The following is a 57,671-nucleotide window of genomic DNA, read 5'->3' on the forward strand; positions in this document are numbered from 1 at the left end:
CATTTCATTTGGAAGGTCTCCTTTCAATTGGATTTGGAAGTTTTCTTGACTACTGTAAGGTTCCCCAGAAACACCTTGTACCAACAGCCTCGCATAAGAGAATTCTAGTCACTGGCTCAGCTGCCGCATGTACCCTACTAGGTACAGAAGTGAGTGTCGTGGAAACAGCTAGTGTGTTGGAAGTAGGGACAAGGCTTGGGTAACAGACTTTAAAATGAAGTCTAAGCAACAAGGAGAGAAAGAAACAACCATGAGTCCATTCCATGACTCTATTGTTCTGGAAAACCTTGCAATAGTCAAGCTATAAAATTGTTAACACTTGGGATTGAAAATCCCCATAAACTTATTTTACGAGGAGTGATGAGATGTTATCAGAATTATTGACTCAAAACTACATACAAATCAGTCATGAAAAACTGACATGGGAGGAAGCGATTCGTTTATCAGCCCAGCCGTTGCTGACTGAAGGAAAAATCACCGATTCTTATATTGAGGCGATGATAAATAAAGTTAAAGAATTCGGGCCTTTTATCCATATAGGTGAAGGAATCGCTTTGCCTCATGCCAGACCGGAAGAGGGGGTGAAAGAACTGGGTCTGGCCTTGCTTCTATTAGAACAACCGGTTTATTTACTTGATGATCCTAATCGAGAAATCCGCTTATTTGTCTGTTTAGCGGCTAATGATAATACAGCACATCTACAGGCTCTGTCAAGTTTGACAAAAATTCTGTCTGATAAGAAAAAACTGACAGCTATTATGACAGCTGATACTGTGGAAGATATAACCAATATAGTTGGAGAAAATTGATAACAGGCCGAAGATTTGAGCAAAGTAAACAGGGGATTAGTTAGTGTCTAACTTACTCTAACAGTATGGATGGCTATGACTAGCCATCTGGGAGTGGGACAGAACGTTTTTTCGATAGCGTTCGCCGTCCCGCATCGTCCAGTAGATATTTTAAAGTTTAAAAAGCAGATAAAAGGCCATTAGGCTACTGCGTTTTGGTCTTGCATCACTTATTAAAATGGCTTAGAAGGTAACACTTTGCACATCTTTCTAGTCTTCTTGGTAGAGATGTGCAGACAAAATCAGAGATTTCTGGCTTACCGTCATTTTTACTTTACTCTTTTTGCGGTCTTTGTATCTTAGTAGAACTGAACACGTCCTAAAATCCTAGTAAAAACACGGATTTAAATGGCCTTTGTATCTTATGAGGAGGAATATTATGAAATTTGTAGCAGTATGTCAAAGTGGTTTAGGGACCAGTTTTATGGTTGAAATGAATATTCAAAATGCACTTCAGGAACTTGGAGTTAGTTTAGCGGATTTCTCTGTGGATCACACAGATTCTGGTTCCGTTAGCGAGGCAATGGCAGATTATTTTTTTGCAGAAAAAACACTGGTTCCAGCCTTGATGAGTTTATCAGAAGATAAAATTGTTGCTTTAGATTCTATTATTGACGCTGATGAAATTAAAGAAAAACTAATTGAAGTGTTGGACAAAAACGGGATTTCTCACGATTAAAAGAAATAGAAGCAGAGGTAAGATATGATGGGAAGTATTTTGAACTTATTCGTTTCAGTGGTTAGTCAACCAGCGATACTTATTTCTTTAATTGCGCTAATTGGTCTGATTTCACAAAAAAAGAAAACCTCAGAAATTATAGCAGGAACGGTTAAAACCTTAGTCGGCTTTTTGGTCTTGACTGGAGGTGCAGGAATTATTAGTAACTCTTTGACTCCTTTTGCTGATATGTTTCAGAATGCTTTAGGAACACAAGGGGTAGTGCCGAGCAATGAAGCTGTTGTTGCTCTTGCTCTAGAAGAATATGGGACATTAACTGCCTTGATTATGTTGGTTGGAATGCTTGTCAACATCCTTTTGGCACGCTTTACCCGCTTTAAATATATATTTTTAACCGGACAAGCTATGCTTTATGTCTCTTGTATCACAGCTGTTGTTCTTCTTAGTTCTGGGTTTAAAACAGACTTAATAACAGTTCTTTTGGGAGGTCTTTTTGAAGGAACACTTCTGACTGTAACACCAGCTTTATGCCAGCCTTTTATGAGAGAAATTACTGGCAACGATAAGGTAGCTATGGGCCATACTGGTAATATTGGCTACGCATTTTCAGGTTGGATTGGAAGAATGCTTGGAGATAAATCAAAATCAACAGAAGATATTACTATTCCTAAAGCTTTTGGCTTTTTACGTGATTCAACAATTTCAATTATGCTGCTGATGAGTCTTGTTTATATTGCTCTGGCTTTGGCTTGTGGCCCTGCTTACGTTGAAAATCATTTGAGTGATGGGACCAATGCTATTGTATTTGCATTGATTCAAGCTGGTACATTCACAGCTGGTTTTGTGGTTGTTTTGCAAGGGGTACGGATGGTTTTAGCGGAGATTGTCCCGGCTTTTCAGGGAATTGCACAAAAGTGGGTACCAAACTCTAAACCGGCACTTGATGTTCCTATTATTTTTTCATACGCTCCTAATGCAGTTTTGATTGGCTTCTTTGTTAGTTTCTTTGTCGGAACACTCTCAATGTTTATCATGATTGCTCTTAGGACAACAGTCATTATTCCTGGTGTTGTCGGTCACTTCTTTTGCGGTGCTGCAGCAGGAATTTACGGTAATGCTGCAGGAGGACGCAGAGGTGCTGTTTTAGGTGCAGCATTTAACAGTCTGTTGCTGAGCTGGCTTCCTTTGGCAATCCTTCCTTTATTAGGAAGTCTGCAGATGGCTGCTTCAACATTTGCGGATACTGATTATTTAATTCCAGGCTGGTTTTTAGGACAGTTAGGGAATGCGGGGGCTCCAGCTCTTATTCTGGGGATCTTAGTCTTTGTTCTGTTAGTGATAGCTGCAAGCTGGGTGCTCACCAAGGGAAACAAAAAAACGTAGATTAATTTGCAGTTTGGATTTGAACCAGAGGCGGGTCTGACTTTTCGGGATGTCTCCAGCAAAGAAAGCAAACTCATAAATTGATTTTAGTGATGCTTACCAAACTTTCAACAATGTTTTCAGCAATTTTTGCTGTATGCTTTGTTGAAAGTTTTTTATATAGAGATTTTAGGGGGAATTTGATACAAAAGAAAAAGAACTGTATTGCAATTGTAACTAAAAAACTGTACTATGATAATAATACAAAAGTTAAATGGGTTGTTTTTGTGATAAAGGGGAGAGGTTATGGATAAGGATTGTCTCAAATTGTATCATGCCATTGAGCTGGCATATGCTAAAGAAGAGGTTCGTTCGGATCCGGTTTTGGCGAAGGCATTGCTGTCCGCTTCAAATGAACTGATTAAATTTCAAAATGTTTTTTCATCAGCCTACCATTTGAAAAAAGAATTACTCCACTATACGTTGGATAAACAGGCTGCATTGCCTAGGCCTATTATTAATCTGCAGCAGATTTTGGAGACAATATAACAGGTGTAAGGAGATAAAAATGATTGAGTTTAAACAGGTTTCTAAATTATACGGAGAAAATGAGGCGCTCTGCAGCCTTAATTTACAGATAAGAGACGGTGAGATTTTCGGGCTTATCGGTCATAAGGGTGCTGGCAAGACGACTGCTTTCAGTATTTTGACTTCTATTGTTGAAGCGACCTCGGGTGAACTTTATGTTGATGACCTCTTACTTAGCAGCAATCGTGATAATATCAAAAAAAAGATCGGCTACGTTCCTGATTCGCCGGATGTTTTTCTTAATCTGACAGCTAACGAGTATTGGCATTTTTTAGCCCATCTCTATGAAGTACCTAAAAATAATTTAGAAGCACGGCTTGAAAAACTCAGCCAGCTGTTTGATTTAAGTGAGCAAAAAAATGAAACGCTTAGCAGTTTTTCACAGGAGATGCGGCAGAAAGCCATTATTATCGGTGCCCTTATTTCCGATCCGGATATCTGGGTTCTAGATGAACCTCTGACCGGTCTCGATCCTCAGACCTCTTTTGATTTAAAGGAAATGATGCGGGAACATGCTAAAAATGGCAAAACGGTACTTTTTTCAACCCATGTCCTGTCGGTTGCTGAACAGCTCTGCCACCGCATCGGTATTTTAAAAAAAGGAAAGCTGATTTTTGTCGGCAGTCTGGAGGAATTAAAGCAGCAGTATCCCGGTCAGGATCTGGAGGCTATTTATCTTAAACTAGCCGGACATCAAGCAGAAACAGAGGTGAGCAGATGAGGTGGTCAACTGTATGGGAACTGTTTAAGGTCAATCTTCTTTATTCTGATCCTCAAAGTGTTATCAAATTAAGAAATAAACAAAAGCAAAAAACCAAGGAATCTTTTTCGGTCTACAAGGGACTTCTCTGGCAGCAGGGGCTATTGACTGTTTTTTTTACGTTTTTCAACTTTATCTACATTACTAGACTGAACTTCACTGACTTAGACTTTATCAGCCTGCCCAGTCTTTTCTCCTTTCATTTAGCCCTATACGGTTTGATGGCCTTTGCATTTTCCTTTTCAACTATGTATGCTGTCTTTTATCAAAGCAATGATGTCAAGCTCTATGCCCATCTGCCCGTAAAAGCCGGTGAGCTCTTCCTGGCAAAAATTCTGGCTTCGTTGGGTCTCAGTTTAATGCCTTTGATGACCATCCTGCTGATATTTGTGTTGGCTTACTGGCAGCTTCTGACCCCGCCCTTAGCACTTTTAGTTGCTGCTGTCAATTTCGCAGTGATTTTTATAAGCTGCATGGTCTTATCGCTTGTTATTAACAGTTTTGTCGGTCGGAGAATTGCCAGAAGCCGGCTGAAAAAATTAAATTTCACTATTTTGATGTCTCTGACAGCATTTGTTTCTTTAGGACTTGTGTTTTATCTTTTTATTGTCAACCAGCAGCCTCTGGTTGACAGCAGCGGAAATTTGACTAGGGTTTCTGACCCTTATTTTATTTATCCTTATTTCAGAGGATTTTATGATGTTGTGCAGGATCCTTTTAGTTCAGCCAGTTTGCTTCATTACTGGCTGCCTTTGCTTGCAGTGTTCTTTCTGCTTATCTATTTGGTAGGGAAAGCCATTCCCCGCTATTTTGAGGACAGCCTTTACCAAAATCAAGAACAAATCTCTAAAAAGAATAAACCTTTCAAGGATTTGTCCAGCCGGCAGCTTTTAATCCGGCACCATCTGATGACCATAATACAAAATGCCGCCTTACTGATTAATTCCTTTCTGCTGCCGCTGACCTTTTTTGCCATTTTTTCAATCCCCTATCTCCTAGGCAGAATCGTTTCCGCAGATTTCCTGACAGCTGATTATAGCGGGCTTGCTATACTGGCCGGAGTAGTGGCCGGAATCAGCTGTGTTATGCCGACCTCGCTTTTAGCTGTCGGAATGTCTTTGGAGAAGGAAAATTTTCCCTTTTTTAAAGCTTTGCCGCTGAAATTTAAGGACTTTATTTGGCAGAAATTTTTGGTACTGTGGGCAGTTCAGGTTAGCGTGCCGCTTCTCTTTTTCTTGCTGTTTTTGCTCTTTTTACCGAAAATCAGTTTTTTCATCGCTTTCTTTTTTGTGCTGGGTTTTCTCTTAGCAACCTTTATTCAGGGGCAGTTCATGTACCGGCGAGACTATAACAATCTCCTTTTAAATTGGCAGGATATCAGTCAGCTTTTTCAGAGAAGCAGCAGCCGGTTTTTGGTAGTTGTCCTGACTTTGCTTGACTTCTTTCTGGGGCTTATAACCATTGCTATAGCTCTTGTTCTAAGCTTAGCGTTTAATTCCTCAGCTGTCAGCCTGTCTATTATTATTTTAATTTTGCTCTTGGCCGGTCTCCTGCAGTATCATCTTATTCGAACATTTTGGCGGAAGCTTTCAAATTAGACCCTCAAAAAACAATCCGGCTTATGATGAGAAAAGCGGATTGTTTTTTCTTGTCAAGATATCAAGAAGGGCGGGCAGAACTAAAAAAATATGCTATAATTTTTATTATGAAAAGAAATTTTGGTCATGTAAAGCGTCTTGTTATCAAAATCGGAACTAGCTCGCTGGTGCTCCCGACTGGGAAAATTAATCTTGAAAAAATTGATCAGCTGGCTTTTGTGATAGCCAGTCTGACCAATAAAGGTATGGAAGTGATTCTGGTTTCCTCAGGGGCGATGGGCTTTGGGCTGAATGTTCTTGACCTTCCTAAGCGCCCTGCAAATCTTGCTAAACAGCAGGCGGTCTCCAGTGTCGGTCAGGTCGCAATGATGAGTTTGTATTCTCAAATATTTTCTCATTACCAGACAGCTGTTTCTCAAATTCTATTAACACGGGATGTCATAGAGTTTCCAGAAAGTCTGGGCAATGTAACAAATGCCTTTGAGAGTCTGATTGCCATGGGGATTGTCCCTATCGTCAACGAGAATGATGCCATCAGCGTGGATGAGATGGATCATGCCACCAAGTTCGGGGACAATGATCGTTTATCAGCCATTGTTGCAGGTATCACTAAGGCCGACCTGCTTATCATGCTGTCAGACATTGACGGACTTTTTGATAAGAACCCGACGATTTATGAGGATGCAGCTCTTCGGTCGCATGTCACTGCCATTACAGAGGAGATTATCAAATCAGCCGGCGGTGTTGGCAGCCGATTTGGGACAGGCGGTATGATTAGTAAAATCCAAAGTGCCCAGATTGTTTTTGAAAATCATAGTCAGATGATTTTGATGAATGGCAAAAATCCTCGGGATATCTTGCGTGTTTTGGATGGAGCAGAATTAGGCACTTGGTTTGCCCAGACCAGATAAGAAAGCGCTGATGCATGTACGATTTGCTGTAAAGCTATGCTTATTTTAATAGTTGAAGGAGTGGTATTATGACTTATATTGAGCAACTAGGCAGAGGGGCCAGACAGGCCGGTCATAGTCTTATGCAGCTGGGGATGGCGCAGAAAAATGCTGTTCTAAGGGATGTTGCACAGGCTTTGTTAGATCAAGCTGCTTATATTTTAGCTGAAAACAAACGTGATCTAGCTAAGGCTAAGGAGAATGGCATTTCAGATATTATGATCGATCGGCTTCGTTTAGACGATGAACGTATTGCTGATATAGCCCAAGGCGTCCGTCAGGTGGCTGATTTAGCAGATCCTATAGGACAGGTCGTGCGGGGCTATACCAATTTGGATGGTCTGAAGATTGTTCAGAAGCGTGTTCCGCTGGGTGTCATTGCCATGATTTTTGAAAGCCGGCCCAATGTTTCTGTTGATGCTTTCAGCTTGGCTTTTAAGACTAGCAATGCCATTATTTTGCGGGGAGGACGGGATGCTATATGCTCAAATACCGCTTTGGTGCAGGTCATCCGTCAGACCCTATCGCAGTCAGGTATCGATGAGAATGCGGTCCAGCTGGTTGAAGACACCAGCCATGCGGTAGCTGAGGAATTAATGGAGGCTGTCGATTATATTGATGTTCTGATTCCCAGAGGCAGTGCCAGACTGATTCAGACTGTAAAAAGCAAGGCAAAGGTGCCTTTTATTGAAACCGGTGTCGGGAATGTCCATATCTTTGTCGATGAATTTGCGGATTTAGATACGGCCGTGAACATTGTAATCAATGCCAAAACTCAGCGTCCCAGTGTCTGCAATGCGGCTGAAAGTTTAGTTGTGCACAGTTCTGTCGCTGAAAGCTTTTTACCTAAACTGGCAGCTGCCATGGATGCAGTTCAGCCGGTTGAATGGCGGGCTGATACGCGTGCGCGGGCCTATTTGCCGCAATCGGTTCCTGCAAGTGAGGACGATTACGCGACAGAATTCTTGGACTATATCATGTCTGTTAAGACGGTTGACAGTCTCCAAGAAGCAATCGACTGGATTAATACCTACAGTTCCCACCATTCTGAGGCGATTATTACCAAAGATCTGGCTCATGCTGAACGTTTCCAAGATCAGGTAGATTCAGCTGCTGTCTATGTCAATGCTTCAACGCGTTTTACTGACGGTTTTGTTTTTGGTCTGGGAGCCGAAATCGGTATCTCAACGCAAAAGATGCATGCCAGAGGACCGATGGGTCTGGAAGCTCTGACCAGTACTAAATTTTATATCAACGGAGAAGGACAGGTCCGTCAGTAATCTTTTAGAGACGGCTCTCCTAGCCGGCAATTCAAAAAAACGGCCTTCATACGGAAAGGAAGGGCCGTTTTTATCATCCTGATTTTCATTTTCTAAACCATATAAAGTATGCTATAATAAAAGTTATGACAAATGATTTTTATCATAAGACTGTACTTCTGCATGAGGCTGTTGACATGCTTGCAGTTAAGCCTGATGGCGTCTACGTTGATGCGACTTTAGGAGGCTCAGGGCACAGCAGCTATTTACTGTCACAGCTCAGCAGTCAAGGGCGGCTCTATGCTTTCGATCAGGATCAGAAAGCGATAGATCAGGCAAAAATCCGCCTGCATTCTTATATTGAAACAGGACAGGTCCGCCTGATTAAGGATAATTTTAAAAACCTTAGCTTCTGCCTCAGGCAGTACGGGCAAACAGCTGTCGATGGGGTCCTTTATGACTTAGGAGTGTCCAGTCCGCAGCTGGACGAAAGCAAGAGGGGCTTTTCCTATAAGCAGGATGCTCCCCTTGATATGCGTATGAATCAAGAGCAGGAGCTGTCCGCTTATGACGTTGTCAACCATTATGCCTATAACGATTTAGTCCGCCTCTTCTTTCGCTATGGTGAAGATAAGTTTGCCAAACAAGTGGCCCGAAAGATTGAGTCGGCCCGACAAATAAAGCCGATTGCGACAACTGGTGAGCTGGTTGAACTGATTAAAGCTGCTAAGCCTGCCAAGGAGCTCAAGAAAAAAGGCCATCCGGCTAAGCAAATTTTTCAGGCCATCCGTATTGAAGTAAATGATGAGCTTAGGGCTGCAGAAACTTCTCTGAAACAAGCGCTGGATTTACTGAAGCCAGATGGCCGGATTGCTGTGATAACTTTCCATTCTTTAGAGGATCGTATCGTCAAACAGCTATTTAGGGAGGCAGCTGCTGTCAATGTACCTAAAGGACTGCCTGTTATTCCTGAAAGTCTGCAGCCTAAATTTGAATTGGTTAACCGCAAACCGGTATTACCCAGCGATCAGGAACTTGAAATGAATCACCGTGCCCATTCGGCTAAACTCCGAGTTATCAGAAAAATAAGTGAAAAAAACTATGACTAATGAAAAACGAACCGAGGCAGTGACAAATGTCCTGCAAAAACGTATTCGCACTTTTTCAAGAATTGAAAAGGTCTTTTATGGTGCCATTATTCTGACGGCCATTACAATGGCTGTCAGTATTGTTTACCTGCAGAGCCGTAATCTTCAGGTTCAGCAGGAAATCACTCAATTAAACAGTCAGATTAATGATAAGGAAACAGAATTAAACAACGCTAAGCAGGAAGTTGCCGAACTGAGCGGCCGCGACCGCATTGTCCAAATTGCGACAGAATCAGGCTTAAATTCTGAAAATGCTAACATTTCTGAGGTAAAGTAATCAATGCGAAAATTTTTTAAGAAGTGGCAGAATCGCTTTTTAGGTTACGTTATCAGTGACCGCAAAAGGCCGCGGCAGAACCGTGAACGGGTAGGGCAAAACCTGATGATTCTGGCGATTTTCATTTTTTTTGTTTTTATTATTAATTTTGTCATTATAATCGGAACAGATAAAAAATTTGGGGAAAATCTCTCTGAAAAAGCAAGGGACGTTTATCAGACAACTGTTACCGTGCAGGCTAAACGCGGAACAATTTATGATCGCAACGGCAATCCCATTGCCGAAGATTCAACCACCTACAGCGTTTATGCCATCATAGATAAGTCCTACATTTCCTCTACCGGAGAAAAACTGTATGTACAGTCTTCACAATACGACCAGGTTGCTGAGATTTTTAATCAGCAGCTGGGTATGGATAAAGAAGAGGTACTAAGTCAGCTGCGGCAGAAAAAAGTCTTTCAGGTCAGCTTCGGAACCAAAGGTTCAGGGATTTCTTACAGTACAATGTCGGCTATTACAGCTGCTATGCAGGAAGCTGGTATAGAAGGTATTGCTTTTACAACAAGCCCCGGACGGATGTATAAAAACGGGATTTTTGCTTCTCAGTTTATCGGAGTCGCTCAGCTCCATGAAAACAAGGACGGGACCAAAAGCCTTATCGGAACATCCGGTCTTGAAGCCAGTTTGAATGATATTTTATCCGGAGAAGACGGGACTGTAACCTACGAAAAAGATAAAAACGGCAATACACTGCTTGGAACCGGAACGACTGTCAAAGAGGCAGTTAACGGAAAAGATGTTTACACAACACTATCTGAACCGATTCAGACTTATCTTGAGACTCAGATGGATGTTTTTCAGGCGGAAGCTAAGGGTGTTTATGCCAGTGCAACTCTCATTAATGCTAAGACAGGAGAAATTCTGGCAACTTCACAAAGGCCGACTTACAATCCCAGCACACTGGAAGGTTATGATGAGGGGAACCTTAAAACCTGGAATACTTTGCTATATCAAAGCAACTATGAGCCCGGTTCGACCATGAAGGTGATGACCTTGGCTTCTGCTATTGATTCAGGCGTTTTCAATCCTTCTGAAAGTTACAGCAACAGTGAAGGTCTGACTATTGCAGATGCAACCATTCAGGACTGGGCCATTAATGAAGGATCTTCTACCGGACAGTACATGACTATGGCTCAGGGCTTTGCTTACTCCAGTAATGTCGGCATGACCATGCTGGAGCAGAAGATGGGCAACGATAAATGGCTCAATTACCTTTCTAAATTCCGTTTTGGCTATCCGACCCGTTTTGGCATGGGGAATGAAGCAACGGGACTTTTGCCATCGGATAATATTGTGACGATTGCCATGAGTGCTTTCGGCCAAGGGATAGCAACAACCCAAACCCAAATGCTGCGGGCTTTTACCTCTGTCTCCAACGATGGTGTCATGGTTGAACCGCAGTTTATCAGTAAGCTTTACGATCCCAATACTGATACCAGCCGCAGTGCCTCAGCTGAGGTGGTCGGCAATCCGGTTTCTGCTGAAGCAGCCAGACAGACCAGAGATTATATGGTAACTGTCGGCACCGACCCTTACTACGGAACGCTCTATTCAAACGGTCCGATTATCCAAGTAGGCAATGAATCAGTTGCTGTGAAATCAGGGACAGCCCAAATTGCTGCAGAGGACGGGAGCGGCTATATGACAGGATCTAATGATTACATTTATTCTGTCGTAGCCATGCTGCCTTCAGAAGATCCGGAGTTTGTCATGTATGTGACCTTGCAGCAGCCGGAAGAGCGTTTTTCAGCTCTGTATTGGCAAGACGTTGTCAATCCTGTCTTGGAAGAAGCTGTTTTAATGCGCGATACTCTGCTAGCACCGGCAGCCAATGAGACTGCTCAGCAAACAGAATACCATCTGGATGATATTATAGGTAAGAACCCAGGAGAAACAGCAGAAGAACTGAGACGAAATTTGGTCCATCCTGTTGTCTTGGGAACCGGCAGCAAAATCAGCAAAGTATCCAAAAAAATCGGCTCTAATTTAGCAGAAAATGAACAAATTCTGCTTTTGACAAATCATCTTGAGAAAGTACCGGATATGTACGGCTGGACTAAGGCCAATGTAGAGACTTTTGCTAAGTGGACCGGTATAAAGATTAAATACAGAGGATCCGACTCGGGGACCGTCATCAAACAAAATGTTGATATTGATGCCAATATTGATGATATTAAAAAAATCACCATCACTTTAGGAGAATAATATGTTTTTAAGTATAGTGGCAGGTGCAGCAGCATTTATACTGACAGTGCTTATTATGCCTTATTTTATCCGTTTTTATCAGCTCAAAAAAATTAATGGCCAGCAGATGCATGAGGATGTTAAGCAGCACCTTGAAAAAGCGGGAACTCCGACTATGGGAGGAACGGTATTCCTGCTGGTTGCTGTCTGTGTCAGTTTAATAGCCAGCTTCTTTCTGGTTGCTAAAAACGGCGGCGGCATGGGAGCGACTTTTGGTATTTTATCTGTCGTCTTTATCTATGGCTTAATCGGCTTTTTAGATGACTTTTTAAAAATCTTCAAGCAGATTAATGAGGGGCTGACCCCCTGGCAAAAAATGCTTCTGCAAATTATTGGCGGCTTAATCTTTTATTTTCTCCATGTGCGTCCCAGCGGAACAGATGCGCTCAATGTTTTTGGATTTAACCTGCATTTAGGTCTTATCTACGTATTTTTTGTTCTATTCTGGCTTGTCGGCTTTTCCAATGCGGTCAATCTGACAGATGGGATTGACGGATTGGCCTCCATCTCGGTTGTCATCAGTCTGGCGACCTATGCTGTTATTGCTCATGTGCAAAGACAGGTTGATGTTCTTTTGATTATTCTGGTGATGATTGGTGCCCTTCTTGGGTTTTTCGTCTTCAACCATAAGCCGGCCAAAGTGTTTATGGGTGATGTCGGCAGCTTAGCTTTAGGAGCTATGCTGGCCACTATTTCAATTGCTCTGCGTCAGGAATGGACCCTGCTTATCATCGGCATTGTCTATGTCATTGAAACCAGCTCTGTTATCCTGCAAGTTTCCTACTTCAAATACACCAAAAAGAAATTTGGCGAAGGCAGACGCATTTTTCTTATGACCCCCTTTCACCATCACTTGGAATTAGGCGGTCTGACCGGCAAAGCGTCAAAATGGAGCGAATGGCAGGTTGATGCCTTTTTGTGGGGCCTAGGTGCTGCAGCCAGCCTCCTGACTTTAGCTATTTTATATCTGTAGAAGTCGTCAAGACCACCCGTGAAAACGGGTGGTCTTGACCTTATAGCAGTACAGTCATTTTTGGAACCGTTTCGGTCAGTGTCAGAAGAAAATTGATTTTCTTTTTCTGTTTAATTAAGTAAGGAAATTTAGAGCCAGCGCCGTGTCTGCCGACTGTAATCGCGGTAAAGCTGGCCGAATTTTTTATATAAAATGCGCATTCCTGCCAAGACGACTAGAAGGGTGCGGCTCAAATCGATTCTGGTTTCTTTAATAAGGCACAAGCTTTCTCAAACAGTTCTTGCTAGTCTTTTAAAATTATATCAAAAAGGGAGAACTTTTCCATTTTCGGCTTTTTAGGTTTTGCTCAAAGCCAATGTTTAATGCTATAATAAAAAGTGAAGAAATTGAGGTAAATGATGTTATTTAAGGAATTTAATTTCAGCGCTTTTATTCAGGAAGCCCTAGATGAACTGGATTTTCAGGAGCCGACAGCTGTTCAGGAAAAACTGATACCTGTCATTCGATCCGGAGTCGATCTGGTTGGAGAGTCTCAGACGGGGTCGGGTAAGACACATACCTTTCTCTTACCGATTTTTGAAAAACTAAACCCTGACACTGCAGCTGTTCAGGCTGTTATCACGGTGCCCAGCCGGGAATTAGCCTATCAAATTTTGCAGGCAGCAAAACAGATTGCTGCTCATTCACAGTCTGATATTCGGATCGCTCATTATGTTGGCGGAACCGATAAGCTCCGGCAGCTTGAAAAGCTTAAATCAAGTCAGCCTCATATCGTGATTGGAACACCGGGGCGTATCTATGATCTCCTGCAGTCGGGAGCCCTGGTGATTCACAAGACCCAGACCTTTGTTGTGGACGAAGCTGATATGACCTTGGATATGGGCTTTTTAGATACAGTTGATAAAATTGCTGCTGCATTGCCTAAAGAAGTGCAGATTCTTGTGTTTTCGGCAACTATTCCGCAAAAGCTCCAGCCTTTTTTAAAAAAATACCTGGCTAACCCGGTTATAGAAAAGATTGCCTCTGAATCGGTCATTGCAGATAGTATCGACAATTGGCTGCTGTCAACTAAGGGGCGGGAAAAAAACACTCAGATATTAAAAATTACAAAGGCTCTTTCCCCCTATCTGGCTATTATCTTTGTCAATACTAAAGAACGTGCAGAAGACCTGCACGCTTATCTGACAAATAATGGCGTAAAGGCTGCTAAACTCCACGGCGGTGTCGCTCCCCGCGAGCGCAGGCGGATTATGAATCAGGTTAAAAAACTTGATTTTGATTATATTGTTGCAACAGACCTTGCTGCCCGCGGAATTGATATTGGAGGTGTCAGTCATGTGATTAATGACGCGATTCCTCAGGATCTGTCCTTTTTTATACACCGTGTCGGCCGTACCGGACGCAACGGCTTGCCGGGAATCGCCATTACATTGTATCAGCCGGATGATGACTCTGATATCAGGGAGCTAGAAAAAATGGGTATCCGCTTTGTGCCCAAAGTTTTAAAAGACGGCTATTTCCAAAATACCTATGACCGCGACCGGCGTCTGCACCGCAAACCGTCTTACCAGCCTTTGGATACTGAAATGATCGGTCTGATCAAAAAGAAAAAGAAGAAAATCAAACCAGGTTATAAAAAGAAAATTCAGCGGCAGGCCAATGAAAAAAGGCGCAAAGAGCGCCGGGCAGCAGCCCAGTCTCAAGGACGTTCCAAGCGGAAAGCTAAGAGACAGAGTTTTTAATTCCTGATAAAAACCATAGGCAGCAGTATTGTCAGCAGCTGCCTTCTTGTTTTAAATTTTTAATTCTTAAACGTTTTTTAATGTATTAAAAAGATAAGGGAGCATTTAATTAGTGGAAACCCTTTGCTTTTTTAGAATGACATTGCGATAAAGCTTAAATTTTGCTAAAATTGAGAAGAAATAATATTTAAGAGGTACAGACATGTCAAAAATTCTCGTTTTCGGCCATCAGAATCCGGATTCTGATGCTATCGGCTCAGCTGTAGCCTTTGCCTATTTGGCTAAAGAAGCTTACGGTTTAGAAGCAGAAGCGGCGGCTTTAGGCACTCCTAATGAGGAAACCGCTTTTGTTTTGGATTACTTTGGCGTTCCGGCGCCGCAGGTGATTGCTTCTGCTAAAGAAGCGGGTGCCCAGCAGGTAATTTTAACAGATCATAATGAATTCCAGCAATCGGTTGCGGATATTAAAGATGTTGATGTTATCGGAGTGGTGGATCATCATCGTGTCGCTAATTTTGAAACAGCCAATCCCCTGTTTATGCGGCTGGAGCCGGTTGGTTCAGCCTCTTCAATCGTCTATCGGATGTTTAAGGAAAATCAAGTAGCTGTTCCTAAAGCTATAGCCGGTCTGCTGCTGTCCGGCCTAATTTCTGATACCTTGCTGTTAAAATCACCGACAACACATACAACTGATAAGGCAGCCGCAGAGGAGCTGGCTGAACTGGCCGGAGTGGATTTGGAAGAATACGGTCTGGCTATGCTGAAAGCGGGGACTGATCTTTCCAGTAAGTCCGCTGCAGAATTGATTGCAATTGATGCTAAAAGCTTTACACTGAACGGCAATCAAGTCAGAGTTGCTCAAGTCAATACAGTGGATATTGCTGAAGTGCTTGATCGGCAGAAAGAGATTGAACAGGCTATCCAAGAAACTAATGCAGCCAACGGCTATTCGGATTTTGTTTTGATGATTACCGATATCATCAATTCCAATTCAGAAATTTTAGCGCTCGGCTCACATATGGATAAGGTAGAAGCTGCTTTTGATTTTAAACTGGAAAACCATCATGCCTTTTTGGCTGGGGCAGTGTCCCGTAAGAAACAGGTGATTCCGCAGCTGACCGCAAGCTTTGGCGGCTAAAAGTTAAACTGACAGTCTGAGGCAGTATGATGCAGGCAGTTAAAACTGATTTATCATACCGCAGCAGAAACTGTCTTTTTTGCTGGAACTGGAATACGATTATGATTAAAATTGTTAATCCTGATAAACTAACCCGTCAGCCTTTTTTTCAGGACTTGGTTAACTGGCTCTATCCCAATAAAACGGTCACACTGCGGCAGATTAAACAGACTTTTCCGACCATTAGGTCCATTGATCGCTTTATTGAAGATTACGTGCAGGCCGGTTATCTGCTTCGCAAAGACCGGCGTTACAGCCTAACGCTCCCTTTAGCAACAGACAGTCAGACTGTTGATTTAGACAAAATGCTCTTTGTTGATACGGAAAGTCCGCTTTACCAGGAATTACTGACAAAGACTTTTACAACCGCTTTAACCAATCAGACCAATCAGGCTGTTCTGCTGGAAGAGACGGATCTTTTTCGCACTGAAGCAACATTGGCTAATTATTTTTATGCCTTGCGCCGTTCCCTGCCTTTGCCCGATAGTTTACAGCCTCTTTATGCCGTGCTTGGAGATGTGAATCAGGAGTATGCACTGAAATATATAACAGCTTTTCTCTTAAAATTCAGCCGGCGGTCAGCCGTTCCCCAGAAAAGGCCGGACATTTTTGTGCAGGCATTGGAGGAGCTGGGCTATATTGCTAAAAATGCAGATGGTAAGTATGAGCTGCGGCTGAATTTTGCTAAAGAGAGCTTAACATTCAGAACCAAAGCAGCCTCAAAAGACTGACAGTGCTGATCTTCTCTGAAAGACAAGCAATGTTTTATAGATGAATGATAGTAAAAAACAGGCTTTCTTACAGGCCTGTTTTTGAAATGAAAAAAGAAGATTTCTTCAACAGTTATTCTCTGCCAGTCTGTTGAAAATATGGTAAACTCATAGGAAAGGATAGAAATGAACAAAATAAGTCTGAAAATCCGGCAGCCTCTTCCTTGTCTTTGATAACCTCCTGACAGCTGCCGTCTGCAGGCTTTGTATCTTGTGAATTGAACACGCCCTAAGCTCTTTGCAAAAAAGATAAAACTTCCTAGAAACTGAAGTTTCTTCGTCAGTTTTCCTATTTTTGCTGTGAGCTTTAAACGGGCTTTGTATCTTGTTGTAAGGAGTTGCGGGATGACAGTCGGACGCTTATTATTTTCTTGTGCCGGTATCGAAGAGGGCGGAGAATTTCCAATTATCTATACCGGCAGAGGAGAGAATATATCACCAGAATTTCATCTAAAAAATTTAGATCCGCAGGCTGAGACACTCGCCTTAACTTTAGAGGATTTGAATCATCCGCTCAAAAAAGAGTTTACACATTGGCTGATTTGGGACATTCCGGCGAGAGCAGCTATCCCTTCAGGGATTCCTAAGGGAAAAACAGTAGCAGAACTAGGTCATGCTAAACAAGGGCTGGCCTACGGCTGGCATTGTTATGCCGGCCCCAAACCGCCCTTTGGCCAGACACATCGCTACCGTTTTACGCTTTACAGCCTAAACAGGAGTCTGGATCTGTCTCCTTACACCAGAAAATCTGTTTTTTTAAAGGCAGCCTCTCCCTATATCCTGCAAAAAGGGGAGCTGACCGCCAGCTTTGGCAGCAAAAAGGAATCAGAAAAGCAATGGGTTCCCAGCTTTTCCGGCTGAATACAGATAAGCAGAAAATAAGTGCAGCTATCTGCGGCCAAAATGCATGGCTATATAAAATATATGACAGTAAAAAAACAGGCCTTCTTACCTATTTGGTAAAGAGGAGCCTGTTTTTTTTACTGTGAGAGATAGTGATAAAAGCCTCGATAAATATTTACAGCTGCAGCAAAAGCATATTTGTTGTTAAGCCGGCAGCTGTCCCCATTAACAGTACCTTATCACCTTTTTGGATGCGTTTCTTTCTTAAGGCTTGGCAAAAGGCAAAAGGAACGGAAGCAGAAACCATATTGCCGTATTCGGAGATTAAATCGATAAACTGCTGGGGTTTAATTCCTAATTTTTCCATAACCAAAGGCATGGCCCTGCTGGCCTGATGGGGAATAACAAAGTCTAAGTCTGCAGCTGTCATACCGTTTTTAGTTAGAAAATGGTGAAACAGCTGAGGAAGTTTTTTGACACTGAGGCTTAAGATCTGTTTTCCTTTCATATCAAACATAAACTCTTCTTTAGTGGCTTCGGAGTATATTTCAGGATGAACAGCAGACAGTCCTGCGCGAATTTCTGTGGCATGGGCTCCCTCTGACCATGTCTTTTGTATGCTGTCAATAATACCGCTTTGGCTGCCCTGTCTTTGACCGAAAATCATTGCTGCTGCTCCGTCGCTGAAGAGTTCAAAACTTTCTTTTTGCTTCGGATTTAGGGCAAGAGAACCGACTTCACTGGAGACAATCAGTATATTATGATAACGCCCTGCTACAAGCGGGTAAGATATGAGATCCAAAGCTGTAATAAAACTGGTGCAGGTCGTATTGATGTCAAGTGCCGGTATATCTGTCCCCTTGGCAAGCTGCTCGTGAATTAAGGCAGCCGTACAAGGGATCGGCTGAATGCCAACTGCACTGGCGGACACAATACAGTCAATATCTTCAACTGTCATTTTGGCATTAGTTAGGGCGTTTCTGGCTGCCTGAACCGCAAGGTCCAATTGGTTTTCGTCTGGACTGATTCGATACCGGGTCTGCTTGCCAAAATGAACAGTCTGCTTTGGCAAAGCCGTCCCATATCCTTGCAAAAATACTTTTCTCATAAAATCTCCTTATAATAAACAAGATACAAAGCCCGTAAAAAACGCAAAAGGAAAATAGGGGATGGCAAGTGATGCCTAAGCATCACGCTGACAGCCATCTTTTTCCCGCAGCGCTTAGGGCGTGTTCAATTCACAAGATACAAAGCCCGTAAAAAACGCAAAAGGAAAATGACGGTAAGTCCGAAATCTCTGATTTCGCAGACGCACCCCTGCCAGAACGGCTAGAAGGGTGCGTCAGGCTGTAAAGACTGCAAAGCCTTCAGACGTTTACGGCTGCCTAACGGTGAAATCAGTTCTATATTTGACCATGCTTTTCCTGCAGCGTTTAGGGCGTGTTCAATTCACAAGATACAAAGCCCGTTTAAAGCTCACAGCAAAAATAGGAGTCTAATCGCTGCCATCAGATTCTGCGGTCAGGTCATACTCATAGAAACAGGCATAGTCGTCATTCACTTATGTTTTCTATGATGGTTTTTTTCTGCCCTTTAGGTCAATCTGAAATGAGTGTAAAAGGTTTAGAAATCAGACAGCATACCCGCCTTAATTTCTGCTCCTTAGGAGGCTCATAAACAATGAAGCGCAGCTGAACGTCATGGATATCTGCACTGGCAAACAGGCAGTTGAACTCTTTCTGGAGCTCTTGCTTAATGGCTGGCGTTAAATTTTTAACGGCGACAGCGATTTCCTGCTCAGAAAGCTGAAAGACCTGGTATTCTCTGATGTGATCTGAAAAGAGAAAGCAACGCCTGATAAAGTCCGGATAGATGATAACATCCTTTCCTTTACTGTTTTTAAAGTAAAAAATATCATCAGACCGACCCTCAATTTTTTCGATAACCTGTAAAGGGGAGCCGCAGGGACAGCTTTCACTGCTGTCGACTAAAATATCATTCAAATGATAGGCGATAAAGGGCTGTGACTGCCGCTTGAAATCAGTAATGATAGGATAAAAACGCTTATCATCAATATACTGTTTTTCAAACTTAATACCATCTTCGTTGAGATGCAGGCGGCCGCAGTCACAACTGTATCCCAAAAAACCTTCTGTTGCCTGATAAATTTGATGGATGAACGGTTTGCTAAAAGCAGCTGCTATATAATCATGATCCTGTTTTTCCAAAATTTCAGCTACAGAGATAACTTTCTCCGGCTTAATATTTAAGCTTCCCTCTATCTGAAAAGCAGCCAGCCGGCTTAAAATCGACGGCGGGGCGATTAAAATAGTCGGCTGAAGATGGTTCAGCTCCTTAAGCTGATTATCAAGAGAAAGGGTCATATCAAAGTAATGCAGCTTGATAAAGGGAGAACGTACAGTCTCATACAGATTATTGTTTGCCCTTAAGAAAAAGGCTGCTCTATGTCCCAGAAGGTACCCTTTAGGCAGAAGTTTAGCCAGAATCGTTCCGGCCCAGACCGCCTGTTCCTTAGGACTGGTTAAAAAAATTCCGCGGTGTCCGGAGGTTCCGGAGGAAAGTCCGACTGAAATACCCTGATAGTCTGGCGAAAAATCTCTCAAACGCTCGCTTTGAATCGCTATTTTAAAAGCATCATCTTTTTTAATCCCGACCGTATTCAGCTCATCAAAGTGCGCCATCATAAACTCCTTGTCCATGTGAAAATCAGTTAAATCAGGATGCTTTTGAAAATAAGGTGACTTAGACCGGAAATAAGCAATTTGTTTGTTCACGGCCTTTTTCTGATAGGTCTCCAGAGCACTGCAGGAAGGCCAGTGCTGCAGCCAGCGTGTGCTGATAAAGCTTTGAAGAAAGTAGTACAGTTTCATCTCAGCAGACTCCTTATACGTTTCTCTTGATCATGGCTGACCGCAACCTTGATTCCGGCTGCCATTATTTCTTCCAGCAATGCAGCATTTTTTTGGTAACTGCCAAAGTCATTTTGAATAAGCCGAGGAAGCAGACGCATCTGCTTGGTTAAGGGCAGTAAGGGAATCCCCCAAGTGACATCTGCTGCGATAAAAAACTCTTTCTCTGGCAGGAAAAGACAGCACTGACCGTCGGCATGCCCCGATAAGGCAGTCAAAAGCAGGCTGCTGTCACCGAATAGATCGTAGACCGGCAGAAAGGGAAAATCAGGGGTTGATAGATGGGGCTGAATCACCAGCAGACGCTCTGTGAAATCGTCGGGCAAAAATTCCCGGAAAATTAAAGAACGCATCCGTCCGCGCTGGTACTCTGCGAAACAGTCTTGTGTGATAATGAATTGTGCTTGCGGGAACTGGCGGACATCGCCAATATGATCGGGGTGCAAATGAGAAAGAATGATATAGCTGATTGCTTCCGAGGCAATGCCTTTATCTGCTAATTGTCTTGAGACAGTCTGTTCAGGTTTTAAAACAATCGGGTTTGGAGCCCGGTAGAGCATATACTTAAGCTTATTGGACATAATCGGATATCCGTAGCCGGTATCGTATAAAATGTAACCTTTTATGCGGTGTTTTATCAGAAAAACTCCGGCAGGGAAAATAAATTTTTTCTTAGGAACAGCTTTAAATAAGAGCTGTGCCAGATTGCTGCAGGAGCCGCAGGCAAAATAGTCAAGAGATTGGATGGTGTCTGACATAATTTTGAACTCCTTCAAGCAGACTTAATTTGGGCCGGTATCCGAGTTCGCGCTCAATCTTATCAATAGACAAGGTCTGACTGTAGGCCAGTAAATAATAAGTATAGCGGGTAAGAGGCGGTTCTTTGGGACTGCGGCAGAAACGGTAGCTAAATTCCAGAAGCCTAACCAAAACACCTAATAATTTAGCATTGAAAGGGCGAAACTGTACTGTTTTTCCAGCTTCCCTAAAAAAGAGCTCAAGTAAACTTTTAAAGGGGAGAGGCTCACCGTTAGTCACATTGTAAATTTGCCCCAGAGCCGCCTTTTTTTCGAGACACAGTCTGGCAGCATAGGCAGCATTTTCAACACAAGTCATATCAACCAGCTGCTTTCCTTGGTGCAAAAGAGGGATGCCTAGACTGTCGTTAATGCGTAAGAGCCGCGGAATAATACTGCTGTCTCCAACACCAAACAGTCCTCTGGGACGCAAAATAACGCTTGGGACATCTTTTGCTTTTAAGACCAGCTGTTCAGCCAAAAGTTTGCTCTTTATGTAATGATTTAGGTTATTCTGCTGAGGAGCCTGGTCTTCGGTCAGGTTCAGCTGATTCTGTGCTCTGGCATAGATACTGGGCGAAGAGATGTGTACCAAACGCTGGCAATGGTATTTTTGACAAAGCTCCAAAATATGCTGTGTCCCTAAAACGTTGGTGTCGTAAAAATCCTGCCAACGTCCCCAAAGATCAGATAAAGCGCCCGCGTGAATAACCGCTGAACAGCCTTGAATAGCTTTTTCAAGGTCAGAGAGCTGTCTTAAGTCCCCCTGAACAAAAGTCAGTGCGCTGTGCTCTCTTTCCAGCTGTTTGCCGATCTCTTTCCTGCGTCCAAAAGCAACAATTTGATAAGCATGTGCTGCTAATTCACGGACAATATACTGTCCCAAAAAGCCGGTTGCTCCTGTAACTAAAATTTTCATATTTCTCCTAATAAACGATTGATTTCTTTTTCCACAGCAGCAGAAGGGGAGTAGGCCTGAGCTGCCTGTGAGAGTGCTTTTAAAGCCGGCCAGTCACGTGTTTCTATTAAGGCCGTGAATTCCTTGTCGATTGTCTCAAGCGGGTCAGATCTTTTGAGGCGGCGGCCGGCGCCAAACCAAGCCAAACGTGCGGCATAATCCGGCTGATCATAATCATAGGGAATGGCCAGAGCAGGCTTGCAGTGTCTGATACAGGCATAGGCAATACCTGCTCCGGCATGATGGATAACCGCATCAACCTGAGGCAGAACCGTTTCATAATCAAGATAGGTTCTGACAAAGATATTATCGGCTAAAGGTTCTTTAGCTAAGTCAGAGACTTTCTGACCGAGTGAGACAATGAACTGGATCTGGGGGTGTCGGGCAGCCAGATCGGCTGTGATCTTCAGCATATCTCTTTTTCCCCATAAAAGATGGGTGCCGTTGGTCACTAAAATCCGTTTGGTGAATTGCTGTTTCCACATTTTTTCTGTCAAAGAGGGCGGCTCTTTCAAATAAGCAGGGCCTGCCCACTTAAGCTGCGGCGGGAAATCGTCACGAAATTCAAATTCTTTCATGCCAAGAGCCAAGATAGATTCCGGAGAGTAAAGGTTTTCCAGACCTTGTTCATTGTAGAGTTTGAATTGATAGGCTGACAGCCAGCGGTGATAGTAAAGAGCGGCGCTGAGTTTAAAAAAATGAACCAGTTTCCTGCCGACAAGATCTCTTGCTTCCCCCCATAAGCTGTTTTTTGGACTTAGTCCGCCCAGATAGCTGGGAATACTGCGGGTACTTTCAATAACAAACGGACTGGGTATCGTTGTTATCCATTTAAACTGCAGTTTTTGATGGAGTAAGGCAATTGGAGCTGCGACAAAGTCTGCTATCACGATATCCGGCTGATAGTCTGAAAAAGCGCATTCCAGCTCAGCAGTCAGCTGTTCAAGAATGGTTAAATACTGCGAGAGCTGTTTTAACATTCCCAGAGCAGAAATCTTTCGTTCCGTGTTGGCAATCCGTTCAAAGGCATAAGGGTCCTCTGCATGAATCACCTGACAGGAAAAACCGCTGGCTGCAGTAATCTCCTTTTTAGCTAAACCGGTGTAGACACGGATCTTGTAAGCAGAATTTTTTAAGAGCGGTCTCAGCATTCCCAGCAGCGGATAAAGGTGGCCGCTGAAAGGCGGAGCAACCGCGGCTATTTTAATTCTTTTTGATCTGCTCATAAATAATCCTCCTAATATCAGGATTGCTGGGATAGTCAAAATGACTGCCGGCAGTCCAAGTCTCTACCTGATGCCGGTCTAAAATGCGCGAATAATAATCTTTATGGCTCTTGATGACATGCAAATCCAGCAGAGGGAGGGCAGGAAGGCTGAAAGCGACAGGACCAAGAGCGAATACTTTTAAAGGGTAAATCAATTCTTCCTGCTGCAGCAAGAGAGACAGAAGATTTAAGCCCTGGCTTTGGGTGATGATGACACAGTCCCGATACTGCAGGACAGGTTTTAGAAAGCGGCAGACTGTATTTTGAAACTCTTTGTCAAAAACAGTATGCCTAAAATAATGGATATTAGACCAGCTGGCTTTAAGTAGGGAGATGCTTTTGTTTTTGTCATGTTTAAACTGCTGATGGTAGGGAAAATTACTAAAGACAGGATTGTAACCTGCCAGACTTAATTCCTGCAGCAGGTCTTTTTGGACAGTGCTTAAGGCAGCCGTTTCCAGCTGGCTGCTGCCGCTTAGAAGAAGCAGCAGTTTATCCTGGTTTAAGAGACTTCCCTGCCTTTCATCAAGCTGCTTTTTATAATGGCTGAAATTAAACATAACGAATCTTCCCATCGATAACTTGAATTTTTCTTTGCCGCCAGACAATCACAGGTCCCGTTACCAGAGTATAAAGATAGATAAAAGGAAGGAATAAATCGTTTAAGCATTCGAAACCAATCGTTAGAAGTGTTTCCTTTTTTTTCAGAATATGCCGGCGGAACAGGTACTGTACAGAAGCTTTTAGCAGGAGCAAAACAAGTCCCCATATCCACTCTTGATAACCGAAAAAAAGACTGCTGACCAGCAAGCAAAATGGCAAAACAGCGGGGAAAAAAGCGATAAGTAAAAAAAGGAAAGAAACAGCCTGCTTCATAAAAACATTAGCAAAGAGAAGCCATCTTTTTAGCAGAAGCAGATAATGGCGTCCTGAATGGACAGTGGTTCGGACTTGGCAGAACAGTCCGGACTGAATGATTCTGATATGTTCTGACTGGCAGACTGTAGCCAGGGCTAAATCATCGCACAGCCAGTCCTGAATCCGCTCAAAAAGATGATAGTTTTTGAAGGTAGCGGTTTTAGCAAAATAAAACATGCCATTAATCGATTGACTTTTCTTGAGAGCAGCCATTGAAAAGTAAGTAAAAAGAGATTGGCTGCTGACAAAGGCTGCCAGAAGAGCTGACCAAAAGGTTTCATTATCATCATTATAAGGGATACCGGTTACCAGCCAGTCATCAGCTTGATTGCTGTACTGTTTGATTTGGGGTAAAACAGCCTTATCAATAATACTGTCATCATCCAGAACGACTGTATAAGCAGTGTCGACAAAATTCAATCCTTTTTGCAGTTTAAAGACTTTTGGATTAAGGCTGTCAGGCACCTCTTCACACAGTATCAGACGAATCCGATCGGAGTTGGCCTGCCTGTCTATAATACTGCGGCAAATATCTTGAGCCAATTTATCATCTTGGTCGACCAGCCAAATGAAGCGCATATTCTGAGTATGATCAAGATTAGCCTGCAGACAGTCTGACAGCCGGTCATCTCCGGACAAAATAGGCTGCAGCACCGTATAATCACTGTCCTTTAAAACAAGGCCAGAGCTGGAGGGGAGCTGTTTAAAGTAGTGCTGTGCTAAAACCATGCGCAGCCCAAATAACAGCGCAAAAGCTAAGAGGCTGATGAGATAAAACATTTTAACTCCTAAGTCTGTTTAAAAAGCCAGCTGTCAAAAATAAGCTGATACGAGTCGGTAAAATTTTAAAAAGGCCGTCAAGAGTTCGGCTTCCTAAGCCAAAAACAGCCAAAGGCCGCCTGCTGCCGCAGATAGACAGAATTTTTCTGGCTGCTGCCTGCGGTGACAGCTGGCCTCTTTTTTCAGCCTGTTCAGCTGCTAAAAAAGTTGTGGCAACAGGCCCCAAACAGACAGCTTGAATGATAATGCCGCTCTTTTTTAACTCTTGGTTCAGGCTCAAAGAATAAGAGAGCATGGCTGATTTGCTGGCACTGTACATAGCCATATAAGGATGAGGAAAGCGTGCGGCCAGCGAACAAACAGTGATAACCCGGCCCTTTTTTCCCGCAGCCAGCCATTTCAGACAAAAAGCTTTTGTGAGAGTGACCGGACTTAAAAAATTAAGCTGCAGCATCTGCTCGTCATCATAGGCAGAGACGCTCAGCGCTTCTGCAATCTCCCCTTTGCCGGCACAATTAATCAGCAAATCAATATCTAAATCGGTTAAAGCAGATAAATCTGAAGATTGGGACAAATCAGCTGCTATGATTTGACAATCGATTTGGTAAGACTGAATCAAATCTTTTTGCAGCTGCAAAAGAACAGACTGTCTTCTGGCAGTTAAAATGAGATCCACCTTGTTTTCAGAAAGCAGATAGGCGACTTCACGCCCTATCCCTGAACTGGCTCCGGTTAGAAGTGCCCGCATAATGTCATCTCCTATTTTTCCCCATTATAACATACTATAATCAGAAAATTTATCAAAAAACAATCGGACAGAACAGCCTAAGTGTCAAACAGCCTGTCTTTATTAGTTTGAAATACCCAGTATTAGTATTTATAAGGAATCTCTGTCCCATCTCTGCCCAGTTTATTAGTGAGGTCGCTGTTCCTTGCTTGACAAGGGATAAGAAGTCCCAATCAGCCGCTGCGTCAAACGCATCTGTCTAAAAAAGTGAAAGGAGGCCGGACTTTTGTCCCAGCCTCCTTTCATATACTTCTGTGGCAGACAGCAGCGCAGGCACTTATTTCCCTCTAAGCATTGTCTTTTCTATTCTCTGCCATCTTTCTCAGCAGCAGAAAAAACAATTTCTGATTGTTGCTTTCTCTTATTCAAGCAAATCTCCGATTAACTGCAGAGCAGCAGGCAAAAACCGAGCTTCTCTGAAGTGAGAGCCTGTTATAGTATGCTTTATTTTTTAAAGGTCATGTCCAGCCAGTCTAAGACAATATGATTCATGAGTCTCAGATTATTGACCTGACAATGGGCATCCGCACCGCTGGGACTGTCAAATTCTTTAAGCGTAACTGGAATTCCTCTTGCAGACAGGTTTTGGCTTAATACTCTGGCTTGCCTCAGGAGTTCAGGACTCTCCCCTTTTCCTGCAAGAAATAAAGACGGGACAGTGATTTGGTTTCTATTTACTGTCTGTGCCTGTTTTAAAACCTCTTTGACCGCCAGAGCAAAGTTCTCTGTTCCGAACTGCCAGGCATATTTTCCCAGACTGACATCAGTCACAGCATTGAAATGAGACAGAAGCTTCCCCGCAAACCGCAAAATCGGGTGAGGCAGTGAAAGGACTTGCCCAAAAGAACGCCGGAAAACCGCTTTGATATCGTAAATCGGTGTGGAAGCAATCCAGGCCTTGATTCTTTTATCTTTTTCAACGGCCTGTGCTGTGAAATAGCCGCCTCCGCTCAATCCCATCAGCGCAATCTGTTCTGACGGCGCTTCATACCAGTCCAGAACAGCTGAAACGGCTTGAGCGGCATCAAGAGTAAAAGTGAGATTTCTTGCCGGGTTGATGCCTTGCCCCGGTAAATCAACCATCAGTACATTATAGTCCGCCAGATAAGCCTGCCGGCCAAGAAAATAAAACAAATCAACTCTGCCGGTATCGCCGCCTCCGATTATCAGCAGAGTGGCTTGTTTATCCTTCTTGCTTTTTAATTGATAGCCCGGTAAATAGGTTTTTTGGTAAGGGATTGTGATTTCCTGCAGGGGAAAGCCGGCTGAGCGAGCTCCTTTGAAGAAGTTATTTTCCATTTCCCGATAGGCTGTCTGATAATCAGCTGTTTCTGGTTTGGAAAACTGCAGAGCCGCTTTTAAAGCATAGCAAGCTCCAAAATACTGCTGCGAGGCCGTGCGGTAAAAGCCGTTTTTTGCAGAGAGCTGTGCCTGCTCTGACAGGTAATAAGCATGTCTGGAGAAGGCCTGTACCCAATCCATAGGATTTCCGTCTCTTATCTCTTCTGAAATAGCAAGGATTTCCTCAGGACTCATACCGATTAACTGACTGATTCCTAAATTCCAGTTCAAGGTAAAATCCATGTCTTCATTGCGAAAGATTCTTGTCCTCCCCTGTCTTTTTAGGAGTACTTTGCTTTTCTTCATAGCTACCTCCTTTAAATGTCTTGATAATAGTCATAACAGCTTGATCTAGCTGTTTATATAAGTCAGCTGTATTTAAAAATTCCTGAGCATATTCGCTATCGTCTTGATGCCAAAGAGCTGCCTGCTCAAATAAAAGCCGCATTTCATTTAGAATCTGCATGCGGTGAGACAGGTAGAAGACAATGCCATAGAGGTGAGGGCTGATTTGCCGTTCGCGGCTGTTTTCAAGCCGTTGATAGCCAATCAGCTGTTTATCTGCCAAGGAACGGAGAGCTGTGCTGGTGCTGGCCTTTGAAAGACCAAGTTCTTTTAAAATGCGGTTGAAGGTCACCGAGTTCTTTTCTTCCATAATCAGGAAAGCCAAAATCAGCGCTTGATTTTTTGGGAAATCCAATCCTGTAAAAATTCTGCTGATATCTTCTATTTTTTTAAACTTTTCTGTGCCCATATTCCCTCTTTTTAAATTATAATTAGTTTAGTTCATTATGAACTAAACTAATTATAGCCTGATTCCCTTAAAAGTTCAAGCAAAAATCCCTTCTCACATTTTGATAAGAAGGGATTTACTTTTTAGACCGATTTTGCTGAACCTATATTCTACCATATAGCTGCTAAGATGGGGTTTTCACCATTAGATAAAGAAAATAAGGAGCGCCGACGACAGAGACGACAATTCCTGTCGGAATACCGGTACCGACCAGCAGCACGCGCCCAATTGTGTCAGCGGTGAGTAGAATAAAGATACCCACAAACATTGAAGCCGGAAGAACAAGACGGTGGTCGCCTCCAAAGATTCGGCGCGTAATATGCCCTGCCACCAGACCGACAAAAGTAATGTTTCCTACTAAAATCACACTGAATGCTGCCAAAGCAGTGGAGAGGATAAGCGTATAGAGACGTTCCCTTTGCAGCTGCAGACCAAGCGCAAGGGCGGTCTGTTCATTGAGGTTCATAATATTAAGCGCATAGCTGCGGCTGTAAGTCACCCCCCAAAGCAGAATCAGAATCGGTGCAAAAAGAGTCAGCATTGTCCAGTTCCCGCCGGTTACCTTACCGCTCAGCCACTCAACAATATAGGACATCTTATAGTCATCAAGTTTAGAAATAATAGTAACCATAGCACCTGAAAGCATGCTGGAAACACCTACTCCGGTCACAATTAAGCGAACCGGACTGACTCCGTGATTTTTTTTTCGTGAAATGAAGTAAACTGCCATAATGGTTGTTCCGCCGCCAAGCATAGCAAAAATCGGTGTCATACTGACAGCGGCGGTATTGCTGAAATCAGTCAGGCCGACAGCAAAAGCAACAGCCAGACCGGCTCCGGTGTTTATCCCCAGAATCCCAGAATCAGCTAAGGGATTTTTGGTTAGTGTCTGCAGGAGAACACCGGCAAGTGCCAAGGAAGCACCGCCCAGAATGCAGGCGATAATCCGCGGCAGTCTGATTTGACTGATAATCAGCAGCATGAGCCTGCTTTTACTGCCGCCAAAAACAGCAAAAACATCTTTAAATGAAGAATTAGCATAGCCGACTGAGAGTGATACAGCAACTGTCAGGACTAAAAGAAGCAGCAAGAGGGCAAAGCGCAGTCTGATTTGTTTATAAGACATCATAGATTTTTACCCTTTCTGACCAGCCAGAGAAAATAAGGCAGGCCAATGATAGAAATAATAGCACTGATTGGTGTCTCAGCAGGCGGATTCAGGGTACGGCAGACAATATCAACCCACAGCATGAATGTGGCACCAGAAAAGGCAGTCATAGGCAGCAGAATACGGTAATTTTTAGGAAGGAACATTTGCATAAAATGCGGAATGATCAATCCAATAAAGGCGATTGATCCGACCAGAGCAACAGCTCCGGCTGACATCAATAAGACAATAGCCAGCAGGCTGACAGTAATAGCAAATGTATGCTGGCCCAAAGCTTTGGCTACTGTTTCATTCAAACTGAGAATCGTCAGCTGATGAGCCAGTAACTGTGCTAAAATCAGACCAGCTGCGATGAAAGGAGCGATGATGGCCAGCATCCTCCAATTAATCTGAATCAGGCCGCCGGCCTGCCAGCCAATAACAGCTGTTGACAGATTAAAATAAATGGTTACTGCCTGGCCGAGAGCAGAAAACAGGGTGGATACCATAGCACCAGCCAGAATTAACCGCAGCTGATTATAGCCTTTTCCTTTCTGGTAAGACAGGCCGAAAACCAGCAGAGCCGAAGCAAAAGCACCGATTAAGCAGACTGTTAAAATTCGTGTATAGTGCATATTATCAAAGACAGCGTAACCGATAATTAAGGCCAGCCCGCTACCTGCATTTATGCCTAACAGACCGGGATCGGCAATCGGATTGCGGGTTACCCCCTGCATAATAGCTCCGGCCTGAGCCATAGCGGCACCGACCAGAATAGCAGCAAGTGTTCGAGGCAGCCGCAGATCGAAAATCACATCCTGCTCCCTTGAATCCGTTAAAGGGTGCTTGAGTACTTCAAGGAGCTGTGTATGACTGTAAGTCACAGCTCCAAAGCGCAGCCCTGCATACCAGCCGAAGACAAAAAGCAGCAATATCAGAATGACAGCCAGCCAAAGTGCCTTAGACTGGCCGCTGCGGCTGAGAGGTTTTTTTTCACTAATCATATGATGACGCTTCCGTTAGGAACCGGCTTCTTTGACAGCCTTGACAAAGGCATCAATCTGTAAGTCCAGTGACATCGGGTCAGAGAAGTAAAAAAGATTGTAGTCAACTTCAAGCGCGTGCCCATTTTTAACAGCCGGAAGGCTCTGCCAAATATCACTTTCTTTAAGGGAAGCCGCAGCCTCTTGGGTACTGGAATTGACATTTACAACGGCATAGTCACCGACATAATCAGGAAGAGCTTCTTGAGAAACGCCGAACCAGCCGTCTTTGAAAACGTCATCAACAACTTTTTGAGGTGCAGAATAACCTAGGGACTCATAGATTAATTCCCCACCGCGGCCGAAGTTGTCGCCGTACAGATAGATGTTTTTATCATAAAAATCCATAACCGTAAAGGTTGTATCTGCATCCAAATAATCGGCTAACTCCTCCTTAGCTTGCTCAGTTTTTTCTTCCCAGGCGTCAAGCCAAGCCTGAGCCTCTTTTTCCTTGCCGAAAATTTTTCCAAGATCGGTCATCATCTGTAAATAATCACTTTTACCATAAGTGATTTCGATAACTGGCGCAATTTCTTTGAGGGTTTCCAGATTATCATCGCCGGAAAAAACAAGAATTAAATCCGGTTCTTCAGCAGCAATGGCTTCAGTATCAGAAGTTGTTAACTGCACAGCATCCTTTAACTGGTCACCAAAAGCAGCGCTGTTTTTTTCAAGATCCAGCGAGTAACTTGATACATCAACCCCCAACTCTAAGAGGTAGCCTGTGTAAGAATAGGCAAAATTCACCACTTTTTTGGGATTTTCAGGGATATCACCGTAATAGGTAATCCCTTCAATCTCAGGCATAGAAGAAAGAGCAGCAGAGTCTTTATTATCATTTCTGCCGCAGGCAGCAAGAAAACAAACTGCCGCAAAAACAGTCAAACAAAATAAAATCTTTTTCATTACAACACTCCAAAAACAAGATACAAAGCCCGTTAAAAGAGCAAAGCAAAAATAGGAAAATTGACGAAGAGTCACTGAGACTCTAGGAAATTTTATACTCATAAGAGCAGCCACATTCGTACGTCAGCTTATGCTTCCTACGACTGCGTCTCTTTTTTGCACAGCTCTTAGGGCGTGTTCAGTTCAACAAGATACAAAGCCCGTTAAAAGAGCAAAGCAAAAATGACGGTAAGTCCGAAATCTATGATTTCGCAGACGCACCTCTGCCAAGACGACAAAGCTTTCAGACGTCTACGGCTTTTCTAATCAATTGCTATTACAAAGCATGGTGTATACCCTCTTTTTCACTAGGATTTTAGCCCGTGTTCAATTCAACAAGATACAAAGGACGTTTAAAGCTCACAGCAAAAATAGGAGCCTAACCGCCGAGTCACTAAAGACTCTAGGGAGGGCTGTCTTTTTTGCAAAGAGCTTAGCCCGTGTTCAATTCAACAAGATACAAAGGGCGTTTAAAGCTCACAGCAAAAATAGGAGCCTGACCGCCGAGTCACTAAAGACTCTAGGGAGGGCTGTCTTTTTTGCAAAGAGCTTAGCCCGTGTTCAATTAACAAGATACAAAGCCTCTTTCAAATCTCTACAGGCAGTGCAATTAGAAAAAAGCAAGAGCTGTCTCTTTTTCAATGAGATTTGAGGCTCTGTTTTGCAGTTTAATAAGATATTAGCTTAACGTTTATAAAGCTAAAGCGGATTTTGAGTTTTTCTGCATTCTGATGGCAGATCAGCCGCCAATAGCTATCTTATTAAATTTATCTATATAAGCTGGTAAGTCAGCAATATTGGGCATTTATGGATAGGATCTTCAATAATTTCAGCCTTTATTTGGAAAATATCGCGCAAAACTGCATCGGTCATAATATCTGAAACACAGCCGTAATATTTTATTGCCCCATTTTTCATAGCAATAAGCTGATCAGAAAAGCGAGCTGAAAGGTTTAAATCATGAAGAACCATGATGATCGTTTTTTGAGATTTTGAATTGAGCGTTTTCAGCAATTCTAAAATCTCAAGCTGATGGTTCATGTCTAAGTAAGTTGTCGGTTCGTCAAGAAAAATCGTATCTGTATCCTGAGCCAGAGCCATTGCAATCCAGACCCGCTGTCTCTGACCGCCTGACAGCGAATCAACATCTGCGTTAGCGAACTGAGTGACTTTGGTTGCTTCCATAGCCCAGTGGATTTTACTGCGATCCGCATCACTTAGACTCCCCAAATATTTTTGATGGGGGAACCGTCCGTAGGAGACTAATTCATAAACTGAAATCCCTTCAGTAGCTTCTAAAACCTGAGGCAGCAGGGCAATCTTCTGAGCAACCGCCTTGGTCGGTAAGTGGGCAATGGCCTGACCGTCAATATAAATCTGACCGCTTTTTAATGCCTGAATACGGGTCAGAGCTTTGAGCAAGGTGGACTTGCCAGATCCGTTAGCCCCGATAATGGTCGTTATCTGCTTATCCGCAAGTTTTAGAGACAGATTGTCAATAACAGTCTGTTTATCATAAGCCACAGAAATGTTTTCAGCACGAATGTCTGACATATAGGACCTCCTTTCTAAATAGATTGCAGAGCTGCCTTTAATCCTTATCCGGTATCCTGTCGGCTGAGCAAGGAGCCTATAAAACAGGGCGGATTGATTATCAAGACAGCGCTTCTATTTTACAAGCAGCCTAAAACATAAAGTTTTACAGCAAAATCTTGTAAAATTACCATTTATTATAGCATAGAAAAAAGGCTTAAAAAAGCCTTTTCAGAGATATTTTAGAACTTTTAGCCTTGTTTAGAACGGTTAAAAAGAAGCGGCCAGAAAGCTCCTTACTATCTTTTGCTGGATAAGCAATAGCTTTTGGCGGTTTCTAGATCTCCGGCATAGGGAGCGCGTTTTCCCTCAACAATTTGGTAGGCATCGGCGCCTTTTCCTGCGATAATAACTGCATCTTTGTCGGTCTGTGTCAGGCTGAGACCGGTTTTAATGGCCTGCTTGCGATCAACGATGATTTGAACAGGCCTGCTGATATGCCGGGCTATTTCTTCGGAAATGGCTTGCGGGTCTTCAAAATTAGGATCATCAGCAGTTAAAATAACCTGTAAATCTGGATGGGCATTAATGACATGGGCAAAGTCCTTTCGTCTGCTCTCTCCTTTATTGCCCGGTGCACCGATTAAAAGAATAATTTGACCGCTGTGATAAGTTTCAACCACCCCGACTAATTTTTCCAGACTGTCGCCATTGTGGGCATAATCGATAAAGACATTGGCGCCATTAGCCTGTCTCAGTACCTCCATCCGTCCGGGGACAGTCGTTTCAGCAATCCCTTTTTGAATATCAAAAGGAGAAATTCCAAGACTGAAACAGGCTAACCCGGCGGCCAGCGCATTTTCCTGATTGAAGGCACCGATTAGCTGAATGCTGTAATCTCCGGCCAGCTGGCCGGTAACTTCAAAAGAAAAGGCCCGAGAATGATGGATCTGATTGTCTGACTGAGAGCCGTAAAAGGCATGCGGTTTAAGGCCAGTCTGTTCCGCCAGAAGTGGGAAATGGTCCATATCGCTGTTAATAACGACAAATTTACTCTTGTCTATCAGCTGGCGCTTGTGATAGAAATAATCTTCAAAAGTCGGGTGCTCAATCGGCCCGATATGATCCGGACTGATATTGAGAAAGACCCCGACATCAAATTGAAGACCATAAACCCGGCTGGTCAGATAAGCTTGGCTGGAAACCTCCATAATCAAATGGCTCCTGCCATTTGCTGCGGCTTCTGCCATCATTGCAAATAAATCCAGACTTTCAGGGGTGGTTAATTGTGATTTAAAAAACTTTTGACCGTCTAGGGTTGTGTTCATGGTCGAGAGCAGAGCCGGTTTATGATTTTGCTTGAGAATATGATAAGCAAAATAAGCAGCAGTTGTTTTTCCTTTTGTGCCGGTGATGGCAAGGAGCTTCAGTTTATCCTGCGGGTTATCATAGAATTCCATGGCAATAAGACTCATTGCCTTCTTGATATCTGTCACTAGGACTGCAGGAATATCGACATCATAATCCTGTTCGGCTACGTAAAACCGCAAACCGGCAGCAACAGCGCTTTCCAGATAGCGCTTCTTAAAAGCTGCTCCTTTGACGAAAAAAAGCGTCTGAGCATCGGCAGACCGGCTGTCATAACTGATTTTTGAAAAGGAAAAGGGCTTTTCCCAAGTGAAATAGTAGTTCTGATCTGCTATAATTTCCCGAAAATTGCAGTCTTTTTTTAAAATCTCTAATGTCTTTTCAATAGTAATCATACTCCTATTTTAGACTGAATGGTCCCGTTTTACAAGTAGCGGGCAAAAGTTTATAATAATTAATAGTCTTTGATATTAATTTGAGAAGGAAAAGCTATGTCTGAAAACGAAAAAAAAATGTCCCAGCAGGCTCAGATGGTCCGCGGGACGGCTTGGCTGACGGCCTCTAACTTCATCAGCCGCCTGCTCGGGGCTCTTTACATTATCCCTTGGTATGCCTGGATGGGGACACATGCCGAAGAAGCCAATGCCTTATTTGGAATGGGCTATAATATTTATGCCCTCTTCCTGCTGATTTCAACGGCAGGTATCCCTGTCGCTATCGCTAAACAAGTTTCCAAATATAATACCTTGGGCCAGATGCAGACCAGTTATCAGCTTTTGCGCAGGATTTTGCTCTATATGCTCGGTTTTGGTTTGATTTTTGCGCTGAGTATGTATATCGGCTCTCCCTTGCTGGCTGCCTGGAGCGGGGGCGGTGCAGATCTGGTTCGTGTGATGAAAAGTCTGTCCTGGGCTGTCCTGATTTTCCCGGCTATGAGTGTTTTGCGCGGTTTTTTTCAGGGTTTCAACAATTTAAAACCCTATGCCATGAGCCAAATTGCTGAGCAAGTCATCCGCGTTATTTGGATGCTGCTGACAGCTTTCATTATTATGAAAATCGGTTCCGGAGACTATGTTGCTGCCGTTGTACAATCGACCTTTGCGGCTTTTATTGGGATGATTGCCAGCTTTGGGGTTCTTTTTGCTTTCCTGTGGAAAGAAGGAATGTTCCGGGCTATTTTTACCAGACAGCCTCAGCATGCTGATATCAACACCAATGCTCTCATTATTGAAACCTTTAAAGAAGCGATTCCTTTTATTATCACCGGTTCGGCGATTCAGATTTTTCAGCTGGTTGATCAGTGGACTTTCGTCAATACTATGGAGAGTTTCACCGATTACAGCAACCGAGAGCTCCATATCCTCTATGCTTATTTTTCTTCAAATCCCAATAAGATTACAATGATTTTGATTTCCATTGCCACAGCAATCGGCGGAGCCGGCATTCCCCTGCTAACTGAAAACTTTGTCAATCAGGATCAAAAGGCGGCCGCCCGTTTAGTTGTCAACAATATCCAGATGCTGCTTTTGGTACTTGTTCCTGCTCTGGTTGGGGCAATCGCTTTAGCAGAGCCGCTTTATACTTTATTCTATGGTGCTCCCAGTCAGATAGCCCTGTGGCTTTTTGTAGCTGCTTTAGCCCAGGTTATCTTTCTTGCTTTATACAGCATGCTGGCCCCTATGCTGCAGGCTCTGTTTGAAAACCGCAAGGCGATTTATTATTTCATCTACGGTCTGCTTCTTAAATGTGTCCTGCAGATTCCCGGGATTTGGTTTTTCCAGGCTTACGGCCCTCTGCTGACTACGGCTGTCGGTTTAAGCTTACCGATTTTTCTAATGTACCGGCAGATTCACAAAGTAACCCATTTCAGCCATCAGGCTATTCTTAAAAAAACACTGCTTATTGCCATAATGACAGTTATTATGGAAATTGCCGTTATTCTTTCGATTCTGCTTTTTAAACCTTTCTTAGAACCAGCTACCCGTCTGGGAAGCATCCTCTATTTGGCTTTGATTGGTGCTGTCGGTATAGCTGTTTACGGCTATCTGTCTTTGGCTACCCGCACTGTGGATCCTTTATTAGGCAGCCGAGCAGAAAGCCTGCGTCAGAGGCTGCATATTAAAGCAAGGCGGTGAGCTGCTTAAAACCCAAGAAGCCGCATTCTAAAAACAATAAAAAGAGCCCTCCCTTGAGTCACTAAAACTCCAAGGGAGGTTTTTTTACAAAGAAGTCAGAAGCATGTTCAGTTAATCAAGCTGCAAAGTCTGTTAAAAGAGCAAAGCAAAAGGCAAAAAAGTCAGACGTTTGTCATTTCGCAGCTCCTCCCCTGTTAAGAGGATAAAGCCTTCAGACGTCTCTGACAGACGGTAGGTTAAGAATAGCAGGGACAGAATTTTTTCATTTTTCTTCTTTGCTAGCTTTGCTATAAGAAAAAACTATAGCTCCCTATTAGGAAATAAAATAGCCAAAGACCTAATTACAGCTGGAATAAGTGATAGAATAGTAAGAAGATACAGAAAAAGAGAAGGGAAAGATAATGACAAAACAATTAGGCTTGGGGACAATCTTGGCTCATGCAGGCATTAAATCAGATAAATCAACAGGAGCACTGGCTGCCCCGCTGCATTTTTCAACCACCTATCAGCATCCGGAATTCGGGCAGTCGACAGGCTTTGACTATACCCGTACAAAGAATCCGACCCGAGCAGCCTTAGAAAAAACTTTAGCTGCTATTGAATATGCTGATTTTGCTTTGGCAACCAGCTCTGGTATGAGTGCTGTTGTTTTAGTTTTTGAAACTTTTCCGATCGGCAGCAAGGTTGTTGCAGCCCGAGATCTTTATGGCGGTTCTTTCCGCTGGTTTGATGAGCAGGAGAAGAACGGCCGCTTTTTCTTTACATATGCTCAAACAGAAGAAGACCTGCTGGCTGCTATCACAGATGATACAGATATTGTTTATTTAGAAACGCCGACTAATCCTCTAATGATTGAGTTTGATATTGAAAAGATAGCCCAGCTGGCTCATAAAAAGGGAGCAAAAGTGCTTGTTGACAATACTTTCTACAGCCCGGTTTATCAAAATCCTCTTTTACTGGGGGCAGACGCTGTTATCCATTCGGCAACTAAATATTTATCAGGACATAATGATGTTTTGGCAGGTGCTGTTATGACCAATGATCAGGACCTTTATGATAAGCTTTTTTATAATCACAATACAACCGGTCCAACCCTTTCTCCTTTTGATTCTTATCTGCTGATGCGCGGTTTGAAGACATTGAAACTGCGGATGGAAAAAGCGACAGAAAACGCTCAAAAGATAGCAGCTTTTCTGAAGCATTCCCCAGCTGTCAAAGAAGTTTACTATACAGGCAAAGGGGGCATGGTTTCTTTTAAGGTCTGTCATCCGACTAAAATTCCTGCTATAATCAATCATCTGGAGCTGATTACTTTTGCTGAAAGTTTAGGCGGCGTAGAAAGCCTGATTACTTATCCTGCGACACAGACACATAAAGATATTCCTGCAGCAGATCGCGAATCTTACGGTCTGACCGATGATTTGCTGAGGCTTTCAATCGGTATTGAAGATGCTGCTGATCTCATCGAAGATTTGCAGTCAGCGCTGGAGGATTAACAGATGCAAACATACGATTTCACCACTCGACCTAACCGCCTCAATCAGTCTTCTGTTAAGTGGCAGAAAAGTGAAAACCAGCCGGATTTGCTGCAGATGTGGGTGGCAGATATGGACTTTTTACCGCTTCCGGCTGTCAAAAAGGCACTCTCTGATTACGCCGACCAGCATGTTTTTGGCTACACTTATCCAAGCGACAGTTTGTATCAGTCTATACTTGACTGGGAAAAAAATGAGCACGGCTATTCAACGGAAAAAGAACATGTGGTTCTCATCGAAGGGGTCGTTCCGGCTATTTCTACAGCTATTCAGGCCTATACTCAAGAAGGAGAAGCTGTTTTGATTAATACGCCGGTTTATCCGCCCTTTGCCCGTTCGGTAAAGTTAAACCAGCGGCAGCTGATTACCAATTCTTTAGTTATCAGAGACGGCCATTTTACCATCGACTTTACGCAATTGGAAGCAGAAATAATAAAGCATAAGGTAAAACTTTATCTTCTATGCAGCCCTCATAATCCCGGCGGACGCGTCTGGACCAAAGAGGAGCTGCTTAAGCTGCTTGAAATTTGCGAAAGGCATCAGGTTATACTGGTTTCTGACGAGATTCATCAGGATTTAGCCCTTTTTGGACATCGCCACCACTCCATCAATACAATTGACCAGCGTTTTAAAAATTTGACCCTGGTGCTGGCTTCTGCGACAAAAACTTTTAATATTGCAGGAACCAAAACCAGCTTTGCGATTATTGAAAATGATACCCTGCGCAGGGCTTTTAAGAAAAGACAGCTGGGCAATAATCAGCATGAACTCCCAGCGGTTGGTTTATTGGCTACAGAGGCCGCATTTACCTATGGCAAGCCTTGGCTGGAGGAGCTAAGAGCTGTCTTGGAAGAAAACATCACTTACGTCATAGATGTTTTAACAGAAAACACCAAGATTAAGGTAATGAAACCAGAAGGAACTTACTTGATTTGGCTGGATTTCAGCGCCTATGGCCTGCAGCAGCCGGAAATTAACCAAAAACTGCAAGATGAAGGCCGTCTGGTTTTAAATGATGGTTTCAGCTTCGGTTCTGAAGGCAAAACCTATGCCAGACTTAATGTAGCAGCGCCGCTGACGACTGTCAAAGAAGCCTGCCGAAGGATGATTCAAGTATTTGGGAATAAAAAATAATATAACAAAAAACCATATGTTGCTGCACAGATCAGTCAAAAGCCGAATAAATCATTCAACTTTTTACTGGTCTGTCTGCTCATATGGTTTTTGCCTGTTTAACAGCTTACTCACCTGATAACAGCGGTTTCGATGGTTACTTGATTGCCATCGGTCGGATCTTCGGTGAAAATTTTGAAATCCTGCTGGGACGATGTACTAAAACGGGCGACAGTATAGGTCTGTCCGTTGGGGAAGATAAATTCAACACTGTTAATATCGGTAACAACCTGCAAGGTAATGTTTTGCTGCTCTTTTAGCTGGCTGTCTGCCAGATAGCCGTTGCCATTGCCCAAGAGCCCGTTATGATAATAATCGGCTGCTCCCTGACCGTTTATACCGCGGTTTAACTCAGCTGCATATTGCTTGACGTTATACATGCCGTTACTTGGATCATAGTTGAAATGAATATAGTCTTCTCCCTGCCAAATATCAATATAGATACGTCCTGAATAATTTCCTTTTGAATTGGCAAAATCCAGTTTATAGTATTGAACAGCCGACTGATTGGGAATATCATAAAGCCCGTAAACCTCACCATTTGTGTCCTGTCGGTCGACCCACAGATTATGGCTTTCTGACTGCGGATTGTCTTTAGTGATATTATCATAATAGCCTGTGCGGCTTAAGGCTGCTTCAGGCAAAAGCAAGCTTTGGCTGACGGTCAGATCGTTTTTCAGAACTAATTCACGAGCGCTTGAATAAGAACCTAAGCGCTGAGCATAAGGACTACTAGCTTCTTGGTCTGAATGAATCCCATTAGTAAAATAGTTCCAGTTACCGACCCAGCCAAGCGTGATTATAGAAGCATTGCTGCTGTCAATATCATCGCTCCCCGAAAAATTAGCGCCGTAATAGTCAGATCCTTGATCCAGACGCCTAGCATCCGTTTCAGGCACAAAAAGCCCGTTAGCATCAAGATGACCAACAATATAGTAGGTTCCTGTTGTTTCACCCTTAGAAGCATCTTTGGCTCCAAAGAAGAGGACCTGCCTGCTCTGCCCGTTGGGCATGGTCAGTGTCTTGAGAACCGGACATTCAACGGGAGCATTGTTTTCCCAGGAATGCCCCTGAAAGAAGGTTGCACTGATGATTTTGGAATTTCCCTGCCTGTCAGCTTTTTCCCAGTCAAGCCCATTGTTTGACTGATAGACACCGATGTCAGATCCTTCTGCGACATACATCACCATCTTATTATTCCAATAAAAAACATTCGGATCGCGAAAATCAGGATGTCTGCTGCCTACAGTTTCTGAATCAGTGATATCAGCAACTGCCTTGCCTTCATTTAAAATATGGCTGAAGGTTCTCCCGTTATCTGATGAGTAGGCAGCATAAATATTCTGCTGACGGTCGCTCTTTCGTATTCCAGTAAAATAAGCCACTTTTGCTCCAACAGGAGCTCCCTCGATGGAACCATCATTATAGACAATCGAACCGGTCCAGGCAGACAGCCAGCCTTCTGCAGCATCACCGCCTGACGCCGGCAGAGCACTGTGCTGCTCACTGTAATGGATAAAGTCGGCAGTCGTCGTATGATACCAATCCTGTCCCTGCTCACCAAAAGGATTGGTGGCGCCGTCAGCAGAGTGTAAAAAGTAGATGTCATAGTACTGCCCTTCCTCGTTCCAGAGGATAGTCTGCAAGTCATTAGACCAGCCATGGGCTGTGCTAAGATGTGCCTGCTGCACATGTTCACCTGAAGTCAGTGATTCAGCCATAATGACCTGCTGCAGCAGCCAAAAAGCAGCTGTTCCCGCAAATAAAACCACTCCTCCCCAAAAAATCCAGTTCCTCGACGATTTCATCATCGTACTCCTCCTTTTAAATAAAGATACAAAGGCCGTTTAAAAATCCGTATGAAAATAGGGGATGGCAAGTGATGCTTGCATCACGCTGACAGCCATCTTTTTCACTAGGATTTTAGGCCGTGTTCAATTCAAATAAGATACAAAGCCCGTTAAAAACGCAAAAGGAAAATAGGGGACTGACTGACGAATCACCAGATTCTAAGTCAGGACATCTTTTTCCCGCAGCGTTTAGGGCGTGTTCAATTCAACAAGATACAAAACCCGTTCAAGCTCACAGCAAAAATGACGGTAAGCCAGAAATCTTCGATTTCGTCGGCGCACCTCTGCTAAGGCGACTAGGGAGTGGGACAGAACCCCGTACCACAAAGTTCGTTGTCCCACCCCCGCAAGGTCTAGTAGGCAATTTAAAGCTTTGAAAAAGCGAATAAAGTGCCACTAGGCTACTGCGTCTTGCACATAAGACTACAACAAACACTAAGGCCTATTTTTAAAATCGTCTTTCAGACGTTTACGGCTGGCTAACTTGGATTCAATTCTCAACCTAGTCACATCTGTTTTCCGCAGCGTTTTCATGTTATCTGACAAGATAACATTATGATTACAAAAATTATTCATTTTCCTGTTCTGTCAAATACAGGTCAGAATACCTAAAAAACTTCTTTTTTGCCCTGATTTAATTGTAAAAAAAAATCGGGAAAAAGCAAATATCGGAATAGCAAGTGTTACCTAAAAATAATCTTAAAGTAACAGGAAACGCTTTCAAAAATGCGGCGTTACAGTTCTGTAATTTGTTTTTGACTTTTTGCCATGTTAGAATGCTAAGCACAAAAATAGAAAAGGAGATTTCTGATGAAAGTTCGGAAAATTATGCGTAAATCCAAAAAAAGATGGATTGTACTGACTGTTGCCACTGCAAGTTTAGCTCTGGCTGCTCAAGGGAAAACAGCTTTTGCTGACACAGTAAACAGCAGTGAACAGGAAACAGTGACACAGACGGAGACAGTTCCAGCTGAAGCAAATGAAACAGCTGAACTGCAGGCAGTACAGGCTGAAACGGACAGCAGCGACCTTCTGGCTGCTTCAGAAGAGCTGGCTGCTGAAAATACAGATTCGGAAGCTCCTGTTTTGGCTAATAGGGCAGCTAATTTGTCAGACTCTGAAACTGAGCAGACTGAGGAACTGATAGAAGAAGGAGCTGTCAGAGCTGACGAAAATCCAGAACCGGAGGCTGATGTACCATCGGATTCTGCTGCTGAAAACACTGTTGATCCTGACACCGGTTTAACAGCAACAGCTGCTTATATTGCTCAGGAAGCACAGCTGGATATTTCCAATTTAACGGATGCACAAAAGGAAGCCCTGAATAAAATTCAGCTGACAAGCGATGCCGAAACGGGGACCCAGATGACTTACAAGCAGTTTGAAGAAATTGCTAATATCTTGGTCGCTCAGGATCCGCGCTATGCTATCCCTTATTTTAATGCCGAAGTCATTGAAAATATGCAGGCTGCCACAACAAGAGATGCTCAAACTGGAGAAATCGCTGATTTGGATGTATGGGACTCTTGGCCGGTACAGGATGTCCGGACTGGCGAGGTTGTTAACTGGAACGGCTACCAGCTTGTTATCGCTATGATGGGGATTCCAAATACCAATGATAACCATATTTATCTTCTTTATAATAAATACGCTGATAATGATTTTTCTAACTGGAAAAATGCCGGTTCTATCTTTGGTTATAATCAAGATGCTGTCACTCAGCAGTGGTCAGGCTCAGCTACTGTAAATGACGACGGAACCATTCAGCTTTATTATACACAGGTGGATACAAGCGATAATAACAGCAATAATCAAAAATTGGCCTCTGCTACCTTGGTTTTATCATTTGACGATGACAATGTTTACATTGATTCTGTGGAAAATGACAAGGTTCTTACTCCGGGCGGCGGTGACGGTTACTATTACCAAAGTTATGAGCAATGGCGTTCAGCCTTTACCGGCGCAGATAATATTGCTATGCGGGATCCGCATGTTATTGAAGATGACAATGGTGACCGCTATCTCATCTTTGAGGCCAGTACCGGAACACAGAACTACCAAGGTGAGGAGCAGATTTATAATTGGACCAATTATGGGGGCGATGCAGCCTATAATGTTCAAAGCTTCTTTCGCCTGTTAGAAGATCCGGATATGTATACCCGTGCCAGCATATCCAATGCGGCAATCGGAATTTTAAAATTGACAGGTGATGTTAAAGATCCAGAAATCGCAGAGTATTACACGCCTCTTTTGACTTCGCCGATGGTCAGTGATGAAATTGAACGTCCTAATGTTGTTAAACTGGGAGACAAATACTATCTCTTTGCTGCTTCACGCCTCAATCACGGCAGCAATAATGATGCCTGGAACCTGGCCAATGATGTTGTGGGGGATAATGTTGTCATGCTGGGCTATGTTTCCGACAGCTTAACTGAAGGCTATGTCCCTCTCAATGATGTGGGCATAGTTCTGACTGCTTCGGTTCCTGCCGATTGGCGGACAGCTACCTATTCCTACTATGCGGTTCCTGTTGCTGGGTCTGAGGATACACTGCTGATCACTTCTTATATGACCAACCGCAATGAAGTGGCCGGTCAAGGTAATAATTCAACCTGGGCCCCAAGTTTTCTTATTCAGGTTTTACCGGATAATACTACCCGTGTTTTGGCGAAAATGACAGAACAAGGGGACTGGATTTGGGACGAAAGCAGTGAAAGCCAAAGAACGGTAGGAACACTGGAAACAGCCTATCTGCCGGGAGAAAATGATGGCTATATTGATTGGAATGTCGTTGGCGGTTACGGCCTGATTCCGCATACACCGGCTCTTCCGGATGAAGACACAGACAATCCTAATAATGGTGATGAAGAGGACAATAATGATAAGCAGAATAATCCGGACAATGAGCAGCAAGAACCTGACAGTAAACCGTCTGATAAAACAATTTCTGTAACAGTCCACTACAATGCCGAGATTTCGGGCACTATTACGCTGACTGAACAGAATCTTAAAGACTTGCTTAATCTTATAGCTCGTCAGCTTCAGCAGCCGGAAAAAACGAAGCAACAACAGACTTTTGCACCTCAGCACACAATCAAAAAATCACGGGACAGCCAAAAATCACGGCAAAAATCTGATAGCCGGTATAAGGCAAAAGGGCAAAAGAAGACCAGACGGAACAAATCACAGTCTAAACGGTCTGCCGGCTTCTTTGCCGCTTCATCGCTGAGTTTTCTTTCGAACTTATTTGCCTTCTTTGGATTAAAAATCTTTTAAACCGATCTAAACTTCTTTGTTAAGCAGCAGTCCTGCCAGCTGCTAAAACTGAGGTAAATCTTATAAAAACCGCTTGAGAATTGATTTTCAAGCGGTTTTTGCTTGCTGCTGTTTTGGCTGCTCCTTTCTGAACTTTTTTATAATTAAAAAAGTGCCGTTTTTGCTTTTCTGCTTTCTTCTGTACAGCCTTTTTTTCTAAATTTTGGTATAATCAGTAGAGGTACTGTAAAAACATGGCCTACAAGCTCAGAAAAATATTTTGTCTCTGTATCTTGCAGTCGGTTGGCTGGAGCCTGTTTTTCAGCTGTTTTATACGGGCTTTGTATCTTGGTGGAACTGAACACGGGCTAAGCTTTGTGCAGTGAAATCATCCAGTGGATGATTTCAGCCCGAAGCCAGAAAAGGGAGAGTGAGGGGGCTGGAAATCTGTATCGTTACCTAGTTACCGCCAGCCGTAGACATCTGAAAGACGATTTTAAAAATAGGCCTTAGTGTTTGTTGTAGTCTTATGTGCAAGACGCAGTAGCCTAGTGGCACTTTATTCGCTTTTTCAAAGCTTTAAATTGCCTACTAGGCCTTGCGGGGGTGGGACAACGAACTTTGTGGTACGGGGTTCTGTCCCACTCCCTAGTCGCCTTAGCAGAGGTGCGCCTGCGAAATCATAGATTTCTGGCTTACCGTCATTTTCCTTTTGCGTTTTATACGCCCTTTGTATCTTATTTGAAGGAGTTTAATTGATTATGGGTAAATTTCAAGTTATTTCACATCCGCTTATTCAGCATAAGCTGTCTATTTTGCGTCAGACGGAAACGTCGACTAAGGAGTTTCGGGAACTGGTTAACGAAATTGCTATGCTTATGGGATATGAGGTATCGCGCGATCTGCCTTTGGAAGACGTTGAAATTGAGACACCTATTACCAGAACAAAGCAAAAGCAGCTGGCTGGTAAAAAATTGGCAATTGTGCCAATTCTGCGTGCCGGTATCGGTATGGTAGACGGTTTGCTCAGTTTAGTGCCCGCAGCTAAAGTTGGCCATATTGGCATGTACCGCGATGAAGAAACCCTGCAGCCGGTTGAATACTTGGTTAAACTGCCTGAAGATATTGACCAGCGCCAGATTTTTTTGGTCGACCCTATGCTGGCGACAGGAGGTTCAGCAGTTTTAGCTGTTGATACGCTGAAAAAACGCGGAGCAGCTAATATCAAGTTTGTGTGCTTAGTTTCAGCCCCTGAAGGAGTCAAAGTGCTGCAGGAAGCACATCCTGATGTTGACATCTATACAGCTGCTCTTGATGAAAAACTTAATAAAAATGGTTACATTGTTCCGGGCTTGGGGGATGCCGGCGATCGTCTGTTTGGAACAAAATAAATTTTTTCTGAAATGCGATTTATTATTTGACCTTTATTGACCAAATGATTATAATAGTATCAAATGTTGAAAGAAATGGAGAAAATTTATGATTCCTGTAGTTATTGAACAAACAAGCCGCGGCGAACGTTCGTATGATATCTACTCTCGTCTTTTAAAAGACCGTATTATCATGCTGACCGGTCCGGTTGAAGATAATATGGCCAACTCAATTATTGCCCAGCTCCTTTTTTTGGATGCTCAGGATAATACTAAAGATATCTACCTTTATGTTAATACTCCGGGCGGTTCTGTGACAGCCGGCCTTGCGATTGTTGACACAATGAACTTTATCAAGTCTGATGTGCAAACTATTGTCATGGGGATGGCTGCTTCCATGGGAACCATCATTGCTTCAAGCGGTGCTAAAGGAAAACGTTTCATGCTGCCTAATGCCGAATATCTTATCCACCAGCCGATGGGAGGAACAGGAAGTGGTACGCAGCAGTCAGACATGGCAATTGTTGCCGAACAGTTGCTGAAAACCCGCAATAAGCTGGAGCAAATTTTATCAGAGAATTCCGGCAAACCGATTGAACAAATCCATAAAGATGCTGAACGCGATTACTGGATGGACGCTAAAGAAACGCTGGAATACGGTTTTATTGACGAAATTATGGAAAATAATGAACTGAAATAGTTGAGCTGCTGACGGTTAAAGTAAATATGAGAGGGACAGGCTGCCATATTTGCAGAGCGACCTGTCCCTTTTTTTATGGCTTCCAGTCAGTTTTTCTCGTAGAGAAAAATGAAAAAACCACCAGCTATGCTGGTGGCTAACAAGGCTTCTAGCTTCCATTTATTGGGGGAGGCGAGAAAATGCAGATACAAAGACTGCTGCAAAAACAAGTAAAGGGCAGGGCCTAACGATAGATTGCAAGACATAGGATCAGGCTGTCACCATACCCTTGTCTATATTTCATGTGCCTGAGTTTCTTGGACCGTATTTAGTTACAGTCTGATGCCTCTTAAAGGCTGCCCGTTTTTAGAGCTGTCAGCTGGTTTTTTATGAAAAAAAGTCTGCATTTATGATATAATTTTTTTATGTTAAAAATTGATGATCAGTTGCTGGCTATTGAGGATGCGATGGATGATGTTCTGGAAGCTTTTTTATCCTTAGAAACGGTGAAGCAGTACCGTCAAGCTAAACAGGATTTTTTAGCTGACAGCAGTCTGCAGCAAGAAATTCAGGCTTTTCACAGACTTCAGGAAAATTATGAAGCTATTAAGCCGTATGAGGTGAAACGGGATGAGGCCTATGCGCTGCGCAAAAAACTGCTGGCTCAAAAACGCGCAATTGATATGAACAGCCGTCTCATTCGCTATCGGCGTCTCGAGGTTGACCTGCAGACACTTTTAGCAGAGCTTTCGCAAAAAATTTCTGCTGCGGTTTCGTCCGATGTTTTTGTTGATACAGGCTTGCCTTTAGCTCCGCATAAACGTCCTCATAAAAGCGGCAGAGGCAACAATATTAGAGAAAAAGGGGAGAATCATGCTGAAACCAGAGGATAGGCAAGGAATTGCTGTTTATCTTTATTATAACCGCGATGCGCGGAAATTAAACAGAATCGGCGATATCATTTATCACTCCCGCCGGATGCGCTATCTGCTGATTTATGTGGACAAAGCTGTGCTTGAGGAAAAACTGGCTGAGCTTTCTCGATATAAATTTGTTAAAGATGTGAGAGTTTCGCACTTGGACGCTGTCGATCATGATTTTGTAGGGAGTTTGTTCAGAGAAGAAAAAAATTAGTTTAAAAGTCTTGACAATTTTCAGATAATTCAGTATTCTTATTAAGGTATCTACTAAGAATTTTAAGGAGAAAAATATGAAGAAGAAATTTGCTTTAAGTGCAGCAGCTTTCTTGAGTACAATTGTTTTGGCGGCTTGCGGTTCAGCCCCGTCCAGTAATTCATCAGCTGATGGCAATGATATCGGCGACACTATAAAAATCGGCCTAAATCTTGAGTTAACCGGCGATGTTTCAGCTTATGGCAATGCTGAAAAAAATGGAGCCGAATTAGCTGTTGAGGAAATCAACAAAGCAGGCGGTGTGGACGGCAAAAAGCTTGAACTTGTATCCAAAGATAATAAATCGGATAATTCAGAAGCGGCTACTGTGGCAACTAATTTGGCGACCGAAAGCAAGGTTAATGCGATTGTCGGTCCAGCAACTTCTTCTGCTGTAGCTTCTGCCAGCCCTAATGCTCAGTCAGCTGCGGTTCCGCTGATAACCCCTTCAGGCACACAGGATGATTTAACTGTTGATAAAAACGGTGATGCTTATGAGTATATTTTCCGGACGACCTTTATTGACAGTTATCAGGGGCAGGTGCTGGCCAAATATGCAACAGAAAACCTGAAGGCAGATAAAGTTATCCTTTACTATGATAACTCCAGCGACTATGCTAAAGGGATTGCTGAAGAGTTTAAAAAAGAATACAGCGGCGATATTGTCGCCGAGTCCACCTTCCAGTCCAAAGACACAGACTTTCAGTCAGCTTTGACTAAATTTAAAAACAGAGATTACGATGCCATTATTATGCCCGGCTATTATCAAGAGACCGGAACAATTATCAAACAGGCACGTGAGATGGGGATTGATGCGCCGATTGTCGGTCCTGACGGATTTGCTGATGAGCAGCTGATTAAATTGGCCGGTGCTGAAAACACCAATAATGTTTACCACATTTCCGGTTTTTCAGCAGCAAGTTCTGATAAGGCAGCTGCATTTGTTAAAGCATATGAAGAAAAATACGGCCAAGCTCCGTCTATGTTCGCTGCCTTGACTTATGATTCTATCTACATGATTGCTGAAAGCGCTAAGGGTGCAGATAATTCAAAAGACATTGCAGCTAACCTTGCAAAATTGGAAGATTTTGAAGGAGTTACGGGAACAATGACGATTGACAAGAGCCATAATCCGGTGAAATCTGTTTCTATCATTGGTCTGACTAATGGTGAAGAGTCGTCATCAGAAGTTGTCGAAGCGGATTAAGTCTTAAAAAGGAAGTGAGGCTGAGACAAGAGTCTTAGCCTCTAAATGTTGTCTCAGGCCTGATTGACTTGAAAGATACAGCCATTTCCGGTCTTATTTAAAGTTTGAAGCGGCTTATCTTTCCGACTTCAACAGTTATCCGCATACTGTAAAGTCTGCCAGGTCTTGCGGGAGCGGGACTGTGAACCTTTTTCAGTCGATAAAGAGGTTCTGTCCCGCTCCCCATATTATTTTATGTTAGAAAGTTTGGTGAAATTATGCTTCAGCAGCTTGTAAACGGTCTGATTTTAGGGAGTGTTTACGCTCTTTTAGCCCTAGGATATACTATGGTTTATGGGATCATCAAGTTGATTAACTTTGCTCACGGTGATATTTATATGATGGGGGCTTTTATTGGCTATTACTTGATTAGCTACTATCATTTAAATTTTTTTCTTGCTCTCCTTTTAACGATGGTCATTACTGCCGCTCTGGGTGTTCTTATTGAATTTCTGGCTTACAGGCCTCTGCGCAACTCGACTCGGATTGCGGCCTTAATTACAGCAATTGGTGTTTCCTTCTTTTTAGAATATTCAATGGTCTATCTGGTTGGAGCGCAGGCCCGTCCTTTCCCTCAGGCAATCAAAACAGTTAAATACGCTCTGGGCCCTGTAAGCATCAGTAATGTTCAGATTATTATTCTGCTTGTCTCTGTTATTTTGATGCTGGCTTTGCAGTTTATTGTGCAGAAAACAAAGATGGGCAAGGCCATGCGGGCCGTCTCAGTTGACAGTGATGCTGCGCGGCTGATGGGAATCAATGTCAACAGCACTATCAGTTTTACTTTTGCGCTGGGATCCGCTATGGCAGGTGCGGCCGGTGTTCTGATTGGCCTTTACTATAATTCCATCAATCCGCTGATGGGAATGACACCCGGAATTAAAGCTTTTGTCGCTGCAGTTCTGGGGGGAATCGGTATTATTCCAGGAGCTGCCTTAGGCGGTTTTATCATCGGTCTTTTGGAAACTTTCTCTATTTCTATCGGACTGTCCAGCTACCGTGATGCGGTTGTATATGCTATTTTGATTTTTATTCTGTTAATCCGTCCTGCGGGTATTCTTGGCAAATACGTGAAAGAGAAGGTGTGAGACAATGAAAAAAAATCTGAAATCTATTCTGGCTTGGATTGCTGTGATTGCACTTGTCTACATCATTCTGGCAGCACTTATTAATTCGGGCTTTTTAGGTGTTTACTATATTCAGATTCTTATGGGAATCGGGATTTCGATGATTATGGCTATGGGAACCAATCTGGTTCTGGGTTTTTCCGGGCAGTTTTCTTTGGGACAGGCTGGCTTTATGGCTATCGGAGCCTATGCGACAGCTATTATAACAGATTTCAATCCGACTTACGCCGGCTATTATCTGTCCATGGTTGTTGGTGCGCTTTTGGCAGGAATTGTTGCTGTTATTGTCGGTTTTCCTACACTGCGGCTCAAAGGCGACTACTTAGCCATTGCTACTCTGGGTGTATCGGAAATCATCAGGATTGCTATTGTCAACGGCGGTGAGCTGACGAACGGAGCAGCCGGTTTGACAGGTATTCTGCCTTATTCACAATGGACAACGGTTTTTATCTTTGTTGTGCTGATTTTAATTTTCTTTATGAACTATCTGCGCAGCTCTTTTGGCCGTCAGGTTATTTCCGTTCGTGAAGATGAAATTGCCGCTGAAGCCATGGGTGTAAATACAACCAAGGTTAAGGTGATGACTTTTGCTATTGCAGCAATGACAGCAAGTATTGCCGGTTCTCTGTATGTCGGCTATATTGGGACGATTGCTCCTAAAGATTTTACGATTATGAGATCTATTGATTATCTTATTATCGCGGTTCTGGGGGGACTGGGCTCGATGACCGGTACGATTGTGGCGGCAGTTGTTCTGGGCTTTCTCAATATGTATCTGCAAAATTTCTCAGATGTGAGAATGATTATCTACTCTTTGACTTTGATTCTGGTCATGGTTTTCCGCCCGGGAGGTTTGCTGGGAACAAAAGAGTTCAGTTTTGCACGCTTATTTAAAAAGAAAACTAAGGAGGGCAGACGGTAATGGCACTTCTTGAGATAAAAAATTTAACAAAGAACTTCGGCGGTTTAACTGCAGTCGGCGATGTGACAATGGAGCTCAATGAAGGGGAACTTGTCGGACTTATCGGTCCTAATGGTGCTGGTAAAACGACTCTCTTTAACCTCCTGACTGGTGTTTACGAGCCGAGTGAGGGTACAATCAGTCTTGACAGCACCATTTTAAATGGGAAGCTTCCTTATCATATTGCCTCTTTAGGCCTGTCGCGTACTTTCCAAAATATTCGGCTGTTTAAGGACATGACGGTCCTTGACAATGTGCTGATTGGTCTGGCTAATAAAGCCTCTCTCCCAATTTTTTCCAGTCTGCTGCGTCTGCCGAATTTTTATAAAAGTGAGCAGGAACTGCAAAATCAGGCTTTCGATTTGCTTTCCATTTTTGGATTAGAGGACAAGGCTGAGACCTTGGCTAAAAATCTGCCTTATGGTCAGCAGCGGCGCTTAGAAATCGTCAGAGCTCTGGCAACCAAACCTAAAATTCTCTTTCTGGATGAGCCTGCTGCCGGTATGAATCCGCAGGAAACAGCAGAACTAACCCAGCTTATTCGTCAAATCAAGGACCGGTTTAAGATTACTATCATGCTGATTGAGCATGATATGAGTTTGGTTATGGATGTAACTGAACGCATTTATGTTTTAGAATACGGCCGCTTAATTGCTCAAGGGACACCGGATGAAATTAAAAATGATCAGCGCGTGATTGAGGCATATCTGGGAGGTGAAGCATAATGGCTATGTTAACAGTTGAAAATCTCTCAGTCCATTACGGTGTTATTCAGGCTGTTAAAGAGGTTTCATTTACAGTGAATGAAGGAGAGGTGGTCTCTCTAATCGGAGCTAACGGCGCCGGTAAAACATCTATTTTGCGAACGATCTCCGGCTTGGTCCGCCCAAGCAGCGGCAGTATCGTTTTTGAAGGGGAAGCTATCCATCGGGCCGCAACACGTAAAATTGTTGCCAGCGGTCTCTCTCAGGTTCCGGAAGGGCGCCATGTTTTTTCCGGTCTGACTGTTCTGGAAAATCTTGAAATGGGGGCGTTTTTAAGCAACAGTCGGGATGAAAATCAAAAGAACCTGCAGCGGGTTTTTGACCGTTTTCCGCGTTTGGAAGAAAGGAAAAACCAAGATGCTGCCACCCTCTCAGGCGGTGAGCAGCAAATGCTGGCTATGGGCCGGGCTTTGATGAGCAAGCCGAAACTTCTTCTGTTAGATGAGCCTTCCATGGGCTTGGCACCGATTATTATTCAGGAAATTTTTGATATCATTCAAGATATTCAAAAACAAGGAACAACAGTCCTCTTGATTGAGCAAAATGCGCATAAGGCTCTCGCCATTGCAGACCGCGGCTATGTGCTTGAAACTGGAAAGATTGTCCTTTCCGGCACCGGTCCGGAACTTTTGGAGTCCGATGAAGTGCGCAAGGCCTACTTAGGCGGATGAACATCGTATAAAACCAAGGATTCTTCCCTTGGTTTTTTTATCAAGATACAAAGCCCGTCAAAAGAGCAAAGCAAAAATGACGGTAAGTCCGAAATCTCTGATTTCGCAGACGCACCTCTGCCAAGACGACTAGACGGGTGCGGTCGTCTGCTGAGCCTTTCACAGCTATTGCCACGAACTATGATGATTACCAAATGGCAGCAGATGCCATGCCTTCAGAGCACTAACTATATGGAAATATATACTAGTAAGCGTATCATGATATTGCAAGTAAGGCTTTAGGTGCTATATTTATACGGTTAACAGCTGAATGGGATAAAACCTTCCCGAAAAACGACAGCGGCAATCATAATAAGATGGCATTTTTTGAAATTAAATTGAAGGAGAGTTTTTATGGAATACATTAGATTAGGCGGGAGCGGCTTGCTGGTTTCCAGAGTTTGTTTAGGGACAATGGGTTTTGGGACGCCTGGCAAACTTTTTCCGTGGACTGTCGGCTATGAGGAGGCAGAAAAGATTGTCAAAGAATGCTTAGATAAAGGGGTTAATTTCTTTGATACAGCAAATATTTATACAGACGGAGAATCCGAGGAGATGCTGGGGAAGGCCTTGAGCAAATATGCCAGCCGTCAAGATGTTGTTATTGCGACTAAATGCGGCTTAAGTTACAATCAAAAACCTAATACGGAGGGCCTGTCCCGCAAGGTGATTTTCGATGAAGTGGAAAAATCGTTAAAACGCCTGAAAACAGACTACATTGACCTCTACATCATACACCGGCCGGATTTGGATACGCCTGTTGAAGAGACGATGGAAGCCCTGCATGACTTAGTCAAAATGGGGAAAGTGCGCTATATCGGTGCTTCAAATATGAAAGCCTGGCAGTTTGCCAAATATCAGTACACTGCCGAAAAGCATGGCTGGACTAAGTTTATCTCTCTGCAAAATACTCATAACATTATGGAAAGAGCGGACGAGCGGGAGCTTTTTCCCATGCTTAAAGATATGGGTGTCTCTCTGACTGCTTATAAAGTTCTGGCCGGAGGCCGGCTGACACGTGCTGACAAAGAAGAGACCGAACGTTCCAAGACTCAAACCTTATCAGAGGCAGAATTAGAAATGAGCCGCCGTCTGCAGACTGTAGCTGATCACCATCACTGTTCTAAGGCAGATGTTTTGATTGCTTGGGAACTGTCTAAAAAACCTGTTGATGTTGTTTTAGTCGGGACAACTAAAGCCGGCCGCATCACAGATACTGTAAAGGCACTGGATGTTCAGTTAACAAAAGAAGATATCGATTTTTTGGAAGCTTAGTCTGAGGTCGGGGAACCATCAGTATGCTGGCGTCAGTGTTTTTCTCCGACTTCAATACTGTCAGTTTCTCAAAAAAGTCTGTAAAAAACTTTAGCCTTTCGAAAATAGCTGAGATTTTATTTTAGATTTTTTACTATACATCTACTGTATACTAGCATGCTGAAAAAGTATTTTTCAGCTGCTCTGGCTTGGTTTATAATAAGACTATCATATGGAGAAATAGGAGAAAAGTTTATGACTCAACCCACAGTAACACTTAATAACGGCGTTAAAATGCCTATGGTTGGTTTTGGTGTCTTCCAGATTCCCGATCAAGATGTTTGCCAGGAAGTTGTTGAAACAGCTATCAAGACCGGCTACCGTTTGATTGATACAGCCGAAGCTTACGGCAATGAAGAAGCAGTCGGCAAGGCTATTAAGGCATCGGGCGTTCCGCGTGAAGAACTCTTCATCACCACTAAAGCATTTATCCAGCATATTAATTATGAGGGGGCTAAAGAAGCTTTTGAAGAATCTCTTGACAAGCTTGGTTTAGACTATCTTGACCTTTATCTGCTGCATCAGCCTGTCGGTGATACCTTTGGCGCTTGGCGTGCATTAGAAGAACTGTATAAAGAAGGCAAAATTCGTGCGATCGGTGTGTCAAATTTCAAAGATGATCAGCTGGCTAATTTAGCTACTTTTAATGATGTAGTGCCTGCTGTCAATCAGATTGAGCTGCATGTCTTCCATCAAAAAGAAGCATCTGTAAACTATCAGCAGTCAAAAGGTGTTCAGGTTGAGAGCTGGGGGGCCTTTGCAGAAGGGCGTTTCGATGTCTTTACCAATCCTGTTTTAACAGCTATTGCTGATAAATATGGTAAAACAACTGCTCAGGTAATGCTCCGCTGGCAATTGCAGCGCGGGATTGTCAGCCTTTCAAAATCCGCTAATCCGGAACGGGTGCGTCAAAATTTTGATATCTTTGATTTTGAGTTATCGGCGGATGACATGGCACAAATCGCTGGCCTTAACTCTGATACGACTGTCTTTGCAGATCACCATGCTGCTGAAACAGTAGAACTTCTGGCTGGTTTTGTTGGAAAGTCTTTTTAAAAACTGTTAAAAAGATACTAAACGGCTTGCTATCTTAAATCGAAATCACCCTTGTCTGTATCTTTCAAAAAGATCGGGTATCGGGTGATTTTTTTGGCAGCAGTAGGGGCTTCAGCCTAGTTTGTCAGATTATCTATATTTTGCAAGTGAGGCCAATCTGTTGAGCGAGCAAAACGCTCTAACTTTTAACATAAAGCTTGATGCAGTGAAAACTACTGTGCCGGCCTGTCTCTAAACAGCTTCACCGTTTTTTCACTTGTATGCTATAATAAACAATAAACAGATACTGAAAGGAAGTAGAGATGATGTCAAAAGACAGGCTCTTAGTTTTTACAGACGCCATGCTTGCCATTATTATGACCATGCTGATTTTGGAATTGGGACATCCCGACAATCTCACTTGGCAGTCCTTGTGGCACATGCGCAGCGAATTTTTTGCCTATGCCGTTTCTTATTTTTGGCTGGGTGCCATGTGGGTTAATCTCCATCGTGCCTGGCACGATGTTGAAACCATTAACAATAAATTAGTCTGGCAGTCCCTGCTTTTACTTTTTTTCTCGTCTTTCTTTCCTTATGCCACGGCTCTGGTTTCAAAAAATGCTGATTCCAGTTTTGCTCAAGCTTTCTATGGTTTGGTTGTGTTTGGGGTTACGGGAAGCAATGTTTGGATGTATCGGGAATTAGCTAATCTGGATGACCGCCAAATACAGGCCTTTGCCTTATCCCATAATAACTATATGAAGGTAGACATTGTCATTAAGTTAATCGGTTTTATTCTGGCTTTGACAATCTGGCCGCAAGCCATGATGTGGTCTGTGCTGACAGCAGCTCTGGTTGTTGTAACCCCTCGATCAACTCGGTTAATCAGCCAGACAACAGACTTGATGGATAAGGAGCGCTTAGTTGCTTTTACAGATGCCATGTTAGCTATCATTATGACGGTTTTAGTGCTGGATCTGGATCGACCCCAGCAAATGACCTGGTCTGCCTTGTGGGACTTGCGGACTAACTTTTTTGCCTACACTATTTCTTTCTTCTGGCTGGGGACAATGTGGGTTAATCTTCACCGAACATGGGATAATATCAGCGGAATCAATTCCCGCTTAGTGTGGAATTCAGTCGTTTTGCTTTTCTGCGCCAGCTTTTTCCCTTACACGACTGATTTGGTGGCGGGGAATTTTAATAGTTCTGTCGCTCAGGCTGTCTATGGTCTGGTTGTTTTGGCAGTGACAGCCTGCAATGTCTGGATGTTCTTTGAATTAGGACACTTGGACCGGCAAGCGGTAGAAGAAGAGGGATTTAATATCCTTGATCGGGCCGGCTGGCTTGATGTCGTGATAAAAATTACAGGACTTGTTCTGACCTTGACTGTTTGGCCGCAGGCGATGATGTGGGCGGTTTTATTAACAGCTTTTGCTATTGTCCTGCCCAGATCGATCCGGTAATGGGCTTTGCTATATTTAGAAAGAATAGAACCTATAGTTAAGAAGCATAAGACTTATTTCAAATAAGCATTTGCTCTTAGACGGAAAAGGCTGTAAAATAAAATTATAAGAAAAATGTGGTCTTTAGATAAAGAGTTAATAGTCCAAAGGCCATCTGGCACTTATTTTTAATGAAAGGATTGAACGTCCGGAAATGCCTTAACAGATGATTTCATCTTCACTGAACTTAGACGGAAAAATCTGAGCAGGAGGGGCAGCTTTCCTCGATGTTCTCGGTATGTATTATGAAAACTGCTATTTTTGAACACGCTGGCTCAATGGTTGTTGAAGATGTCGCTAAACCGACACTTCAGGCAGATGATGATGTGATTATCAAAATTGTCCGTGCCTGTGTCTGCGGGTCTGATTTGTGGTCTTACTCGCACGGTGATAACAAGCCGGCTCATTCAGATAACAGCGGGCATGAAGCGCTTGGCATTGTCGAAGAGACGGGTCCCGCTATTAATACGGTTCAGCCGGGTGACTTTGTAATTGTTCCTTTTACTCACGGCTGCGGGGAGTGTGATGCCTGCCGTGCCGGATTTGATGGTACTTGTGATAATCACAAAGGGGCTACTAATTGGGGCGGCGGCTACCAGTCAGAGTATATTCGCTTCCACTATGGTAACTGGGCTCTTGTTAAGGTTCCCGGCCAACCGTCAGATTATTCAGAAGGTATGATTAAATCCCTTTTGACTTTAGCAGATGTTATGCCGACAGGCTACCATGCAGCACGGGTAGCAGATGTTAAACGCGGAGATAAGGTTGTTGTTATCGGAGACGGTGCTGTCGGACAATGTGCGGTAATAGCGGCCAAAATGCTTGGTGCTTCACAAATTATTCTGATGAGCCGCCATGAGGACCGCCAGCAGATGGCTTTGGCTTCAGGAGCGACAGGAATAGTTGCTGAACGCGGAGAAGAAGGAATTGCTAAAGTACGCGAGATTTTAGGCGGCGGAGCAGATGCTGCCCTTGAATGTGTCGGGACAGAGGCTGCTATGGATCAAGCACTGGGGGTGCTGCACAATGGCGGCCGAGTAGGCTTTGTGGGTGTGCCGCATTACAGCAACCATCCTCTGGGGTCGACTTTTGCTCAAAACATCATAGTTGGCGGCGGTTCGGCATCGGTGACAACATATGACAAGCAAGTCCTGCTGAAAGCTGTTCTTGATGGGGATATTAATCCAGGGCGTGTTTTCACTGACACTTACCCATTAGCAGATGTCAACCAGGCTTATCAGGATATGGCTGACCGTAAGACTATCAAGTCGATGCTTGTTGTAAGTGATTAAGAAATAATAAAAAAATGAAGCTGGGACAAAGTCCCAGCTTCATTTGCTGGAGTGAAAGAGAGAAATTCCCGGTAAAAAGGAAGACGCTCTGCTCTGATTAATTCATACAAAGCTTTAAAATAACCACCGTTCTATCTAAAGTAAGGACAATTGTTTTTCAGACTTTTTTGTCTCGCTCCTGAATGGTTTGCAGCTGAGAGACAGTCAGGTCAAAGCTCTGATTTAGACTTAAAGAAAGGGCTACTGCTTTAATTCCTCTCTTACCAGTTCTAAAAATTTTTTGGCCAATCCTGACTGGCTGCTTTGTTTTTTCCAAAGGATTTGCAGCGAGTCAAGGTTGTCTTCGGCAAAAGGAACAAAGTCCAGCTTACTGTCTTTAAAATCTGTTTCAATAATGCCATCAAGCGCCAAGGCGATACCAACTCCCTCTTTAACCAGAATAGAAGCGTTGTAGAGCAAATTGTAGGTGGCAACGATTCGGTAGTCACCAAGTCCTGCAAGAAGCGACTCATCAATAGTTGTCTGAGCAGAGACAATGAGCGGATAAGCCAGTGCATCTGCGAGACTCGGCTTGTCACATTTGGTTAAGGGATGGTTTTTAGGAACTAAGACTCCCCAGCGGTCATGATTGGGTAGTGATAAGTGATTGTACTTTTTAATAT

50 protein-coding genes and 1 pseudogene (1 of these 51 running past the window's edge) are annotated in these 57,671 nt (G+C 43.3%); 34 read left to right on the plus strand and 17 right to left on the minus strand.

Annotated elements, in window-relative coordinates; translation table 11 throughout:
- Positions 1-365: 365 nt before the first annotated feature.
- From AB3329_RS05625 to AB3329_RS05700, 16 genes are all read left to right on the plus strand, one after another.
- Positions 366-809, plus strand: a complete 444-nt coding sequence (locus AB3329_RS05625) for a PTS sugar transporter subunit IIA (RefSeq protein ID WP_368394761.1) — start codon at positions 366-368, stop codon at positions 807-809.
- A gap of 418 nt (positions 810-1,227) precedes the next feature.
- The gene (locus tag AB3329_RS05630; RefSeq protein WP_368394763.1) at positions 1,228-1,527 is read left to right on the plus strand and encodes a PTS sugar transporter subunit IIB; all 300 of its coding nucleotides are present in this window, start codon (positions 1,228-1,230) and stop codon (positions 1,525-1,527) included.
- A 27-nt stretch (positions 1,528-1,554) separates the two neighbouring features.
- Entirely contained in the window at positions 1,555-2,910 is a 1,356-nt protein-coding gene (gene ulaA / locus AB3329_RS05635; protein ID WP_368394854.1) for a PTS ascorbate transporter subunit IIC, read from the plus strand.
- Positions 2,911-3,195: 285 nt separating this feature from the next.
- Positions 3,196-3,438 carry a bacteriocin immunity family protein gene (locus tag AB3329_RS05640; RefSeq protein WP_368394765.1) on the plus strand — a complete coding sequence of 81 codons (243 nt, stop codon included), beginning with the start codon at positions 3,196-3,198 and terminating at the stop codon, positions 3,436-3,438.
- A gap of 19 nt (positions 3,439-3,457) precedes the next feature.
- Positions 3,458-4,198 (plus strand): ABC transporter ATP-binding protein, encoded by a 741-nt coding sequence (locus AB3329_RS05645; protein WP_368394767.1) that lies wholly within the window; start codon positions 3,458-3,460, stop codon positions 4,196-4,198.
- Positions 4,195-5,835, plus strand: coding sequence for a permease-like membrane multi-spanning protein (locus AB3329_RS05650; protein ID WP_368394768.1), 1,641 nt, complete (start codon positions 4,195-4,197; stop codon positions 5,833-5,835). The genes AB3329_RS05645 and AB3329_RS05650 overlap by 4 nt, the downstream gene beginning before the upstream one ends.
- A gap of 107 nt (positions 5,836-5,942) precedes the next feature.
- Positions 5,943-6,746, plus strand: a complete 804-nt coding sequence (gene proB, locus AB3329_RS05655) for a glutamate 5-kinase (RefSeq protein WP_368394769.1) — start codon at positions 5,943-5,945, stop codon at positions 6,744-6,746.
- Between the two features lie 68 nt (positions 6,747-6,814).
- A complete protein-coding gene (locus tag AB3329_RS05660; RefSeq protein WP_368394770.1) occupies positions 6,815-8,065 on the plus strand; it encodes a glutamate-5-semialdehyde dehydrogenase in 1,251 nt (416 codons plus the stop codon).
- A 125-nt stretch (positions 8,066-8,190) separates the two neighbouring features.
- Positions 8,191-9,153 carry a 16S rRNA (cytosine(1402)-N(4))-methyltransferase RsmH gene (gene rsmH / locus AB3329_RS05665; RefSeq protein WP_368394772.1) on the plus strand — a complete coding sequence of 321 codons (963 nt, stop codon included), beginning with the start codon at positions 8,191-8,193 and terminating at the stop codon, positions 9,151-9,153.
- Positions 9,146-9,469, plus strand: a complete 324-nt coding sequence (gene ftsL / locus AB3329_RS05670) for a cell division protein FtsL (protein ID WP_368394773.1) — start codon at positions 9,146-9,148, stop codon at positions 9,467-9,469. The genes rsmH and ftsL overlap by 8 nt, the downstream gene beginning before the upstream one ends.
- Positions 9,470-9,472: 3 nt before the next feature.
- Positions 9,473-11,734, plus strand: a complete 2,262-nt coding sequence (pbp2x, locus tag AB3329_RS05675) for a penicillin-binding protein PBP2X (RefSeq protein WP_368394775.1) — start codon at positions 9,473-9,475, stop codon at positions 11,732-11,734.
- A 1-nt stretch (position 11,735) separates the two neighbouring features.
- Positions 11,736-12,746, plus strand: coding sequence for a phospho-N-acetylmuramoyl-pentapeptide-transferase (gene mraY, locus AB3329_RS05680; protein ID WP_368394776.1), 1,011 nt, complete (start codon positions 11,736-11,738; stop codon positions 12,744-12,746).
- Between the two features lie 398 nt (positions 12,747-13,144).
- Positions 13,145-14,488, plus strand: coding sequence for a DEAD/DEAH box helicase (locus AB3329_RS05685; RefSeq protein ID WP_368394855.1), 1,344 nt, complete (start codon positions 13,145-13,147; stop codon positions 14,486-14,488).
- 202 nt (positions 14,489-14,690) lie between these two features.
- Positions 14,691-15,626: a manganese-dependent inorganic pyrophosphatase gene (locus AB3329_RS05690; protein ID WP_368394777.1), complete on the plus strand. Its 936-nt coding sequence runs from the start codon at positions 14,691-14,693 to the stop codon at positions 15,624-15,626.
- A 101-nt stretch (positions 15,627-15,727) separates the two neighbouring features.
- Entirely contained in the window at positions 15,728-16,396 is a 669-nt protein-coding gene (locus tag AB3329_RS05695; RefSeq protein WP_368394779.1) for a DUF1803 domain-containing protein, read from the plus strand.
- 384 nt (positions 16,397-16,780) lie between these two features.
- Complete coding sequence (locus AB3329_RS05700) at positions 16,781-17,296, plus strand: YbhB/YbcL family Raf kinase inhibitor-like protein (protein ID WP_368394781.1); 516 nt, start codon at positions 16,781-16,783, stop codon at positions 17,294-17,296.
- Between the two features lie 157 nt (positions 17,297-17,453).
- Here the strand turns inward: AB3329_RS05700 and AB3329_RS05705 are convergent, their stop codons facing one another.
- From AB3329_RS05705 to AB3329_RS05775, 15 genes are all read right to left on the minus strand, one after another.
- Positions 17,454-18,386 carry a 3-oxoacyl-[acyl-carrier-protein] synthase III C-terminal domain-containing protein gene (locus tag AB3329_RS05705; RefSeq protein ID WP_368394783.1) on the minus strand — a complete coding sequence of 311 codons (933 nt, stop codon included), beginning with the start codon at positions 18,384-18,386 and terminating at the stop codon, positions 17,454-17,456.
- 490 nt (positions 18,387-18,876) lie between these two features.
- On the minus strand, positions 18,877-20,169 hold the full coding sequence (locus AB3329_RS05710) for a F390 synthetase-related protein (protein ID WP_368394784.1): 1,293 nt from the start codon (positions 20,167-20,169) through the stop codon (positions 18,877-18,879).
- Positions 20,166-20,966, minus strand: coding sequence for an MBL fold metallo-hydrolase (locus tag AB3329_RS05715; protein WP_368394785.1), 801 nt, complete (start codon positions 20,964-20,966; stop codon positions 20,166-20,168). Before AB3329_RS05715 ends, AB3329_RS05710 begins: the two co-directional genes overlap by 4 nt.
- The gene (locus tag AB3329_RS05720; RefSeq protein WP_368394787.1) at positions 20,941-21,924 is read right to left on the minus strand and encodes an NAD-dependent epimerase/dehydratase family protein; all 984 of its coding nucleotides are present in this window, start codon (positions 21,922-21,924) and stop codon (positions 20,941-20,943) included. Before AB3329_RS05720 ends, AB3329_RS05715 begins: the two co-directional genes overlap by 26 nt.
- Positions 21,921-23,189, minus strand: a complete 1,269-nt coding sequence (locus AB3329_RS05725) for a nucleotide disphospho-sugar-binding domain-containing protein (RefSeq protein ID WP_368394789.1) — start codon at positions 23,187-23,189, stop codon at positions 21,921-21,923. Before AB3329_RS05725 ends, AB3329_RS05720 begins: the two co-directional genes overlap by 4 nt.
- Positions 23,167-23,790 (minus strand): hypothetical protein, encoded by a 624-nt coding sequence (locus AB3329_RS05730; RefSeq protein WP_368394791.1) that lies wholly within the window; start codon positions 23,788-23,790, stop codon positions 23,167-23,169. Before AB3329_RS05730 ends, AB3329_RS05725 begins: the two co-directional genes overlap by 23 nt.
- Positions 23,783-24,928, minus strand: a complete 1,146-nt coding sequence (locus AB3329_RS05735) for a glycosyltransferase (protein ID WP_368394793.1) — start codon at positions 24,926-24,928, stop codon at positions 23,783-23,785. The genes AB3329_RS05730 and AB3329_RS05735 overlap by 8 nt, the downstream gene beginning before the upstream one ends.
- Before the next feature lies 1 nt (position 24,929).
- Complete coding sequence (locus AB3329_RS05740; protein ID WP_368394794.1) at positions 24,930-25,676, minus strand: SDR family NAD(P)-dependent oxidoreductase; 747 nt, start codon at positions 25,674-25,676, stop codon at positions 24,930-24,932.
- A gap of 483 nt (positions 25,677-26,159) precedes the next feature.
- A complete protein-coding gene (locus AB3329_RS05745; RefSeq protein ID WP_368394796.1) occupies positions 26,160-27,362 on the minus strand; it encodes an alpha/beta hydrolase family protein in 1,203 nt (400 codons plus the stop codon).
- Positions 27,304-27,810 (minus strand): MarR family transcriptional regulator, encoded by a 507-nt coding sequence (locus tag AB3329_RS05750; protein WP_368394798.1) that lies wholly within the window; start codon positions 27,808-27,810, stop codon positions 27,304-27,306. The genes AB3329_RS05745 and AB3329_RS05750 overlap by 59 nt, the downstream gene beginning before the upstream one ends.
- A 163-nt stretch (positions 27,811-27,973) precedes the next feature.
- Complete coding sequence (locus tag AB3329_RS05755) at positions 27,974-28,978, minus strand: FecCD family ABC transporter permease (protein WP_368394799.1); 1,005 nt, start codon at positions 28,976-28,978, stop codon at positions 27,974-27,976.
- The gene (locus AB3329_RS05760; protein ID WP_368394800.1) at positions 28,975-30,000 is read right to left on the minus strand and encodes a FecCD family ABC transporter permease; all 1,026 of its coding nucleotides are present in this window, start codon (positions 29,998-30,000) and stop codon (positions 28,975-28,977) included. Before AB3329_RS05760 ends, AB3329_RS05755 begins: the two co-directional genes overlap by 4 nt.
- Before the next feature lie 15 nt (positions 30,001-30,015).
- Positions 30,016-30,945 carry an ABC transporter substrate-binding protein gene (locus tag AB3329_RS05765; protein WP_368394801.1) on the minus strand — a complete coding sequence of 310 codons (930 nt, stop codon included), beginning with the start codon at positions 30,943-30,945 and terminating at the stop codon, positions 30,016-30,018.
- Positions 30,946-31,755: 810 nt separating this feature from the next.
- A complete protein-coding gene (locus AB3329_RS05770; protein ID WP_067060413.1) occupies positions 31,756-32,538 on the minus strand; it encodes an ABC transporter ATP-binding protein in 783 nt (260 codons plus the stop codon).
- A 278-nt stretch (positions 32,539-32,816) separates the two neighbouring features.
- On the minus strand, positions 32,817-34,280 hold the full coding sequence (locus tag AB3329_RS05775) for a UDP-N-acetylmuramoyl-L-alanyl-D-glutamate--L-lysine ligase (protein WP_368394803.1): 1,464 nt from the start codon (positions 34,278-34,280) through the stop codon (positions 32,817-32,819).
- A 96-nt stretch (positions 34,281-34,376) separates the two neighbouring features.
- On the opposite strand from AB3329_RS05775, the gene AB3329_RS05780 reads away from it, so the two are divergent.
- The 3 genes from AB3329_RS05780 to AB3329_RS05790 all read left to right on the plus strand — a co-directional run bounded on the left by AB3329_RS05780 (position 34,377) and on the right by AB3329_RS05790 (position 38,689).
- Positions 34,377-36,020 (plus strand): putative polysaccharide biosynthesis protein, encoded by a 1,644-nt coding sequence (locus AB3329_RS05780; protein WP_368394805.1) that lies wholly within the window; start codon positions 34,377-34,379, stop codon positions 36,018-36,020.
- A gap of 401 nt (positions 36,021-36,421) precedes the next feature.
- Positions 36,422-37,516: a cystathionine gamma-synthase gene (locus tag AB3329_RS05785; RefSeq protein ID WP_368394806.1), complete on the plus strand. Its 1,095-nt coding sequence runs from the start codon at positions 36,422-36,424 to the stop codon at positions 37,514-37,516.
- A 3-nt stretch (positions 37,517-37,519) separates the two neighbouring features.
- Entirely contained in the window at positions 37,520-38,689 is a 1,170-nt protein-coding gene (locus AB3329_RS05790) for a MalY/PatB family protein (protein ID WP_368394808.1), read from the plus strand.
- A gap of 110 nt (positions 38,690-38,799) precedes the next feature.
- On the opposite strand, the gene AB3329_RS05795 is transcribed toward AB3329_RS05790, so the two are convergent.
- The gene (locus AB3329_RS05795; protein ID WP_438272896.1) at positions 38,800-40,536 is read right to left on the minus strand and encodes a glycoside hydrolase family protein; all 1,737 of its coding nucleotides are present in this window, start codon (positions 40,534-40,536) and stop codon (positions 38,800-38,802) included.
- A gap of 852 nt (positions 40,537-41,388) precedes the next feature.
- Between AB3329_RS05795 and AB3329_RS05800 the strand changes: the two genes are divergently transcribed.
- The 15 genes and pseudogenes from AB3329_RS05800 (at position 41,389) to AB3329_RS05870 (ending at position 57,009) form a co-directional block, all read left to right on the plus strand.
- Positions 41,389-43,854, plus strand: coding sequence for a glycoside hydrolase family 68 protein (locus AB3329_RS05800; protein WP_368394811.1), 2,466 nt, complete (start codon positions 41,389-41,391; stop codon positions 43,852-43,854).
- A gap of 740 nt (positions 43,855-44,594) precedes the next feature.
- A complete protein-coding gene (gene upp / locus AB3329_RS05805) occupies positions 44,595-45,224 on the plus strand; it encodes a uracil phosphoribosyltransferase (RefSeq protein ID WP_368394813.1) in 630 nt (209 codons plus the stop codon).
- A gap of 88 nt (positions 45,225-45,312) precedes the next feature.
- Positions 45,313-45,903 carry an ATP-dependent Clp protease proteolytic subunit gene (locus tag AB3329_RS05810; protein ID WP_067060427.1) on the plus strand — a complete coding sequence of 197 codons (591 nt, stop codon included), beginning with the start codon at positions 45,313-45,315 and terminating at the stop codon, positions 45,901-45,903.
- 404 nt (positions 45,904-46,307) lie between these two features.
- Positions 46,308-46,775, plus strand: coding sequence for a YlbF/YmcA family competence regulator (locus tag AB3329_RS05815; protein WP_368394815.1), 468 nt, complete (start codon positions 46,308-46,310; stop codon positions 46,773-46,775).
- The gene (locus tag AB3329_RS05820; RefSeq protein WP_368394817.1) at positions 46,756-47,016 is read left to right on the plus strand and encodes a DUF2129 domain-containing protein; all 261 of its coding nucleotides are present in this window, start codon (positions 46,756-46,758) and stop codon (positions 47,014-47,016) included. The genes AB3329_RS05815 and AB3329_RS05820 overlap by 20 nt, the downstream gene beginning before the upstream one ends.
- A 76-nt stretch (positions 47,017-47,092) precedes the next feature.
- Positions 47,093-48,262, plus strand: a complete 1,170-nt coding sequence (locus AB3329_RS05825) for an ABC transporter substrate-binding protein (protein WP_368394819.1) — start codon at positions 47,093-47,095, stop codon at positions 48,260-48,262.
- A gap of 257 nt (positions 48,263-48,519) precedes the next feature.
- On the plus strand, positions 48,520-49,389 hold the full coding sequence (locus AB3329_RS05830; RefSeq protein WP_368394821.1) for a branched-chain amino acid ABC transporter permease: 870 nt from the start codon (positions 48,520-48,522) through the stop codon (positions 49,387-49,389).
- Between the two features lie 4 nt (positions 49,390-49,393).
- A complete protein-coding gene (locus AB3329_RS05835) occupies positions 49,394-50,350 on the plus strand; it encodes a branched-chain amino acid ABC transporter permease (protein WP_368394822.1) in 957 nt (318 codons plus the stop codon).
- Positions 50,350-51,114: an ABC transporter ATP-binding protein gene (locus AB3329_RS05840; protein WP_368394824.1), complete on the plus strand. Its 765-nt coding sequence runs from the start codon at positions 50,350-50,352 to the stop codon at positions 51,112-51,114. The genes AB3329_RS05835 and AB3329_RS05840 overlap by 1 nt, the downstream gene beginning before the upstream one ends.
- Entirely contained in the window at positions 51,114-51,824 is a 711-nt protein-coding gene (locus tag AB3329_RS05845) for an ABC transporter ATP-binding protein (RefSeq protein WP_368394825.1), read from the plus strand. Before AB3329_RS05840 ends, AB3329_RS05845 begins: the two co-directional genes overlap by 1 nt.
- Positions 51,825-52,217: 393 nt before the next feature.
- The gene (locus tag AB3329_RS05850; protein ID WP_368394826.1) at positions 52,218-53,138 is read left to right on the plus strand and encodes an aldo/keto reductase; all 921 of its coding nucleotides are present in this window, start codon (positions 52,218-52,220) and stop codon (positions 53,136-53,138) included.
- Between the two features lie 234 nt (positions 53,139-53,372).
- Positions 53,373-54,233, plus strand: coding sequence for an aldo/keto reductase (locus AB3329_RS05855; RefSeq protein ID WP_368394828.1), 861 nt, complete (start codon positions 53,373-53,375; stop codon positions 54,231-54,233).
- Positions 54,234-54,538: 305 nt separating this feature from the next.
- Positions 54,539-55,087: pseudogene (locus tag AB3329_RS05860) on the plus strand (TMEM175 family protein); the annotation flags it as partial.
- A gap of 30 nt (positions 55,088-55,117) precedes the next feature.
- On the plus strand, positions 55,118-55,678 hold the full coding sequence (locus AB3329_RS05865; RefSeq protein ID WP_368394856.1) for a TMEM175 family protein: 561 nt from the start codon (positions 55,118-55,120) through the stop codon (positions 55,676-55,678).
- 284 nt (positions 55,679-55,962) lie between these two features.
- A complete protein-coding gene (locus tag AB3329_RS05870) occupies positions 55,963-57,009 on the plus strand; it encodes a zinc-binding dehydrogenase (protein WP_368394829.1) in 1,047 nt (348 codons plus the stop codon).
- A gap of 240 nt (positions 57,010-57,249) precedes the next feature.
- Here the strand turns inward: AB3329_RS05870 and AB3329_RS05875 are convergent, their stop codons facing one another.
- Positions 57,250-57,671: the 3' end of a LysR family transcriptional regulator gene (locus tag AB3329_RS05875; protein WP_368394830.1), read on the minus strand. It continues 448 nt past the right edge of the window; 422 of the gene's 870 nt are visible here — the last part of the coding sequence; the start codon falls outside the window, past its right edge; the stop codon is at positions 57,250-57,252.

Origin of the sequence: Streptococcus huangxiaojuni (genome assembly GCF_040930515.1) — a bacterium.
Lineage (GTDB): Bacteria > Bacillota > Bacilli > Lactobacillales > Streptococcaceae > Streptococcus > Streptococcus huangxiaojuni.

What these genes read in the sequence shown, in the direction of transcription:
- AB3329_RS05765 (WP_368394801.1), bottom strand. Translation starts at nt 30,945, where the DNA reads ATGAAAAAGATTTTATTTTGTTTGACTGTTTTTGCGGCAGTTTGTTTT.
- AB3329_RS05870 (WP_368394829.1), top strand. Translation starts at nt 55,963, where the DNA reads ATGAAAACTGCTATTTTTGAACACGCTGGCTCAATGGTTGTTGAAGAT.
- ulaA (WP_368394854.1), top strand. Translation starts at nt 1,555, where the DNA reads ATGGGAAGTATTTTGAACTTATTCGTTTCAGTGGTTAGTCAACCAGCG.
- AB3329_RS05775 (WP_368394803.1), bottom strand. Translation starts at nt 34,280, where the DNA reads ATGATTACTATTGAAAAGACATTAGAGATTTTAAAAAAAGACTGCAAT.
- AB3329_RS05855 (WP_368394828.1), top strand. Translation starts at nt 53,373, where the DNA reads ATGACTCAACCCACAGTAACACTTAATAACGGCGTTAAAATGCCTATG.
- AB3329_RS05750 (WP_368394798.1), bottom strand. Translation starts at nt 27,810, where the DNA reads ATGGGCACAGAAAAGTTTAAAAAAATAGAAGATATCAGCAGAATTTTT.
- AB3329_RS05690 (WP_368394777.1), top strand. Translation starts at nt 14,691, where the DNA reads ATGTCAAAAATTCTCGTTTTCGGCCATCAGAATCCGGATTCTGATGCT.
- AB3329_RS05640 (WP_368394765.1), top strand. Translation starts at nt 3,196, where the DNA reads ATGGATAAGGATTGTCTCAAATTGTATCATGCCATTGAGCTGGCATAT.
- AB3329_RS05715 (WP_368394785.1), bottom strand. Translation starts at nt 20,966, where the DNA reads ATGTCAGACACCATCCAATCTCTTGACTATTTTGCCTGCGGCTCCTGC.
- AB3329_RS05710 (WP_368394784.1), bottom strand. Translation starts at nt 20,169, where the DNA reads ATGAAACTGTACTACTTTCTTCAAAGCTTTATCAGCACACGCTGGCTG.
- AB3329_RS05720 (WP_368394787.1), bottom strand. Translation starts at nt 21,924, where the DNA reads ATGAAAATTTTAGTTACAGGAGCAACCGGCTTTTTGGGACAGTATATT.
- AB3329_RS05700 (WP_368394781.1), top strand. Translation starts at nt 16,781, where the DNA reads ATGACAGTCGGACGCTTATTATTTTCTTGTGCCGGTATCGAAGAGGGC.
- AB3329_RS05785 (WP_368394806.1), top strand. Translation starts at nt 36,422, where the DNA reads ATGACAAAACAATTAGGCTTGGGGACAATCTTGGCTCATGCAGGCATT.
- ftsL (WP_368394773.1), top strand. Translation starts at nt 9,146, where the DNA reads ATGACTAATGAAAAACGAACCGAGGCAGTGACAAATGTCCTGCAAAAA.
- AB3329_RS05780 (WP_368394805.1), top strand. Translation starts at nt 34,377, where the DNA reads ATGTCTGAAAACGAAAAAAAAATGTCCCAGCAGGCTCAGATGGTCCGC.
- AB3329_RS05745 (WP_368394796.1), bottom strand. Translation starts at nt 27,362, where the DNA reads ATGAAGAAAAGCAAAGTACTCCTAAAAAGACAGGGGAGGACAAGAATC.
- AB3329_RS05695 (WP_368394779.1), top strand. Translation starts at nt 15,728, where the DNA reads ATGATTAAAATTGTTAATCCTGATAAACTAACCCGTCAGCCTTTTTTT.
- AB3329_RS05835 (WP_368394822.1), top strand. Translation starts at nt 49,394, where the DNA reads ATGAAAAAAAATCTGAAATCTATTCTGGCTTGGATTGCTGTGATTGCA.
- AB3329_RS05660 (WP_368394770.1), top strand. Translation starts at nt 6,815, where the DNA reads ATGACTTATATTGAGCAACTAGGCAGAGGGGCCAGACAGGCCGGTCAT.
- mraY (WP_368394776.1), top strand. Translation starts at nt 11,736, where the DNA reads ATGTTTTTAAGTATAGTGGCAGGTGCAGCAGCATTTATACTGACAGTG.
- AB3329_RS05770 (WP_067060413.1), bottom strand. Translation starts at nt 32,538, where the DNA reads ATGTCAGACATTCGTGCTGAAAACATTTCTGTGGCTTATGATAAACAG.
- pbp2x (WP_368394775.1), top strand. Translation starts at nt 9,473, where the DNA reads ATGCGAAAATTTTTTAAGAAGTGGCAGAATCGCTTTTTAGGTTACGTT.
- AB3329_RS05705 (WP_368394783.1), bottom strand. Translation starts at nt 18,386, where the DNA reads ATGAGAAAAGTATTTTTGCAAGGATATGGGACGGCTTTGCCAAAGCAG.
- AB3329_RS05625 (WP_368394761.1), top strand. Translation starts at nt 366, where the DNA reads ATGTTATCAGAATTATTGACTCAAAACTACATACAAATCAGTCATGAA.
- AB3329_RS05630 (WP_368394763.1), top strand. Translation starts at nt 1,228, where the DNA reads ATGAAATTTGTAGCAGTATGTCAAAGTGGTTTAGGGACCAGTTTTATG.
- AB3329_RS05800 (WP_368394811.1), top strand. Translation starts at nt 41,389, where the DNA reads ATGAAAGTTCGGAAAATTATGCGTAAATCCAAAAAAAGATGGATTGTA.
- AB3329_RS05755 (WP_368394799.1), bottom strand. Translation starts at nt 28,978, where the DNA reads ATGATGTCTTATAAACAAATCAGACTGCGCTTTGCCCTCTTGCTGCTT.
- AB3329_RS05840 (WP_368394824.1), top strand. Translation starts at nt 50,350, where the DNA reads ATGGCACTTCTTGAGATAAAAAATTTAACAAAGAACTTCGGCGGTTTA.
- AB3329_RS05845 (WP_368394825.1), top strand. Translation starts at nt 51,114, where the DNA reads ATGGCTATGTTAACAGTTGAAAATCTCTCAGTCCATTACGGTGTTATT.
- AB3329_RS05740 (WP_368394794.1), bottom strand. Translation starts at nt 25,676, where the DNA reads ATGCGGGCACTTCTAACCGGAGCCAGTTCAGGGATAGGGCGTGAAGTC.
- AB3329_RS05850 (WP_368394826.1), top strand. Translation starts at nt 52,218, where the DNA reads ATGGAATACATTAGATTAGGCGGGAGCGGCTTGCTGGTTTCCAGAGTT.
- AB3329_RS05735 (WP_368394793.1), bottom strand. Translation starts at nt 24,928, where the DNA reads ATGTTTTATCTCATCAGCCTCTTAGCTTTTGCGCTGTTATTTGGGCTG.
- AB3329_RS05790 (WP_368394808.1), top strand. Translation starts at nt 37,520, where the DNA reads ATGCAAACATACGATTTCACCACTCGACCTAACCGCCTCAATCAGTCT.
- AB3329_RS05685 (WP_368394855.1), top strand. Translation starts at nt 13,145, where the DNA reads ATGTTATTTAAGGAATTTAATTTCAGCGCTTTTATTCAGGAAGCCCTA.
- AB3329_RS05760 (WP_368394800.1), bottom strand. Translation starts at nt 30,000, where the DNA reads ATGATTAGTGAAAAAAAACCTCTCAGCCGCAGCGGCCAGTCTAAGGCA.
- AB3329_RS05820 (WP_368394817.1), top strand. Translation starts at nt 46,756, where the DNA reads ATGCTGAAACCAGAGGATAGGCAAGGAATTGCTGTTTATCTTTATTAT.
- AB3329_RS05795 (WP_438272896.1), bottom strand. Translation starts at nt 40,536, where the DNA reads ATGAAATCGTCGAGGAACTGGATTTTTTGGGGAGGAGTGGTTTTATTT.
- AB3329_RS05830 (WP_368394821.1), top strand. Translation starts at nt 48,520, where the DNA reads ATGCTTCAGCAGCTTGTAAACGGTCTGATTTTAGGGAGTGTTTACGCT.
- AB3329_RS05730 (WP_368394791.1), bottom strand. Translation starts at nt 23,790, where the DNA reads ATGTTTAATTTCAGCCATTATAAAAAGCAGCTTGATGAAAGGCAGGGA.
- AB3329_RS05645 (WP_368394767.1), top strand. Translation starts at nt 3,458, where the DNA reads ATGATTGAGTTTAAACAGGTTTCTAAATTATACGGAGAAAATGAGGCG.
- AB3329_RS05865 (WP_368394856.1), top strand. Translation starts at nt 55,118, where the DNA reads ATGGATAAGGAGCGCTTAGTTGCTTTTACAGATGCCATGTTAGCTATC.
- AB3329_RS05725 (WP_368394789.1), bottom strand. Translation starts at nt 23,189, where the DNA reads ATGAGCAGATCAAAAAGAATTAAAATAGCCGCGGTTGCTCCGCCTTTC.
- upp (WP_368394813.1), top strand. Translation starts at nt 44,595, where the DNA reads ATGGGTAAATTTCAAGTTATTTCACATCCGCTTATTCAGCATAAGCTG.
- AB3329_RS05650 (WP_368394768.1), top strand. Translation starts at nt 4,195, where the DNA reads ATGAGGTGGTCAACTGTATGGGAACTGTTTAAGGTCAATCTTCTTTAT.
- rsmH (WP_368394772.1), top strand. Translation starts at nt 8,191, where the DNA reads ATGACAAATGATTTTTATCATAAGACTGTACTTCTGCATGAGGCTGTT.
- AB3329_RS05815 (WP_368394815.1), top strand. Translation starts at nt 46,308, where the DNA reads ATGTTAAAAATTGATGATCAGTTGCTGGCTATTGAGGATGCGATGGAT.
- AB3329_RS05825 (WP_368394819.1), top strand. Translation starts at nt 47,093, where the DNA reads ATGAAGAAGAAATTTGCTTTAAGTGCAGCAGCTTTCTTGAGTACAATT.
- AB3329_RS05810 (WP_067060427.1), top strand. Translation starts at nt 45,313, where the DNA reads ATGATTCCTGTAGTTATTGAACAAACAAGCCGCGGCGAACGTTCGTAT.
- proB (WP_368394769.1), top strand. Translation starts at nt 5,943, where the DNA reads ATGAAAAGAAATTTTGGTCATGTAAAGCGTCTTGTTATCAAAATCGGA.